The 57,671-nt window shown below is 45.1% G+C and carries 40 protein-coding genes and 1 pseudogene (2 of these 41 cut by a window edge); 18 read left to right on the plus strand and 23 right to left on the minus strand.

What is annotated here, in order from left to right; all coding sequences use genetic code 11:
* The 5 genes from ADJ77_RS07615 to ADJ77_RS07635 form a co-directional block, all read right to left on the minus strand.
* On the minus strand, window positions 1-696 hold the start of the coding sequence (locus ADJ77_RS07615; RefSeq protein WP_025077371.1) for a PepSY-associated TM helix domain-containing protein. It extends 723 nt beyond the left edge of the window; the window shows 696 of its 1,419 coding nt (coding positions 1-696); it begins with the start codon at window positions 694-696; its stop codon lies off the left edge, out of view.
* Window positions 697-994: 298 nt separating this feature from the next.
* Window positions 995-1,750, minus strand: a complete 756-nt coding sequence (locus tag ADJ77_RS07620) for an ATP-binding cassette domain-containing protein (RefSeq protein WP_025077372.1) — start codon at window positions 1,748-1,750, stop codon at window positions 995-997.
* Complete coding sequence (secA, locus tag ADJ77_RS07625) at window positions 1,731-5,090, minus strand: preprotein translocase subunit SecA (protein ID WP_050696244.1); 3,360 nt, start codon at window positions 5,088-5,090, stop codon at window positions 1,731-1,733. Before secA ends, ADJ77_RS07620 begins: the two co-directional genes overlap by 20 nt.
* 362 nt (window positions 5,091-5,452) lie before the next feature.
* The gene (locus ADJ77_RS07630) at window positions 5,453-5,815 is read right to left on the minus strand and encodes a hypothetical protein (protein WP_025077373.1); all 363 of its coding nucleotides are present in this window, start codon (window positions 5,813-5,815) and stop codon (window positions 5,453-5,455) included.
* A gap of 6 nt (window positions 5,816-5,821) precedes the next feature.
* Window positions 5,822-6,997 carry an Lnb N-terminal periplasmic domain-containing protein gene (locus ADJ77_RS07635; RefSeq protein WP_025077374.1) on the minus strand — a complete coding sequence of 392 codons (1,176 nt, stop codon included), beginning with the start codon at window positions 6,995-6,997 and terminating at the stop codon, window positions 5,822-5,824.
* A 154-nt stretch (window positions 6,998-7,151) separates the two neighbouring features.
* On the opposite strand from ADJ77_RS07635, the gene ADJ77_RS07640 reads away from it, so the two are divergent.
* From ADJ77_RS07640 to ADJ77_RS07655, 4 genes are all read left to right on the plus strand, one after another.
* The gene (locus ADJ77_RS07640) at window positions 7,152-8,459 is read left to right on the plus strand and encodes a hypothetical protein (protein WP_025077375.1); all 1,308 of its coding nucleotides are present in this window, start codon (window positions 7,152-7,154) and stop codon (window positions 8,457-8,459) included.
* A 1-nt stretch (window position 8,460) separates the two neighbouring features.
* Window positions 8,461-9,111, plus strand: coding sequence for an LPS export ABC transporter periplasmic protein LptC (gene lptC, locus ADJ77_RS07645; protein WP_025077376.1), 651 nt, complete (start codon window positions 8,461-8,463; stop codon window positions 9,109-9,111).
* Between the two features lie 6 nt (window positions 9,112-9,117).
* Window positions 9,118-10,386, plus strand: coding sequence for a hemolysin family protein (locus ADJ77_RS07650; protein ID WP_025077377.1), 1,269 nt, complete (start codon window positions 9,118-9,120; stop codon window positions 10,384-10,386).
* A gap of 100 nt (window positions 10,387-10,486) precedes the next feature.
* Window positions 10,487-12,634: a peptidylprolyl isomerase gene (locus ADJ77_RS07655; protein WP_025077378.1), complete on the plus strand. Its 2,148-nt coding sequence runs from the start codon at window positions 10,487-10,489 to the stop codon at window positions 12,632-12,634.
* A gap of 1,499 nt (window positions 12,635-14,133) precedes the next feature.
* On the opposite strand, the gene ADJ77_RS07660 is transcribed toward ADJ77_RS07655, so the two are convergent.
* The 9 genes from ADJ77_RS07660 to ADJ77_RS07700 form a co-directional block, all read right to left on the minus strand.
* On the minus strand, window positions 14,134-15,771 hold the full coding sequence (locus ADJ77_RS07660) for a dipeptidase (protein WP_050696245.1): 1,638 nt from the start codon (window positions 15,769-15,771) through the stop codon (window positions 14,134-14,136).
* A gap of 17 nt (window positions 15,772-15,788) precedes the next feature.
* Window positions 15,789-17,426: a M23 family metallopeptidase gene (locus ADJ77_RS07665; protein ID WP_025077379.1), complete on the minus strand. Its 1,638-nt coding sequence runs from the start codon at window positions 17,424-17,426 to the stop codon at window positions 15,789-15,791.
* A gap of 64 nt (window positions 17,427-17,490) precedes the next feature.
* Window positions 17,491-17,721 carry a hypothetical protein gene (locus ADJ77_RS07670; protein ID WP_025077380.1) on the minus strand — a complete coding sequence of 77 codons (231 nt, stop codon included), beginning with the start codon at window positions 17,719-17,721 and terminating at the stop codon, window positions 17,491-17,493.
* Window positions 17,711-18,667, minus strand: a complete 957-nt coding sequence (locus ADJ77_RS07675) for a DUF4296 domain-containing protein (protein ID WP_025077381.1) — start codon at window positions 18,665-18,667, stop codon at window positions 17,711-17,713. Before ADJ77_RS07675 ends, ADJ77_RS07670 begins: the two co-directional genes overlap by 11 nt.
* Window positions 18,657-19,352, minus strand: coding sequence for a lipoprotein signal peptidase (locus ADJ77_RS07680; protein WP_025077382.1), 696 nt, complete (start codon window positions 19,350-19,352; stop codon window positions 18,657-18,659). The genes ADJ77_RS07675 and ADJ77_RS07680 overlap by 11 nt, the downstream gene beginning before the upstream one ends.
* Window positions 19,352-19,735: a TraR/DksA family transcriptional regulator gene (locus tag ADJ77_RS07685; RefSeq protein ID WP_025077383.1), complete on the minus strand. Its 384-nt coding sequence runs from the start codon at window positions 19,733-19,735 to the stop codon at window positions 19,352-19,354. Before ADJ77_RS07685 ends, ADJ77_RS07680 begins: the two co-directional genes overlap by 1 nt.
* Window positions 19,736-19,878: 143 nt before the next feature.
* Window positions 19,879-23,544, minus strand: coding sequence for an isoleucine--tRNA ligase (ileS, locus tag ADJ77_RS07690; RefSeq protein WP_050696246.1), 3,666 nt, complete (start codon window positions 23,542-23,544; stop codon window positions 19,879-19,881).
* Window positions 23,545-24,169: 625 nt separating this feature from the next.
* Window positions 24,170-24,724: an NADH peroxidase gene (locus ADJ77_RS07695; RefSeq protein WP_025077384.1), complete on the minus strand. Its 555-nt coding sequence runs from the start codon at window positions 24,722-24,724 to the stop codon at window positions 24,170-24,172.
* A 139-nt stretch (window positions 24,725-24,863) separates the two neighbouring features.
* Window positions 24,864-25,295 (minus strand): Fur family transcriptional regulator, encoded by a 432-nt coding sequence (locus ADJ77_RS07700; protein ID WP_025077385.1) that lies wholly within the window; start codon window positions 25,293-25,295, stop codon window positions 24,864-24,866.
* A gap of 415 nt (window positions 25,296-25,710) precedes the next feature.
* On the opposite strand from ADJ77_RS07700, the gene thrS reads away from it, so the two are divergent.
* A complete protein-coding gene (gene thrS / locus ADJ77_RS07705) occupies window positions 25,711-27,660 on the plus strand; it encodes a threonine--tRNA ligase (protein ID WP_025077386.1) in 1,950 nt (649 codons plus the stop codon).
* Between the two features lie 497 nt (window positions 27,661-28,157).
* Here thrS and nrdG read toward each other — a convergent pair whose 3' ends face one another.
* Window positions 28,158-28,622, minus strand: coding sequence for an anaerobic ribonucleoside-triphosphate reductase activating protein (nrdG, locus tag ADJ77_RS07710; protein WP_042740778.1), 465 nt, complete (start codon window positions 28,620-28,622; stop codon window positions 28,158-28,160).
* Between the two features lie 1,132 nt (window positions 28,623-29,754).
* On the opposite strand from nrdG, the pseudogene ADJ77_RS07715 reads away from it, so the two are divergent.
* Window positions 29,755-32,741: pseudogene (locus ADJ77_RS07715) on the plus strand (outer membrane beta-barrel protein).
* 609 nt (window positions 32,742-33,350) lie between these two features.
* Here ADJ77_RS07715 and cmk read toward each other — a convergent pair.
* Entirely contained in the window at window positions 33,351-34,040 is a 690-nt protein-coding gene (gene cmk / locus ADJ77_RS07720) for a (d)CMP kinase (protein WP_025077387.1), read from the minus strand.
* A 12-nt stretch (window positions 34,041-34,052) separates the two neighbouring features.
* Window positions 34,053-34,997: a type IX secretion system protein PorQ gene (gene porQ / locus ADJ77_RS07725; RefSeq protein ID WP_025077388.1), complete on the minus strand. Its 945-nt coding sequence runs from the start codon at window positions 34,995-34,997 to the stop codon at window positions 34,053-34,055.
* Between the two features lie 140 nt (window positions 34,998-35,137).
* On the opposite strand from porQ, the gene ADJ77_RS07730 reads away from it, so the two are divergent.
* The 3 genes from ADJ77_RS07730 to ADJ77_RS07740 all read left to right on the plus strand — a co-directional run bounded on the left by ADJ77_RS07730 (window position 35,138) and on the right by ADJ77_RS07740 (window position 37,919).
* Complete coding sequence (locus ADJ77_RS07730) at window positions 35,138-35,935, plus strand: energy transducer TonB (RefSeq protein ID WP_025077389.1); 798 nt, start codon at window positions 35,138-35,140, stop codon at window positions 35,933-35,935.
* 66 nt (window positions 35,936-36,001) lie between these two features.
* Window positions 36,002-36,976 (plus strand): polyprenyl synthetase family protein, encoded by a 975-nt coding sequence (locus ADJ77_RS07735; RefSeq protein ID WP_025077390.1) that lies wholly within the window; start codon window positions 36,002-36,004, stop codon window positions 36,974-36,976.
* Between the two features lie 133 nt (window positions 36,977-37,109).
* On the plus strand, window positions 37,110-37,919 hold the full coding sequence (locus tag ADJ77_RS07740) for a TatD family hydrolase (protein ID WP_025077391.1): 810 nt from the start codon (window positions 37,110-37,112) through the stop codon (window positions 37,917-37,919).
* A gap of 824 nt (window positions 37,920-38,743) precedes the next feature.
* On the opposite strand, the gene ADJ77_RS07745 is transcribed toward ADJ77_RS07740, so the two are convergent.
* Window positions 38,744-39,226 (minus strand): S-ribosylhomocysteine lyase, encoded by a 483-nt coding sequence (locus ADJ77_RS07745; protein ID WP_025077392.1) that lies wholly within the window; start codon window positions 39,224-39,226, stop codon window positions 38,744-38,746.
* 38 nt (window positions 39,227-39,264) lie between these two features.
* Window positions 39,265-39,963 carry a 5'-methylthioadenosine/adenosylhomocysteine nucleosidase gene (locus ADJ77_RS07750; protein ID WP_025077393.1) on the minus strand — a complete coding sequence of 233 codons (699 nt, stop codon included), beginning with the start codon at window positions 39,961-39,963 and terminating at the stop codon, window positions 39,265-39,267.
* A gap of 106 nt (window positions 39,964-40,069) precedes the next feature.
* Between ADJ77_RS07750 and ADJ77_RS07755 the strand changes: the two genes are divergently transcribed.
* Window positions 40,070-42,571 carry a YfhO family protein gene (locus tag ADJ77_RS07755; RefSeq protein WP_025077394.1) on the plus strand — a complete coding sequence of 834 codons (2,502 nt, stop codon included), beginning with the start codon at window positions 40,070-40,072 and terminating at the stop codon, window positions 42,569-42,571.
* A gap of 876 nt (window positions 42,572-43,447) precedes the next feature.
* Here ADJ77_RS07755 and ettA read toward each other — a convergent pair.
* Entirely contained in the window at window positions 43,448-45,145 is a 1,698-nt protein-coding gene (ettA, locus tag ADJ77_RS07760) for an energy-dependent translational throttle protein EttA (RefSeq protein WP_050696247.1), read from the minus strand.
* A gap of 298 nt (window positions 45,146-45,443) precedes the next feature.
* A complete protein-coding gene (locus ADJ77_RS07765) occupies window positions 45,444-46,262 on the minus strand; it encodes a KilA-N domain-containing protein (RefSeq protein ID WP_025077395.1) in 819 nt (272 codons plus the stop codon).
* Between the two features lie 264 nt (window positions 46,263-46,526).
* On the opposite strand from ADJ77_RS07765, the gene ADJ77_RS07770 reads away from it, so the two are divergent.
* Entirely contained in the window at window positions 46,527-46,808 is a 282-nt protein-coding gene (locus tag ADJ77_RS07770) for a hypothetical protein (protein ID WP_025077396.1), read from the plus strand.
* A gap of 704 nt (window positions 46,809-47,512) precedes the next feature.
* Here ADJ77_RS07770 and ADJ77_RS07775 read toward each other — a convergent pair.
* Window positions 47,513-50,203, minus strand: a complete 2,691-nt coding sequence (locus tag ADJ77_RS07775) for a 3'-5' exonuclease (RefSeq protein WP_025077398.1) — start codon at window positions 50,201-50,203, stop codon at window positions 47,513-47,515.
* A gap of 392 nt (window positions 50,204-50,595) precedes the next feature.
* Between ADJ77_RS07775 and ADJ77_RS07780 the strand changes: the two genes are divergently transcribed.
* The 3 genes from ADJ77_RS07780 to ADJ77_RS07790 all read left to right on the plus strand — a co-directional run bounded on the left by ADJ77_RS07780 (window position 50,596) and on the right by ADJ77_RS07790 (window position 52,852).
* The gene (locus ADJ77_RS07780; RefSeq protein ID WP_025077399.1) at window positions 50,596-51,582 is read left to right on the plus strand and encodes an acyltransferase family protein; all 987 of its coding nucleotides are present in this window, start codon (window positions 50,596-50,598) and stop codon (window positions 51,580-51,582) included.
* 170 nt (window positions 51,583-51,752) lie between these two features.
* Window positions 51,753-52,274 carry a DUF6155 family protein gene (locus ADJ77_RS07785; protein ID WP_025077400.1) on the plus strand — a complete coding sequence of 174 codons (522 nt, stop codon included), beginning with the start codon at window positions 51,753-51,755 and terminating at the stop codon, window positions 52,272-52,274.
* Between the two features lie 86 nt (window positions 52,275-52,360).
* Window positions 52,361-52,852: an exonuclease domain-containing protein gene (locus tag ADJ77_RS07790; RefSeq protein ID WP_025077401.1), complete on the plus strand. Its 492-nt coding sequence runs from the start codon at window positions 52,361-52,363 to the stop codon at window positions 52,850-52,852.
* A 652-nt stretch (window positions 52,853-53,504) separates the two neighbouring features.
* On the opposite strand, the gene pheS is transcribed toward ADJ77_RS07790, so the two are convergent.
* Window positions 53,505-54,542, minus strand: coding sequence for a phenylalanine--tRNA ligase subunit alpha (pheS, locus tag ADJ77_RS07795; protein ID WP_050696248.1), 1,038 nt, complete (start codon window positions 54,540-54,542; stop codon window positions 53,505-53,507).
* A gap of 142 nt (window positions 54,543-54,684) precedes the next feature.
* Here pheS and ADJ77_RS07800 point away from each other — a divergent pair, with 142 nt between their 5' ends.
* The 4 genes from ADJ77_RS07800 to ADJ77_RS07815 form a co-directional block, all read left to right on the plus strand.
* The gene (locus ADJ77_RS07800; protein WP_025077402.1) at window positions 54,685-55,542 is read left to right on the plus strand and encodes a DUF4348 domain-containing protein; all 858 of its coding nucleotides are present in this window, start codon (window positions 54,685-54,687) and stop codon (window positions 55,540-55,542) included.
* A 98-nt stretch (window positions 55,543-55,640) separates the two neighbouring features.
* Complete coding sequence (locus tag ADJ77_RS07805; protein ID WP_050696249.1) at window positions 55,641-56,213, plus strand: sugar O-acetyltransferase; 573 nt, start codon at window positions 55,641-55,643, stop codon at window positions 56,211-56,213.
* 52 nt (window positions 56,214-56,265) lie between these two features.
* Complete coding sequence (gene murB / locus ADJ77_RS07810) at window positions 56,266-57,276, plus strand: UDP-N-acetylmuramate dehydrogenase (RefSeq protein WP_050696250.1); 1,011 nt, start codon at window positions 56,266-56,268, stop codon at window positions 57,274-57,276.
* Between the two features lie 223 nt (window positions 57,277-57,499).
* Window positions 57,500-57,671: the beginning of an MBL fold metallo-hydrolase gene (locus ADJ77_RS07815; RefSeq protein WP_234398022.1), read on the plus strand. It continues 641 nt past the right edge of the window; only the first 172 of its 813 coding nucleotides appear in the window; its start codon is at window positions 57,500-57,502; the stop codon falls past the right edge of the window.

The raw sequence follows: 57,671 nt of genomic DNA on the forward strand, positions 1-57,671 counted from the left end.
ACCTGTCACGCAGAGGACGATGAGGACAATGGATATTCCGTCCATGAGGAACTTCCCTACGGTGCCGAATAAAGCCCCACTGTGCAAAAGCCATATCTGGCGGAAGAGCGATACTTTGTTTTCATATCCCTCAGGTGCCTGTAGGTCAAGCCGTGTGAAACTCTTGTAAGGTGCTATGGCATAATAAAGATGAGAACGGGAGAGCACGACAAGGGTGTCGCCGTGTGTGGTTATATCTGTCAACAACTCATCATCGTCCGTCATTGGCAGAGGTACTGACAGCCAATGCGCATGTTTACCTGTTTTATATAGCCCCATGATACTGGCTGCAAAGAGGTCGCCCTGCGGTGTTGCGACCATTCCTCTTATCTGCCGATAGTCAGCACCCGTGGGCAATCCTTGGTTATAATCCGTGAAATGTGATGCTGTTGTGTCAGTCCGTATTATACCAGATGTGCCGTATATGAGTACAATGTCATGTCCGTCCGTATCTTTGTAGCGTAGTGTACCACGTAAAAGCCCATTGTTCCATTGCTTGAAAGTGTACTGGTCCGGTAATAGCCCACGGCTTATATTGATGTCGGAAAAGCACTGGCGATGATTGAGTATGATGCCTGACAGACAGAACATTATTAAGAAGAATGTGATTACGATACCAATCCATTTATGATATTTACGCCACGTTTTACGTTTCATGTTCCTGATGTTTGTGATATGTTTTCAACTAAGTTTAAACAAGATGCAAACTTACATACAAATGCAGGAATACGGACTCTTTGAGTCCCTAAATTGTCATCTTGGTGTTATGAATGCTGATGTCTTGCCTGGTGGGAAATAGAGCACCTGGATGATTACCGATGTTTGGAAAGACACAAGGGGATAGATGTGAATAGCCCCTTAGCCTTTAGAGGATGACTCTAAAAGAAAATCAGTGCAATCCTTAATCTCTTGGGAGATAAGTTAAAGGAAGGTTCTGAGCACAATGTGATTTCCTTCATAAGAGAAAATAGTTCTCAAGAGCTTTTATAGATTCTTCAGTAACTTCTGCAATGTTCTTTATAATAGAGCCGTTCTCCATCAGTACAATCCTGTCACTTATATCTATTGTATGGTGTAGGTTATGGCTCGAAATTAGAATAGAGGCTTGATGTTGTTCCTTGTATGCAGTCAGGAGTTTCTTTAATTGGTTCTGACTGCTTGGGTCAAGGAAGTTGAAAGGCTCATCAAGGATTACGAACTTCGGACAAGAGAGTAGGGTGGCAGCTATGCCGACTTTCTGCTTGTTTCCTGCTGAAAGCTCGCGGATATACTTCCTGTTGTCAAGAATATCGTCACCAAGAAAAGTATGGAAGTCGTTTAACAGTTCTTCCATTTCTTGCTCTACGATATTGTTGACCTTTGCAATGAAAGTAAAGAATTCCTTTGGTGTGAGGAAATCAATAAGGAAACTTTCGTCCAGATAGGCTGCGATATAACTCTTCCATGATTCTTCAAGATTGGAAACCAGAGTTTCTCTGTCCTTTACTTTTTCTCCATGCAGACTTGAATCACCATCAGCCAGACAGAAGTTTATGACGCCGTTGTCAGCCTTGATGAGGTTAAGTATTAAGCGGAAAAGTGTTGTCTTTCCTGCACCATTATTACCAACGAGGCCAATAAGCTCGTTGGAAGGGAAATAAAATTCGGGGATAGACACAGCTGCCTTATCCCCGAATTTCTTTATAAGGTTATTAACGGATATTGCGACCATGGCAATTCTTGAATTTCTTACCACTACCACATGGACATGGGTCGTTCGGACGTGGCATCTTGTCCGCACGATATGGAGTGTGGTTTACCTGCTGTGCTCCTTCGCGGGTATCCTGCTGTGCTGCAGCAACCTGACCTGGGTCATTGAGTTCAACCTTCTCCTCTTTGTACTGCTGTGTGCGCTCTTCCGGTGCAGCTTCCTGAATCTCGTCAGCTGGCTGCATCTCTGGAATCTGACCACGCATGAGTACACTTGCTGTGCGGTTGTTCATGTCGTCAATCATGTTGTCCCACAGCTTCACACTCTCCAGCTTGAAGATGAGTAACGGGTCTTTCTGCTCGTAAGAAGCATTCTGTACAGAGTGACGGAGATCATCCAGCTGGCGGAGGTTCTCTTTCCAGTCATCATCAATGATATGGAGCAGGATAACCTTCTCGAACTGCTTGACAACAGACTTTGCTTCGCTCTCGTAGGCTTCCTTCAAGTCGCAAGGAATGTTGTAAACACGCTTGCCGTCGGTGATAGGAACCATGATGCGCTCATACAATGCGCCCTGATTCTCATATACCTGCTTGATGATAGGCCATGCAACAGTCTGGATGCGTTCAGTCTTACGTGTGAATGCCTCCATGGCTGCCTGGAAGCTGCGCTCTGCAAGCTCATCTGTGTTGCCGCTCGTAAACTCTTCCTCTGTGAAAGGACATTCCATTGCAAGAACCTTCAGGAACTCTTCCTTGCAGCCCTCGTAGTCATTCTTTGCGATGATACTCAAGCAACGGTCCCAGATAATGTTGGAGATGTCCATACCAATACGCTCACCCATCAGTGCATGGCGACGCTTCTCGTAGATAACCGTACGCTGCTTGTTCATGACATCATCATACTCCAACAGACGCTTACGGATACCGAAGTTGTTCTCCTCGACTTTCTTCTGTGCACGCTCGATACTGTTTGAAATCATAGAACTTTCAATGCGCTCACCATCTTCAAATCCCAACTTGTCCATTACCTTGGCAATACGCTCAGAACCGAAGAGACGCATCAGCTTATCTTCAAGTGATACATAGAATACTGATGAACCCGGGTCACCCTGACGACCGGCACGACCACGCAGCTGACGGTCTACACGACGGCTCTCATGACGCTCTGTACCAATGATAGCCAGACCACCTGCTTCCTTGACTTCCTGTGAAAGTTTGATGTCAGTACCACGACCTGCCATATTGGTAGCGATCGTTACTGCACCAAGACCATCTACTGAACGACCGGCCTCGGCTACAATCTGCGCCTCTTTCAAGTGCTGCTTGGCATTCAACACCTGGTGTGGAATCTTACGCATATTAAGCATCTTGCTCAAGAGCTCACTGATTTCGACAGATGTTGTACCAACAAGACAAGGACGTCCCTGGTTTCTCATTGCTTCAACCTCGTCGATGACAGCTGCGTACTTCTCACGTGCTGTCTTATAAACACGGTCCTCCATATCCTTACGCAGGATCGGACGGTTGGTAGGAATTTCAACGACATCCAGCTTATAGATGTCCCAGAACTCACCAGCCTCAGTTGAAGCTGTACCGGTCATACCAGAGAGTTTGTGATACATACGGAAGTAGTTCTGCAAGGTAATGGTTGCAAAGGTCTGTGTTGCGGCCTCTACCTTTACATGCTCTTTAGCTTCGACAGCCTGGTGCAAGCCGTCGCTCCAGCGGCGACCTTCCATGATACGACCTGTCTGCTCGTCGACAATCTTGACCTCGCCATTCAGTACAACATACTCGTCATCCTTGTTGAACATGGTGTAAGCCTTCAAAAGCTGCTGCAAGGTATGAACACGCTCACTCTGAACGCCGTAATGAGCCATCATGGCATCTTTCTGGTCGATATATGTCTGCTCGTCAATGAGCTTTTCATCTTTCTGTTTCTCAAGTGCAGAGAGTTCTGTGGCAATGTCAGGCAATACGAAGAGCTTGTCATCTTTCACCTGTGCAGCCAGCCATGCTGTACCCTTGTCAGTAAGGTCGCAGGAGTTCATCTTCTCGTCTGTTACGAAGTAGAGAGGCTCTATAGCCTTTGGCATTTCACGGTTGTTGTTTGCCATGTAATACTCCTCGGTCTTCAGCATACCTGCCTTGATACCTTCCTCTGAAAGATACTTGATAAGTGCCTTATTCTTAGGCAGTGCCTTGAACGAACGGTAAAGGGCAAGGAAACCTTCTTCCATCAATTTCTGACAAACAGCCTTGTCGTTGGCATTCTTCTGTGCTTCAGACAGCTTATGACGAGCCTCGGAAAGAAGTTCTGTTGCCTGCTTGCGCTGAACCTCATAAAGGCTCTGTACCAATGGTTGGAACTCCTCGAACATCTGGACATCGCCCTTTGGGACAGGACCACTGATGATAAGAGGTGTACGTGCGTCATCAATCAATACGGAGTCAACCTCATCGACAATGGCATAGTTGTGCTGACGCTGTACGAGGTCGGCTGGTGATACTGCCATGTTGTCGCGCAGATAGTCGAAACCGAATTCATTGTTGGTACCAAAAGTAATATCTGCCTGATAAGCCTTGCGACGTGCAGGAGAGTTTGGCTGGTGCTTGTCGATACAGTCAACAGAAAGACCGTTAAACATATAGAGAGGCCCCATCCACTCAGAGTCACGCTTTGCCAGATAGTCGTTGACAGTTACGACGTGAACACCATTGCCTGTAAGGGCGTTGAGGAATACCGGCAGGGTAGCAACAAGTGTCTTACCTTCACCAGTAGCCATCTCGGCAATCTTACCTTGATGAAGAACTGTACCACCGAAAATCTGTACATCATAATGTACCATCTCCCATTTCAAGTCATTGCCACCGGCGGTCCAATGATTATGATAGATAGCCTTGTCGCCATCAATAGTAATAAAGTCCTTGGATGGGTCGGCAGCAAGTTCACGGTCAAAGTCAGTTGCTGTTACAACCGTCTCTTCATTCTCAGCGAAACGGCGTGCCGTATCCTTGACGATAGAGAAAGCCACGGGCATAACCTCATCGAGTGCCTTCTCGTAGTTGTCAAGAGCCTCTTTTTCGAGTTTGTCTATCTGGTTGAAGATGACTTCGCGCTCATCAATCGGTGTTCCTTCTATCGTTGCACGAAGCTCTGCAATCTTCTCACGCTGTTCTTTGCCGGCATCCTGGACATATTGCTGTATTTCCTTTGTCTTTGCACGCAACTCGTCATTGCTAAGTGACATGATTTCCGGGTACGCAGCCTTTACCTTGTCTACGTATGGCTGAATCAACTTCATATCACGTGTTGATTTATCTCCGAAAAGTGCTTTTAATATCTTATTGAAATTCATTTCTTTTTGTTTTATGCTAATCCGATTATATGTTATACCCAGTTTGGGATTCTGTTTTTTGAAGTCTTAGCTGATGCCTTGAGGTTGGTAATGATGTTACCTGTGTTTTGTAGCCGTATTACAAAGGGCTTGTAATGTTGTTACAAAGGGCTTGTAATCGTATTACAAAGGCTTTGTAATATTGTTACAAAGGGTTGGTAAGTCTGGTAATGAATACCTGTCAGCCCTGTTCTGCTAAGTCAGAAACCTTAAACTTGTATTATATTCCTTGGATGATTGATTTTTATTTGCATCGAGGTTGTATGAACCCCAAATTGTCTTTGTTATCACGTCAGTATATTCCGATGAATACTCCTGTTACATTAAGATATGGCACTGGGGGCACGAATCTTAATCCCAGTCCTCAAGGAGGGGTTCGGAAGAAAGAGTTGCTGCTCTTGGTTATTGTTTGAATTAGAATTTAGTTCTGTAGAATACTTGTCAGATAAATCTGTAACGAATATTGCTTTGCTTTGTGCAGGTTCAATGTCTTCGTCCTCTTTAATCTGCTTGAAGGTTTCAAGAATTGACAGTATGTCCTGCTCTACGCCTTTGAATGCCTGTTGATGGCACAGGTCTTCGATGTTGACATCACCCAATGCAATCTTCAGCGCAGACTGATAGCTCTGCGCCTCTACTCCTGTTGCCGCAAGAACGACAAGTAAAGCGGTGATGTACTTATTCATTATCTTTTATCTCTTTGAGCCACCCGCAGTGGTGACCGACTTATTGATTCGTAAATGCAATATGCAATGTAATAGCAAGAATAATGCCACAATTAATACTGGCACAGGAATATCTTGGAAAAGACTTCCTGTAAATCCCAATACAATCAGAATTCCCCATATCTTCCACCAAGTACTTTTCTTCTTTTTAACCGTACTGTAAAGGAAGAACAGAGGAAGAGGATTGAAGAAGAACAGGATGAAATTCAAGCTGACACATGGGTGTTGAGAGAAAATCATTATAAAGAAGATGATGCCCATCAAGCCCGAAGTAAGCATCAAAGCTGCATCCCAAGCCCGGTAAAACTGCTGTTTTCGATAACTGAAGGTCATCATTATGATGCTGATAGCTGCAAAAATCAGTGCTATAGATAATGGAGAGAGTGGGAAAGCAGGCTCTTCCACTTCTTTTTCAGCTGCCAATAGTTCGTTTGTCTCCTTTACTAAAGGCTTTCCATTGTAAGTTGCTTTGTCAAAATCGTTCCTTAGATTCTCTGGCAGAAACTGCTGTTCCGGCTTTGTTGTTTTGTGGTCTGCATTAACGCCAAGCAATAAATCTTCTCCGAATTGTGACCATTCATATTTGTTGTTCCATTCATGTATCATTGAACGGAACGTAGCATCCTTGTCAACAGCAGGATATACAACCTTGCCATGCAGGTGGTTGACAATCATGTCACGTGCCCTGCTTGTACAGTTGTCGTAAAAGAAATTGTAACGATAGATCACATTTTCAGGCTTCAGGTTCTCTTGCAATGCTTTATGTATAAGCTGCTTGTCGTCTGAAGACAAGTTCAATACCTGTTCCGTTACACCCCGTCCCTCATAGCTATACTGTGCAAGAAACATATCCATAGACTGTACGCCCAGCCGATAGTCTGTCATGCCAAGAACAAAACGAAGGATGAAATAAGACTGTTCAAATGAAAAAATCCCGTAATTCAAGGCGAAATCTTCTCCATTCTGCTTGTCGTAATAACGAATTGCCGTATGCCCGTATTGCGCCCAGACTTCTTTACCCGGAGAGCAGGTTAAAAGGGAAATCTGAACACTGTCAGCGTTGCTCATAGACTGTGCTCCTGCTGTTACATTAACCACAGACAGGAGTAAAGTCAGTACAATATATAATAATCCCTTTTTCATTTTGACCGCAAAGATAGTAAAAAAGCGTGAGAGCACAAAGAAAGCTTATTAAAAATCAAAATCCCTTACTGTTTTTCTGCTATATAGATTTTTTTTAATAACTTTGCGCCATTATATCGTTTAGACGCATAGTCAGCATAAGAAATAAAAGCGAATGAAAAAGATAATAGCAGCAGTGTTCCTTGCAGGACTTACAGTACAAGTCTCTGCCCAGAGTGGAACTAATTCTCCATATAGCCAGTACGGTTTAGGAGCTCTGGCATCTCAGGCAACAGGTTTTAACCGTGGTATGAACGGATTGGCATACGGCTTTCATGAGCATAATCAGGTGAACTATATGAACCCGGCGTCATATGCCTCTGTTGACTCTCTTTCATTCATCTTTGATGCTGGCGTCAGCCTTCAGTTGACTAACTTTGACGAGAACGGCAACAAGGTTAATGCACACAATGCTGATATTGAATATGTCGCTGCGTCATTCAGAGTATTCAAGCATGTAGGCGTTAGTTTTGGTATCCTGCCTTACTCGAATGTCGGTTACAACTTCAGCAATACACAAAATGTCAATGCTTTCCCAAGCACATCTTCTCCAAATGCCACCTATTCTAATATTTATAGCGGCAATGGAGGTCTGCACATGGTTTATTTAGGTGCAGGCTGGGAACCTTTCAAGGGAATTGCTTTCGGTGCAAACATCTCATATTTGTGGGGAACACTGAATCGTAGTTCAACAAATACATACAGTGACAGTTATGTAAACACCTTGTCAAAGAACTATACAGCACAAGTGAAGAGCTATAAAGTTGACCTGGGGGCGCAATTCACTTGCCCAATAAACAAGAAGAATGAGCTGACATTAGGTCTTGCATACTCTCTCGGACATAATCTGGGGGCAGAGCCAGAGTGCAGCATTATTTCAACAAACTCACAGACAAGTGTTTCTGATACGACCCGTTATGTTGTGTCAAAGGCATTTGAGATTCCTCAGACCTTTGGTGTCGGCTTGATGTGGAATCACAACAACCGTCTGAAGTTTGGAGTTGATTATCAGATGCAGAAGTGGGTGAAGATACAATATCCACAGTTAATCACCATCAATGGCAAGACAAGCTACAGTCTTGTTGACGGGCAGTTTACTGACCGCCACAAACTTACTGTCGGTGGCGACTATTGTAAAGGTGAACGCTATCGTGGCTTCTTCAGCCGCATGCACTACCGCGGAGGTGTCAGCTACGCTACTCCCTATTTGAGAATAAATGGACAGGAAGGTCCACGTGAGCTTTCGGCAAGTTTCGGTGTTGGTATTCCTATCATAAATGGTTATAACAACCGTAGTATGTTGAATATCAGTGCAGAATGGGTTAATCAGAAGGCTGTTGGGCTCATCAAGGAGAACACATTCCGCATCAACGTTGGTTTGACTTTCAATGAGCGTTGGTTTGCTAAGTTCAAGGTTGAATAATATGCGTTCAAGCCTTTATTCACTTTTCATTGGTTTTGCATTATTTACAACGGGCTGGGCTATGGTTTCCTGTTCAGAGGAGCATGAGCACACAGCCCCTGCCATCCATGATCGTGACTCCGTTCCGGTTATGACCACATACGGTGTCAATACGCTTATTTCAGACTCGGGTGTCATCAAGTACCGCATTGTCACCGAACAACTTGAAATCAATGAAAACAGGCATCCTTCACGATGGACATTCAATAAAGGCGTCTTGCTCACACAGTTTGATTTAAAGAAACATGTCGTAGGATATATACAGTGTGATACAGCAGTATATTATGACAAGGACCGTCGTTGGGAGCTTCGTGGACGTGTGAGAATCCTCACGGCACAAGGTCTAACTTTCTATAGTAATGAACTGTACTGGGACGAGCGTAACCATGAAATGTGGTCATACAGCTACTCGCATCTCAAAACTCCAGACAAGGAGTTGGAAGGTAACTGGTTCCGCAGCGACGAACAGATGACCGATTATGAGATACGCCAGACAAAAGGTTGGGGTATCTTCTCCAATGATGAATTAATGCCAGCACCTAACCAAGACTTTACATCTATTGATATCACACATATTGACAATATGAAAGGTTCAGTAGTAAATCAACATTAAGAGAAATTGGATATAAATTTAATTATAGGAATCATAATAACAATGGTCCTCTCCGGCTTCTTCTCGGGAATGGAGATAGCCTTTGTTGCGAGTAACCGTCTTCTTGCAGAGATGGACAAGGAGAAAAACGGTATTGCTCAGAAGTGTCTGACCGTGTACTATAACAATCCGAATGGATTTGTTTCAACGATGCTTGTGGGAAACAATATTGTCCTTGTTATCTACGGTATTCTCTTTGCACAAATCTTTGATACAACATTGTTCAAAGGTATTGAAGAGCCTGCAACCCGTGTGGTCTTAGACACGATATTCTCAACGATCATTATTCTTTTTACGGGTGAATTCCTGCCCAAGACATTGTTCAAGAGCAACCCTAACCGGTTGCTGACGTTCTTTGCTCCATTGGCTTACGTCTTTTTCATCATACTGTGGCCTATCAGCCGCTTTGCAACATTCCTTGCACGTATCCTTTTGCGTATGGTGGGAGTAAAGATGGATGAGGAAGAAAATGACGGTACGTTTACGAAAGTAGATCTTGATTATCTAGTGCAGAGCACCATTGAGAATGCCGAGAATGAGGATGACATAGAGGAAGAAGTAAAGATATTCCAGAACGCCTTGGACTTCCAGGATACGAAGGTGCGCGACTGTATGGTGCCACGTACGGAAATCAATGCTGTTGAGGAGAACTGTACATTGCAGGAACTGCAGCAGATGTTTATTGAAAGTGGCAATTCTAAGATTGTTGTTTACGAAGGCGACATAGACCATATCAAGGGTTATATCCACTCTTCCGAGATGTTCCGTGCTCCGGAGAACTGGAAGGAACATATCCGTCAGATGCCGTTTGTGCCGGAGACGATGGCAGCACAGAAACTTATGCAGGTTTTTCTTTTGCAGAAGAAAAGTCTGGGTGTGGTCGTGGATGAGTTCGGCGGCACAAGCGGTATCGTGTCTTTGGAAGATATTGTGGAGGAAATCTTCGGTGATATTGAGGATGAGCACGACAATACGAAGTATATTGCCAAGCAGATAGCTGATAATGAGTACATCCTTTCGGCTCGTCTGGAGATAGACAAGGTCAATGAAATGTTCAATCTTGACTTGCCGGAGAGCGATGATTATATGACTCTTGGTGGCTTGTTGCTGCATGTCTATCAGAGTTTCCCTAAACTCAACGAAATCGTTACGGTAGGGATGTATGAGTTCAAGATTATCAAGAAGACTATGACAAAAATAGAACTCGTGCGCCTTAAAGTCAATTTAACAGAATAATTTGTGAATGAAAAATTATGATACTTGCCCTTTTTTTTGTATTTTTGTGGGCAATTTGTCATATTGAATAGAATAATTAAAATCAAATAATAAATCTAAAATGGCAGCATTAGGAAAAATCAGAAGCAGAGGTGGCATACTGGTAGCAGCTATCGGTCTGGCACTGTTTGCATTCTTAGCTGAGGAAGGCTTCCGCTCTTGTAATGGTATCAAGGGGGAGGCACGTCAGCAGATTGGACAGATTTTGGGCGAGAATATCAGTGTCCAGGATTATCAGAAGTTGATTGATGAATATCAGTCAGCAATTAAGTTTACCATGCAACGTGACAACCTCACCGAGCAGGAACTCAATCAGGTTAAGGATCAGGTCTGGCAGCAGCTGGTCAGCAACCGTGTTCTGCAGGCTGATGCAGAGAAGGTTGGTCTTACTGTTACTGAGAAGGAAATTCAGAATGTGTTGAATGATGGTACTAACCCGATGTTGGCTCAGACTCCATTCGTTAACCAGCAGACTGGTCGTTTCGATGTAAACGCTCTCAAGCAGTTCATCGACAGTTACAATAAGGCTAAGGCATCAAAGTCACCACAGCTTGATCAGATGCAGGCAATCTACGATTACTGGCTCTTTATCGAAAAGAATCTCCGTACACAGCTCCTTGGTCAGAAGTACCAGGCACTGCTTGCAGGCTGTGTGCTTTCAAATAAGGCTGAGGCTAAGATGGCTTTCAAGGACAACAACGAGGAAAGTCAGGTGCAGCTTGCTTCGTTGGCTTACAGTTCTGTAAAGGATGCTGATGTCAAGATTACAGATGACGACCTCAAGGCGAAGTACGAGGAACTCAAGCTGGCATTCCGTCAGGATGTTGAGACACGTGACATCAAGTTCGTTGATTTCCAGATTAAAGCCAGTGCAGCAGACCGCAATGAGATTGTAAAGGAAATGGATGACCTCCAGAAGCAGCTCGTTACAGCAGCTGATCCGGCAACAATCATCAGTAAGAGCGGCTCTGAGATACCTTATATCGGTCTTCCTGTAAGCAGCAAGGCTTATCAGCAGTATCCTGACATTGCTTCAAAGATTGATTCTCTTGCTGTGGGAACAACCGGCGTAACTGAGAACAAGCAGGACAATACATTGAATATTATCCGTGTCTTTTCAAAGGAGCAGTTGCCAGACTCAGTACAGTTCCGTCAGATTCAGGTTGCAGCAAGCACAGCTGACGAGGCACGTGTGAAGGCTGACTCCATTCAGAAGGCTTTGGCTGGCGGTGCAGATTTTGAGGCACTTGCAAAGCGTTATGGTCAGACTGCAGAGAAGGTGTGGTTTACTGGTCAGCAGTATGAATTTGCTCCAACAATGAGCCAGGATAACCGTACTTTTGTTAATGCACTGCTCAATGGTGAGGTAAATGCTACTCAGAACCTTGCACTTGCACAGGGTAATATCATCCTGCAGGTACTTGATAAGAAGGCTATGACCACAAAGACAACTGCTGCAGTTATCAAGAAACTCGTTGACTTCTCTAAGAACACACGTAGTAATGCTTATAACAAATTCTCGGAATTTGTAGCAAAGAATACTACGGTAACTGAGCTTGAGAAGAACGCTGCCAAGGCAGGTTATCACGTACAGTCTCTTAATGACATTTCAACAGCAGAGCACTATATTGCTGGTATCCGTGGTACACGTGATGCTCTCAAGTGGCTCTTCGAGGCTAAGCAGGGTGATATGTCACCTCTCTATGAGTGTGGTGACAATGATCATCTCATGGTTATTGCTTTGACAGCTGTTCATCCACAGGGCTATCGTGCATGGGATGATGCACAGGTTAAGGAAATCCTTAAACGTGAGGTAATGAAAGACAAGAAGGCTGAGAAGCTCATGGCACAGCTCAAGGGTGTAAACTCAATTGCAGCAGCTCAGTCAAAGGGTGCAAAGGTAAGTACGGTAAATCAGATTACATTCTCTGCTCCAGCTTTCGTACAGGCTACAGGTTCTGTTGAGCCGGCACTCTCCGGTGCAGTGGCTGGAACTGCAGCAGGCAAGTTCTCTAAGGCTCCTGTAAAGGGTAACGCTGGTGTCTATGTCTTCCAGGTAGACAAGAAGGCTATGCGTGCAGGTTCTAAGTATGATGAAACTTTGACTATGCAGCAGACTGCCCAGATGAATATGCAGCTCGTCGGCAACTTCATGCAGGATCTCATCCTCAAGGCAAAGGTTGTTGACAATCGTTACCTCTTCTTCTAAGAGATTTATACCATAATATATATTGAGGGTGTGTCACTTGTTGATACACCCTTTTTGGTTCTTCTGTTAAATGCGTAGATTGGAAACAGAATAAAGGTTTGTACACCTGCATGGTATGACTATACAAAATCAGATGGTCTCATAAGGGAGGGGATAAACTACAAGATAAAATGCAGAAAAGGTAAATAAACACGATGTCTACCTGTTACTATGTCTTTCCGCCTTCTACAAACGGCTTATTCCCATGTTGCTCAATGTTTGTAAACTATTTTCATGCACTTCAAAGCTAACACATGGTCTTTTGGCTTCTAAAAGACGCCCAATTGACTTGCAATAGATGCCCTTTTGAGGTCTAACTAACGCCCTTTTGAAGTCCAATTAAGCACCTTTTCTTGCACGACTTTATAACCAACTGATTTACTGTTGGTTGTAAACTTGCTTTTTACACGTGTTTTTGCCTTTATCTGTAGGTGTTTTGTCCGAAATTATGTCATGATTTTTCAAATCATTATCTACGGATTTCCAACGTATTGACATGAAGAAGTTTTCTGCGTCGGAGGTTGAAAATAAAATAGGTAGTCAAGACCGTCTTGGCTATGTTTTTTGTTTAATAAATAACTTCGGTTCTTCCGTTAGACCCATATCGGTCATTAGAGCCTAAACAGATTTTGTTTTGTTGTCGAACAGATTGCCTGTTTTTGCAACGCAGGCGTAGCGGGCTACGTCAAGTTACAAAGACAGACAAGATACCGACAAGAAACTAAAAGATGTTAGGAAACAACACAAAAGTAGGAATTATGAACATTGTGGCCCAATGAGATTTGGATTAAAGCTATACGAAAATTGTCCACGCATTTAACGAATGAACTTTTCTTTGTTTTAAGAAGATATGTGTCGGATTTTTTTCTTGGTGAAAACCGGTAAGGTCGCACAGGTAACATCATTGGCAATCCCTGACAATGGTATTATCAACGAATGGGAATAATGGGGGAAATGATTTGTGAGTCCAGTCTTTCTTAATCCTCTAATGATTTGGTTTATAGTGAGCACTGGATAGGATGGTATGAATGATTTGTAAGGTCAGGTCTTCATATCGTCTTTCTCTTTTCATATTGAATTTGGAAAACACACGTTTTCCATGTCTGAATTTTCCTTACAAAGTTAATAGCCAGTATTGCATGGAAATCATTGTTAAATAAGAGAGACTTATTTGTTTGTAACTATAACTTTATCAGCAGATTATAAAGCTGCACTAATATAGGTGTGGTTACTTAGGCTTCAATTGAGCCTTATTTGAGCTTCAACTAAGCATCTATTGGACGTCAATTGGTGCTTAGTTGGAGTGCAATTAAGCACCAATACGATTTAAGGTGTTGAATTTTTAAGACAAAACTCATCTGATAATAAAAGAATAGGGACGCACAAAACCGTGCGTCCCTACAATTTGTCTGTATGATTCCCTGTTTGTATAGGAGGGAATGTTTTAGAATAAAGCCAGTTTATTGGTTAGGCATAACGAATTTATCGCCAGTCTGCTTGATCAGTTCACGCTTGAAATAATCACTGTAGCCAGGACGCTGAACACGCTCGCCAAGACCTGTCTTTGTGCGCAGGAACTTTCCGTCCTTCTCTGGCTTGACAGCCATATCATTGAATTTCACAATCAGGTAAGTTGCCAACTGACGCCAGCGTGCAATCATCTCGTCACTCTTCTGTACAGAGTAGTCGTTGAGATACTTCACGGCAGCTTCCTTATCGGTGGCATAGAGTGCCTGTGCCTTGGCTTCTACCTCCTTCTGTGCGGCAAAGTAAGAGTTGTCAAGAGAGTCGCGCACCTCTTTCAAGGCTGGGAAAAGCTGGGAGTAGCGTGGGTAAACCATGTTGCTGACCCAGTTGCATACCCAAAAGGCATTCTTGTCAGAGAAGGTGACAGCATCAGCACCCGGTGTGTTGAAACACTCGGCACGGCGAGTATTGCTGCAATAGATTGGCACGTAGGCAACCATATTGCCGTCATCGTTACCGAACCAGATGATTCCACCTATCTCACGTGGCAGCGATGAACGGAGCTGGGCAATGTAGGAGAAGCCTGTCTGCTGTGTTGAAATAGGACGCTCGTTGAAACATTTTTTGCCATCTACTTCAAATTTGAGTGGAGTGGGGCGGTAAGGTGAGTTCCAGATACCCTGTGCAATGTCCTGATCGAGTGACAGCGGAGTACCTTCATAGTGGTCACGCATGCAATCTTCCATCTTGGCAACATCAAGTTTCGTGTCTGGTACAATCCAAAGCGGCATGTCCTCAGCATTAGGGTCTTTACCCAATGCCCATGGTAACCAGCGTGACATATCCTTGAAGTGATTGAAATAACTCCATACACGAGCTTCACACCAGCGTCGACCACCGAAGTCGGGTGCAGCGTATGTCATTTTCCAGTTGAATTCCTTGTCTTTTCCGGTGAACCATCCCTTAGAACGTGCAAAGCTGATACAGTTCTTGGATGTGATAACCTCTGTGTCATAAGTTGAGAACTGTCCGATGCGGCTCTGGTTGGCATGGGCAGAAATCATTCCGTCTGGGATGCGTACGGCAACCCATACAACCTTCTGTTTCTTGTCGCCTCCACAGCCCTGCATTTCAAGCAGCCATACCTCATTAGGGTCGGCAATGGTGAAAGTCTCACCACCAGAGTTATAGCCGTAGGTTTCAACAAGTGAGGTCATTACCTTGATAGCCTCACGGGCGGTCTTGCTACGCTGCAGTCCGAGATACATCAGTGAACCGTAGTCGATGATACCCGCCTTGTCAACCATTTCTTCACGACCGCCGTAGGTTGTTTCACCAATACTTACCTGATACTCGTTGATGTTGCCAATCACATTGTATGTTACTGCAGCCTCTGGGATAAAGCCATGGCTCTCATGCGTGTCATAATCAATTATCTCACGTCGGTCGCTTTTTGCGTGTGTTCCGGCAGGATAATGGCACAGGTTAGTAAACAGGCCGTAATCATCAGCGGTATAAGTCACGAGGACGGAACCGTCCTTTGTAGCTCCCTTTGTGGCAATGAAGTTGGTACACGCATTGGCATACGTAATCATTGTCAGGAAGAACAGTGTTGCAAATGATTTTTTCATAATCTGCAATTTAATTGTTAATACTTTATTTTAGTCAGATATTCTTGTTTGTTGTTGCGGTTGTCTGTTGCAATGACTTTCAACGTCCGTTCCTTGCCGGTAGGACGTATTGGTGTGTCGGCGAGGTTGCAGAAGAATACTTCCTTATTCTTTCCGAACTTCAACAGGATGAATTTTCCGTCCAGATAAGCCTTGTATTCTTTCAAGCCACTTTCTGTATCCGTTATCTTGAAGATAAGGCTGCGTGGATTGAGGCTCGTTTCTGTAATTGTTGGTGAGGTCTCGTCGGAGGCAATGAAATATACGCATGCCAGCTCACGTATCAGTCCCGTAACCCATCCGTCAGCATACGTTCCACCGCAATAGGCTGCTGGCGTATCTGCATTCATGCTGGAACGCATGGCAATGTACAGTTTCTCGGGATTGCGTATCTTACCTGTTGGCTTGATGCTTAGCTGGGCATAGTTGAACAAAGGCAAGGCTGCTTTGGAGAAGCTATAGCACTTTGACAGTGAATTTCCCGTAAAGCCGTGCTGTAGCTGTAGCCAGCTGTTCTTTGCAAGTAAACCTTTCGGAATATTCAGCCGTACTCCGTCAGCTTCAAACTGGTTCTCTTTGGCATAATAGAGTGGGGTGGCTCCTTCCGGATGGGATGGCTTCGGGATGGCTTCAGGCTCTCCACGTACGGTGAACTCCTTCACTGTCTGATTGCCAAAGATGTCGCTCAGTACGTATCGCAGGCGGTAATCGCGTCGCTGGTTGAAGTTGATGATACCCTTATTAGTCCCTGTCCGAAAGATTGGAATAGTATTGCCGGGCTCGATATATGACTTCATAAACCAGATTCTCGTTGAGAGGAAGTGGTCATAGTCACCCCACGAGTTTACCATTCTGTGGCAACTTGTTGGGAAATTGTCCACATCCGAAGCGAAAACAAGTTTGCTATCACAATAGAGTTTCGTATATCTTATACCATAATTATTATATACGGAGTCCATGTGGTCGTTGGCTCTCACGCCAAAGCCCACCTTTCCCCATGCGTGGAAATATCCTTTGTCAAAGGTAAAGATACGTGACTCAGAAGTATGCTGGAAGACACCCTCGCCCGGTTGAGGATAGGACTTGAAGGCATAGACTGCTGGGGCTGTCCTGTCCTTTATGATAGACTTGAGGAAATTGAGAGGGTCACAGAGATTGTTATCCTTGGTCTTGTGCATCTCCAAATGGATATGTGGACCTTGGGATGAGCCCGTATTACCACTAAGTGCAATGAATTGTCCTTTCTTTACAGGGAATTCTCCCGGTCGAAATTTAATGTCACAGGCAAATTGCTGGTGCTGATATTGCCATTTCCGCACGGCAGCTTCAATCTGCGGAGAGAAGCGGTTGAGATGTAGATAATAGCTGGTGTATCCATTGGGATGCGTGACCAAGAGAGCATGTCCATAGCCGTATTTCTCAATGACAGCCCCCGAAATGTAGCCGTCGGCAATGGAATAGACTCCAAGATTTTCTTCACGCTCAGTCTTGATGTCAATACCTCCATGGATGTGGTTGGGTCGGGGCTCGCCAAAGTTGCCCGCCAGTTGCACAGGAACGTGGACTGGTGAACCGAAAGGTAGTACGGATAATAAAATATTCAACAACAAACTCATTGGCTATCAGATTCTTTCTTTTAAATATGTATGTCTTTTGCTTGCCTTGAAGGTGGCACCAGAATCATGTCAGTAGCTTATCGTCTTTGTAGGCTCTGGGCTTACCATTGTCGTCAAGACGTATGGTAATCATCCCTATAGTCCATTCTGTCATGGGCTCTTCATCAGTGAATGGGTAGGTGTCGAGGACAATACCGTCCTCAATGACAACTATTCCTTGTTCTATTATTCCTTCAGGCGTTTCAATGATGTTGGCTCCGATACGTCTTATAGGCATCTTGCTGTCATTCGTCATTTCTGGGGCTGTCAGGTATTCCCCGTTCCCTCATGGCATCAGCAGGTGTTCTTGTCTGCGGGTCTGCCGGCTGGTCAGGAACAGCTTGCGGGTTGACAGGGTCGCCGCCAATCGTACGGATTGGGTCGGAGTTCTTTAGAGAATCGGATGCCTGGACAGATGCTTGGCGTCGGATGTGCATGCGGACAAGATGAATGTTACTCAGAGTAAGCATCTTGAAGGTTGTCGTAGACTGTTGTCCTTTCAGCATGAGGAAATAGCCACGGATGTTCTTGATGCGCAGTGAATCCCCTGCATCAATCGTCATTGTCTGATGTGAGTCGGACGTGATGTGCTGGTATTGTGTGATGGTACTGTCATTTGAATAGGTAACAGCCATTACGATAACAGCATCACGCATACCATCTTGTATGATGAACTGTGAGTCGAAACTCAAGAGAAGGCGGTCGCCTTTGTGAAAGGATGAGTCTGCTTTTATCTCAAAGGTCTCACGGTCGACAGGAGCGTATGGTGAAAGTATCAATGAGCGACTGCCTCGCCAGATGTCAGTGGTATCTCCCTTTGAAGCGATGTCACCGTATTGAGCCAGTTCAGTCTCTGATGCACCTTGTGAACGAGCCTCGTTCTCAAGGCGTTTGCTGAGGTCAATATAGATGTCGTGTAGCTTTTCTGTATGCCGCATATAGTATTGAAGCGACTTGTCGAACTTCTCTTCCGACACGTCATGTTTCTTCATTACAGCGAGCTTGAATGCTTTTTGTCTGACATCTGTATAGCCGTCACGGTTTGCCATTGCCATTGCCAGATGGTAGTCATAGAGTATATCTTCCATCTCTGAAGGCTGGATATACTCTGATGGGATTGAAGGTTTACAGCTTACAGCAAAGACTGCAAGCAGAAACCAGCAAAGAGCGGTGTATGAGCGAATAAGATGTTTATTTCTCATTGTCTACTTTCTGACTATCAGCTATATTTTCGTTGCCAATGACTTGTTTGTCTTTGGCAGGCACCCAGCCGTTGAAGTCCTTGCGGAAAGCAAGGATGATGGTGATGACACCCACGGAAATGCAGGAGTCTGCAAAGTTGAATACAGGTGAAAAGAAGATGAATGACTCGCCACCCCATAGTGGGAACCAGTCGGGGAAAGTACCGTGGAAAAGTGGGAAATAGAACATGTCAACCACCTTACCCATCAGCATAGGTGCATAGCCCTCACCCCAAGAGACGAGTGTTGCAGGTGTGGCACCTTCTATGTAATAAGGTGTAGATGCCGTGAAGAGCTGGCCATAGAAGAGTGAATCGAAGATGTTGCCGGCTGCACCGGCTGTTATCATCGACAATACAACAATGTACCCCATCCTTGCTCCTTGTTTGATACGGTTGGATATGTACCATATAAGGAAGCCAATGGCTATGATTCGGAATATACTGAGGAAGAGCTTGCTCCCTAATTCCATCCCCCATGCCATACCATTGTTCTCGACAAATTCTATCTGGAACCAGTCGAAGATATGGATTGACTCACCTAAATTCATGTTAAGTTTGACAGCTACCTTGATAATCTGGTCAATTACGATTAATAGTATAACCAACAAGGTGGCTGTCAAACTTTGTTTTTTCTTTTTACTCATCAGTGATTTTTATTTGCCATCTTTGATGCTACGCTCAGTGTTGCATGAGGTACCACACGTAGACGCTCCTTGGGAATCAGCTCTCCTGTGATACGATCAATGCCATAGGTCTTGTTGTTGATTCTGATGAGCGCAGCCTGCAGTGCCTGGATAAACTTCTGCTGGCGTTGCGCCATCTGTACCAATTCCTCCTTAGTCTGATTAGAACTGCCTTCTTCCAGAGCTTTATACGTTGGTGATGTGTCGTTTACATCATTCGTATTCTTATTCATCAGGATTTTCATTGTCTCGTCGTAGTCAGACTTTGCAATAGCTAACTTGTCATTTACTATCGAGCGGAACTCCTCGAGCTCCTCATCGGTATAACGCTTTTTAGTTTCCATAAGGTAAAAATTGAATTAGGTTATGAAAGTAATCTGTAATATTATAGAAGTTGTTGAAAGCCCGATTATAGGGACGTGTGGTTAATACATCCACTATAATCTTGGCTTATGGGCGCACGGTATGTGCGCCCCAACCCTTTTTATCAGTCTTTTTTAATATCAATATGGAGCCTGAATTCATCAAACTCAACATCAGTACCATTGTTCTCTTCGAGTGTGATATTGTTGGCAAGAACCTGTGTCTTAATTAGTTCACCGAATGATTCTACTGCTGCTTTTGCCTCAGCATTAGGCTCAATGACAACAGAGATGCGGTCGGTTATCTCAAGACCAGTTTCCTTGCGAAGATTCTGTATACGGTTAATCAACTCACGTGCCATACCTTCACGACGGAGTTCTTCAGTCAGTTCAACCTCAAGGGCTACCGTCAGGTTACCCTCGTTGCTTACCAACCAGCCTGGGATATCCTCAGAGATAATCTCAACATCTGCAGCCTCTACCTTGATTGGCTGACCTTCCAGCTCGAAGTTGAATTCTCCTGCAGCCTCCAAAGCTGCAATCTCATCCTGTGAAAGTGCATCCATACGGGCTGCAACCAGCTTCATCAGCTTACCGAACTTCTTACCCATGACACGGAAGTTACACTTCACCTTCTTAACAAGGATGCCCTGACCTTCAACGAAAGTAAGGTCCTTAACGTTCACCTCATGCTTGATAAGGTCAGCTACAGCCTCGATGTGCTTCTTTTGAGTTGCATCAATAGCCGGAACCATAATCTGTGCCAATGGCTGGCGAACCTTGATGTTCACCTTACGACGCAGGGCGAGAACCATAGAAGTAATGCGCTGTGCCATATCCATACGTGCCTCAAGGTCAGCATCAACGACTGACTCATCAGCTACTGACCAGCGATCCAAGTGGATGCTCTCTGAGTCACCACCTAAGTCTTTATAGAGCTGATCAGCATAGAATGGTGCGAACGGAGCCAACAGACGTGCAACTGTTATCAGACAGGTGTACAATGTGTCGTAAGCACTCTTCTTGTCAGCACTCATTTCCTTACCCCAGAAACGTTTACGGTTCAGCCGAACATACCAGTTGCTGAGGTCGTTATTAACGAATGAGTCAATAAGACGACCAGCACGTGTCGGGTCAAAGTTCTCCAACTCAGCTGTGACACCTTTTATAAGAGAGTTGAGCTTGGAGATAATCCAACGGTCAATCTCCGGTGCATCAGCCTTCACAGCCTCGCATGTCGTAGCATCATAGCCATCAACATTCGCATAGAGTGCAAAGAAGCTATATGTATTATATAAGGTACCGAAGAACTTACGGCGACACTCGTCAACACCTTCCGGATCGAACTTCAAGTTGTCCCATGGTTCGCTGTTCGTCATCATATAGAAACGCACAGGGTCAGCACCATACTTGTTCATCATCTCGAATGGGTCGGTAACATTGCCTACATGCTTACTCATCTTGTTACCCTTGGCATCAAGCACAAGACCCGTTGAAATCACGTTTTTAAAGGCAACAGAGTCGAATACCATCGTCGCGATAGCATGGAGTGTAAAGAACCAACCACGTGTCTGGTCAACACCCTCGTTAATGAAGTCGGCAGGGAAGAATGCTGGTGGTACAGCTATACCCTCATAGCATGAGTGTACCAGCTGGTCACGGTATTCAGCTTCGCTCTTGCCTGTAGCCTTCAACCCTTCTGCATTGATTTCACCTTCAAATGGATAGTGAAGCTGGGCGTATGGCATAGAACCACTGTCGAACCAAACGTCAATAAGGTCTGACTCACGGCGCATAGCCTTTCCTTCATCGTTTACAAGGACAATATCATCAACGTAAGGACGGTGAAGGTCAATCTTGTCATAATTCTCTTGGCTGAAGTCGCCCACCACGAAGCCTGCTTCCTTCAGTGGGTTCTTGTCCATGACACCAGCAGCTACAGATTTCTCTATCTCGTTGTAGAGTTCCTCCACAGAGCCGATGCACTTCTCACCACGGTTCTCGTCACGCCAGATTGGCAATGGAGTTCCCCAGAAACGTGAACGGCTGAGGTTCCAGTCATTCAAGTTTTCAAGCCAGTTGCCGAAGCGGCCTGTACCTGTTGATTCCGGCTGCCAACGGATTGTCTTGTTCAACTTAACCATACGTTCCTTCTTGGCAGTGTCCTTGATGAACCAGCTGTCGAGAGGATAGTAAAGGATTGGCTTGTCCGTACGCCAGCAATGCGGATAGTTATGTACGTGTTTCTGAATATTGAAAGCCGTACCTTCCTGCTTCATCTCCATACAGAGGATGATATTCAGGTCTTCTGCCTTCTCAGATGCCTTCTTGTCCCATACGCCGTCTGGGTTGAAGCGTGGGTCGTATGAGTTCTTTACATAGTCGCCTGCGTGATGACCGTATGCCTTTTCGTTTACACAAGCCTTAACGAAGTTCCGGTCTAACTCTTCGATAGTATAGTACTTACCTTGGAGGTCAACCATTGGACGGGTCTGTCCCTTCTTTGAAATCAGGTAAAGTGCAGGGATGTTTGCATCCTTTGCCACCTTAGCATCGTCAGCACCGAAGGTAGGAGCAATATGTACGATACCCGTACCGTCATCTGTTGTTACATAGTCGCCAAGGATGATACGGAAAGCCTCGCTCTCCATCTCAACAAACTTGTCACGACCATCTTCGCTTGCAAACACCTTCTCCGGATGAGCTGCAGCATAGTCATTCACAAACTTTGGTGCAAAGGCACCAGTCTGTTCAACTGGTTTTACCCAAGGCATGAGCTGCTGATAGTGCAGTCCTTCAAGCTCTGTACCCATCACGCGCCCGACGATACGGTAAGGAACATACTTGTCGCCACGTACATATTCAGGCAGTTCTCCGCCGTCGGTAATCTCACCCTCTGACTTGAGGTAAGCAGCTACACGGCTGGCTGCCATTACGAGAGTGGTTTTCTCTTCGTCATACGGATTGTAAGTCTCAATGACAACATACTCAATCTTCGGACCAACACAGAGTGCAACGTTTGAAGGCAGTGTCCACGGTGTGGTTGTCCATGCAACGAAGCAAGGCTTACCCCATGTTTCCTTTGGCAGGTCAGCCTTCTCTGTCAATGCTTTCCAGTCGTCAGCAGGGATAGCAAACTGTGCTGTAACGGTAGTGTCCTTTACATCTCGATAGCAGCCTGGCTGGTTCAGCTCATGGCTTGACAGACCAGTACCTGCACCTGGTGAATAAGGCTGGATAGTATAGCCCTTGTACAGCAAGCCCTTGTTGTAGAGCTGCTTGAGAAGCCACCACAGGGTCTCAATATATTTATTGTCGTATGTAATGTATGGGTGCTCCATATCAACAAAGTAACCCATCTCTTCTGTCAGCTGCTGCCATTCAGCAGTGAACTTCATCACATTCTCACGGCACTTATGGTTGTAATCTTCAGTTGAAATATATTTATCTGATGCGTGATTGTCAATATCCTTTTTGGTGATACCCAGTTCTTTCTCTACACCTAATTCTACAGGTAGTCCATGAGTATCCCAACCCGCCTTGCGAAGAACCTGGAAACCCTGCATAGTCTTGTAGCGGTTGAAAGTATCCTTGATTGCACGTGCCAGCACGTGGTGAATGCCGGGGTGACCGTTAGCTGATGGAGGTCCCTCGAAGAAGATGAACTGCGGCTCACCCTCACGTTCATCAATACTCTTGTGGAAGATATCTTTCTTCTCCCACTCTTTCAATATTTCCTGGTTTGTGCTTACAAGGTCAAGTCCCTTGTGCTCGGCGAATTTCTTTGCCATATTATCTATTTGTTTTGCTTATTTTCTAAATACCTGCAAAGATACAAATAACAACTGAAACTACCAAACTTTTTAGTAGTATGAAAGGTGATGTGCTTTCTTTCTTACAAAGTTTTATTTTGAAAAGTAGTTCGTATATTGTAAATATGTCTATTGTAATGATAATCGCTTTTTATGGTTTCTATTTGTATTTTGTAATATAGTAGTTGTAACTAAAGTTTAATATGGTATTAGATGAATAAAGAAACTTATCTTCTTTTTGTAAATAAAAATCATATCCTTGATTTTATTTGATGCTTAATTGGAGTTGAATTGACGCCCTTTTGACTTCTTAAAGATGCCCTTTTGGCGTGTTACTAACGCCCTTTAGAGGTCTAATTAAGCACCTTTTCTTGTATTGTTTTCTAACTATTTGGTTTAGTGGGAGTTGCAACTGTAGCAAAATCGTGCTCTTTTTGAGTAAAAATCAGCTTTAAGCAGGTTTTTTGTAATGATATTTCCGAATGTGACAAATGCGTTTTATAGGTATGATTGTTATTTATAGAAACAAAAAAAGGACGCACAATTTGTGCGTCCGTAGAGATAAAGAGCTACAGAGAATTATTCTGTTAGCGTCTTAATTCTTTTACTTGAAGTAGCGGTTGTAAAGACCAACGAAGCCTGCACAGTGGCGAGCCTCGTCCTTAGCCATCTCGTGGATGGTGTCGTGGAGAGCGTCAGAGCCTTCCTTCTTGGCAAGTTTTGCCATCTCGAACTTCTCGGCACATGCACCCTTCTCGGCCTCGATACGAGCCATGAGGTTTGACTTGGTGTCCTTCAGTACATCGCCGAGCAGCTCTGCATAACGGCTTGCGTGGTTAGCCTCCTCGTAAGCGTAGTGCTCAAAAGCACGAGCCACCTCAGGATAGCCCTCACGGTCAGCCTGGCGAGCCATTGCGAGGTACATACCTACCTCAGAACATTCGCCGGCGAATGTCATCTTGCAGTGCTCGATGAGTTCCTCTGACACCTTGTCCTTGTAAGCTGTACCTAATTCATGTACGGTAGCGAACTCGGTTACGTCGTCTTCTGTCATCTCCTTGAACTTGCTTGCTGGAGCCTTACAGATTGGGCACTGCTCTGGTGCCTCCTCACCTTCGTGGATATAGCCACAAACGGTGCAGATAAATTTCTTCTTCATAATGTTTCTTGTATGTTTTTGTATTTAAAAGGGCTTGTCGGCCCTCATCGTCATCTTGTGTGATGGGCGGCTAAAGTTCCGGAATACACTCCGGCTATGCCGGTGGTTGCAAACGCCTTGCAGCCTGTGAGCGAGGCTGTCAGTTCAGTTCCTCTTCCTGGCTTATAGCCTCCAGACACTTGGGACAGATGCCCTTGTAATAGAGCTGGGTGTCATCAATTCTGAATCCCTTGCCCATCTCGCCAGTATAGCGTGGCATCTCCATTGCCTCGAAGTCAAAAACCTTCTCGCAGCGTTTGCAGAAGAAGTGCGCATGTGGTTCGGTAATGCCATCATAGCATACACGGTGGTCATCAATGGTAATCATTGATGCTGCGCCATGTTCTGATAACATTCTCAGTGTGTTATATACTGTTGTGCGGCTCACCGTCGGCAGTTGCTTCTTCAGAGCGACGAATACCTCTTCCACCGTAGGATGAGTATGGTGAGAAATCAGATATTTCATGATTGCAACGCGCTGAATTGATGGACGGATGCCCAGTGCGATAAGTTTGTTGTATGCTGAATCCACTATAATAAGAAGTTATCAGTTTATACTTAAAGATATTATGTTATTTTTCAATAAATCATCTGGTTATGTACAGATAACTTAATGTAAACTTATTGCAAAGGTAGTAATTTTGTGGTAAGCTGACAAATAATATTTTGTAAAATATACAATAGAGTGATAGTTTTGACTTTAATTCACAGTTCGATTTTGTCTTTAGGCAGGGTAAGAAGGTGGGAGACGTTGTAAGGAAAGGCAGGATAAAAAGACATAGTAACAGGGTAAATAGGCATGAGGTCTTCATAATTCTGGACTTTGAATTATCGAAGTGATTATAATTATGATTTTTGAACTTTGAATTTTGAAATTTAGTTGATGTATTATGAATTAAAAGTCGTACCTTTGCCACAATATTTGATTTATAAAACTAATTTGTAGTATGGTTAAAATCACTTTCCCAGACGGTTCCGTTCGTGAATACGAGCAGGGCGTAACTGGTTTTCAAATCGCCGAGAGCATTTCGCCGGCTCTCGCCCGTGACGTTGTATCTTGCGGTGTAAATGGCGAAACAACAGAACTCAACCGTCCTATCAACGAGGACGCAAGCATCGCACTTTATAAGTTCGATGACGAAGAAGGTAAGCACACCTTCTGGCACACCTCTGCCCACCTCCTTGCCGAGGCTCTGCAGGAACTCTATCCAGGCATTCAGTTTGGTTTCGGTCCAGCAGTTGAAAACGGTTTCTTCTATGACGTGATGCCAGCAGAGGGACAGACAATCTCTGAGAACGACTTCCCAAAGATTGAAGAGAAGATGCGCGAGCTTGCAAAGAAGAACGAGCAGGTTCTCCGTCGTGACATTTCAAAGGCTGATGCCGTAAAGGAATTCACTGCTGACGGACAGGAATACAAGGTGGAGCACATCGTTGAAGACCTCGAAGATGGCACCATCTCAACATATTCACAGGGTAACTTCACCGACCTTTGTCGTGGTCCGCACCTCGTTTCTACAGGTGCTATCAAGGCAATCAAGATAACCAGCGTTGCCGGAGCTTTCTGGCGTGGCGATGCTAAGCGCGAGCAGATGACACGTATCTACGGTATCACCTTCCCAAAGAAGAAGATGCTCGACGAATACCTCGTAATGCTCGAAGAAGCAAAGAAGCGCGACCATCGTAAGATTGGTAAGGAAATGGAACTCTTCATGTTCTCTGACCGTGTCGGTAAGGGTCTTCCTATCTGGTTGCCAAAGGGTACACAGCTGCGTCTGCGCCTGCAGGACCTTCTGCGTCGTCTCCTCCGTCCTTACAACTATCAGGAGGTAATCACACCGGGTATCGGTGGCAAGAACCTCTACGTAACATCTGGTCACTATGCGCACTATGGCAAGGATGCTTTCCAGCCAATCCACACACCGGAGGAGGACGAAGAGTACATGCTCAAGCCAATGAACTGCCCTCACCACTGTGAGATCTACGCACACAAGCCACGTTCTTACAAAGATCTCCCACTGCGTATCGCTGAGTTCGGAACCGTGTTCCGCTACGAGAAGAGCGGTGAGCTTCACGGACTTACACGTGTTCGCACCTTCACACAGGATGATGCTCATATCTTCGTGCGCCCTGAACAGGTAAAGGCAGAGTTCGAGAACAATATCGACATTATTCTCAAGGTGTTCAAGACCTTCGGCTTCGATAACTATGAGGCACAGATTTCGCTCCGCGACCCAGAAGACAAGGAGAAGTACATCGGCTCTGACGACGTATGGGAAGAGAGCGAGACTGCCATCAAGGAGGCTTGTGCTGAGAAGGGGCTTCAGGCTCGTGTAGAGCTTGGCGAGGCTGCTTTCTACGGTCCTAAGCTCGACTTCATGGTGAAGGATGCCATCGGACGTCGTTGGCAGCTCGGAACTATTCAGGTAGACTATAACCTCCCTAACCGCTTCAAGCTCGAATACACCGCTGAGGACAACTCAAAGAAGACCCCAGTGATGGTTCACCGTGCACCATTCGGTTCGCTCGAGCGTTTCACAGCCGTTCTCATCGAGCACACAGCAGGTCACTTCCCACTCTGGTTGACACCTGATCAGATTGCTATCCTCCCGATCTCTGAGAAGTACAACGACTATGCCCACAAGGTAAAGGCATACTTCGATGCACACGACGTACGTTCGATCATGGACGACCGCAACGAGAAGATTGGCCGCAAGATTCGCGACAACGAGCTCAAGCGCGTACCTTACATGGTCATCGTCGGCGAGAAAGAGGCAGCCGAAGGTCTCGTATCAATGCGTCAGCAGGGCGGTGGCGAACAGGCTACTATGACAATGGAAGCCTTCGCTGAGCGTATCAACAATGAGGTTGCCGATCAGCTGAAGGAGTTGGATTAAAGCCTCCCCAAGCCCCTCTGAAGGGAGGGGCTGTGTTAGGATAAAGTTCGCTTTTGAGGCTTAACATATTACTGACCCTCGTGGTCTTCCTTCTCTCCCCAGCGAGAGGGGGAGTCATTTATGCGGTATCCCTTGGTGGATGCCGCTTTTTTATTTTAAGTTGACGATTTTTTGAGTAAACAAGTCATTTGTCCAGCTGCTTCACGGGTTGTAACTTGTTCCACCATGCGGGATACCCGTGTGGTCAGGCTAAGATTTGTTAATCTGTTCTTATGTCCTTTCTACCTGTCATTTTGTTCATTTTCTTCAATCTGCCTTAACCAGTTCATCTGTCATTCTGTCTGCTGTTCATTTTCTTCATTCTGTCTTAATATGGGGTCTTCCGAAATATGGAGTGATAAAGTAGCCAGCTACATAATATGGCACACAGAGAAGCGGAGGAAGAAGAGGAAAAATCTTTTCAACCAAGGGCGTTCTTATAGGCTGCAGTCAGACAGTTATTTCCAGAAGCGGAAAGTAATATCTTCAAAACTGCCATCAAGGCGTCGGCGAAGCATGCGCTGATTGGTACGTGGGGAGTTCAGTGCGCCGAGATGGCGGAGATAAGGCCCCACTTTTATATAATTGAAGTGCTGTTGGTTAATGAGTGGCGATATGGCTGTACGCCCCGTGTACCATCCTGTCTTTAGTCCTGGGTGACAATGCAGGACGTGTTCGGCAAGCGTGTCTACTGCAGTCGGGTCAGCATCGCCCCCCATGAAGCCCACACAGGTGATAGTATCTTCTGCCTCACGGATGAGCGAGGAAAGTACCTCCGTAGTAAGGTCGCTGCCCTCGTCACTCCACAGGAATCTGCTGTGGCAGCCCGGGCAGTGGCATGGGCATCCTGAAATGTTGATGGCAAGCGTCACCTCATCGGGAAATTCCTGAAAGACGATATCCGTGTTGATATAATGAAGCATCTTTATCTGGTTGTTTTCTCTGAAAAAAAATGTATTGTCTGGGGGCGTCCAGTCTGTTTCTTGCATTGCCATTCCGCAAAGACAGCCTGTCCGTTTCTGAATGCAAAGTTATGAATAAAGTTTTAATTGGAACTGATTGTACAGATGAAAAACAAAAAAGGAGATGTAAGATGATGTGGAATGTTGCTTAACATGCTCTTTCATTACTGGTGAAAAAGATGAAGAAATATTGCTTTTTTAAGTGGGTTTGTATCCATCAGATTATCAAACGATTACAAAGACGTGCAAGAAAAGGTGCTTAGTTGCATTGCAATAGGGAGTTAATTGACCTTCAATAGGGCGTTAGTTGGATTGTAGTTAGGCGTTAATTGAATTGCTGTTGATACTCAGTGGAAACTTGAAGGAGAAAGTCTTGGTGTAGACAAGCATCTTTGAACTGCCCTTGTCTGTCCCGATTTTTTCACAGTGAAGTCGTGCTTCTTCCCAACTCCTTTCCAAAAGGGAGGGGTATGAATACTATTGTTACCCTACGGACCTCGTGGATGCGCCTTTACTCTTAGCACCTTGCCCTTTGATAATCTTTTAACCCACAATCTGTTGTTAAACTACAATGGGCTTGTTTGCCTGTTCGCTTGTACCCTGTGAGATACAAAAGAAGTGCATTTGAAATATCTTGACAACTGTGCGGTCGTCAGGCTCAAAAAGAAGTGCAAAAATGACGGATTTCAGTAACGTTGTAACCCGCAGAGAATCAGATGTTTGCACAACGGTGTTTCAAAAGAGCGTTAGTTAGGGTTCAAAAGGGCGTTAACAAGACCTCAAAAGGGCGTCTTTTCGAAGCCAATTGGGCGTATTTTCAAAGCTAAAAGACCATCAGTTCGATTTCACGGTTTGAAATATTATTACAAAAGATTGTTCGGGTCACTGCAAAGATACATAATGACAGTTTTTAAACAAGCATAATGATGAATATCCACGCATTTAATGGATGAAGCCCAAAGAGGTGTGTTATAAAGAGAATTATACGTGAAAGGATGTTATTTCTCTTGATTTTTTTCTCTTCTGATTAAACCTTATATGTTTTTCCGCATCATATTTTTCGTTAAGATTTAGAATAGAAGAAAGGTATGTTATGGTTAAAAGATTGTTTGTTTTTGTCCTTCTGCTGACAGGTTCGATGACAATGTTGGCACAGAACAGAACCATAACGGGTACGCTCTATGACGGAGAGTTAAAAGAGAAAGTACCCTTTGCTGTTGTCCAGCTGTTGAAGCAGGACAGTAGTTATGTTGTCGGTGCCACATCAGACGACAACGGAAACTTCAAGGTGACTGCGCCTGCAAACGGACGATACATTCTGAAGGAATCGTATGTAGGGTATAAGACCATCTTCCAGAATGTTACGATTGCCAACGAGCAGGATGTATCGGTGGGGCAGTTAGACTTTCATGTAGAAGCCCGTACGCTGAAGGAGGTGAAAGTGGTGGCAAGTGCACCGAAGGTTGTTGTGAAGGCTGACACATTCCAGTACAATGCCTCTGCCTATCGTGTTCCGGAAGGGTCGACCATCGAAGCCCTTGTAAAGAAACTTCCCGGTGCAGAAGTGTCGAGCGACGGAACGATAAAAATCAACGGAAAGGAAGTGAAGAAGATTCTTGTTGATGGAAAGGAGTTCATGGTGGGTGACACCAAGACCGCCATGAAGAATCTGCCTACGTCCATCATACAGACCATAAAGGCTTATGACCAGAAGAGTGACCTTACTCGTGTGACGGGTATCGACGATGGTAATGAGTCGACAGTACTCGACTTCGGTGTGAAGCCGGGAATGAACAAGGGTCTTTTCTCGAATATCGACCTCGGTATCGGAACAAAGAACCGTTATTCAGAGCGTGGTATGGCAGCCTATTTCAACAGCAAGTTCCGTATGATGGGCTTTGTTTCGGCGAATAATGTCAATGACATGGGCTTCGGCGGCGGTCCACGTGGCGGCTTCGGCGGTGTGCGGCAGGGACTGAATGCGACGAAGATGGTCGGTCTGAATATGAATTATGACAACGGAAAGACGCTGCAATGGGACGGTAGCGTGCGCTGGAACCATGCAGATGGTGACCTGAATACCCGTGTGGCGGCTGAGAATTTCGTGGCACAGCAGGGCTCTTTCTCCAACCGTCTCTCCCAGCAATACACAAGAACCAACTCGTGGGATGGACGATTCCGTCTGGAATGGCGTCCCGACTCAGTATGGAACATCATGTTCCGCCCGAATATTCAGTTAAGCAAGAGCGACGGACAGACGGTAAGTACATCAGCTGCCTATAACTCTGACCCTTACGAAACGGTAGATGATCCGTTGTCGGATGCCTCTATCACACAGTTGAAAGCATTGGGCAAGATGGTGAATACACAGCGCAATATGACTATAACATACGGTGACAGTAAGTCATTGGGTGCTATGTTGCAGGTGAACCGAAAGTTGTCATCGAACGGACGGAACGTTACGTTGAGAATGGACGGCAACTATAGCGATGCTGATTCCAAGACATTCTCAACCCAAGATATACAATATTACCAGCTGCGCAACACTCTCGGCAATGATTCCACCTATCAGGCTTACCGCTTCAATCTCATGCCTACGAAGAGCTGGGACTATGCCGTGCAGGCTACTTACAGCGAACCGATAGCGCGGAAGACCTATCTGCAGTTCAGTTATCAGTTCAAGTATGGTTTTTCCAAGAGTGACCGTGATACCTACGACCTCTCTTCTCTGCCCTCTGGGACGTTCAGCGGTTTGCAGCCTGCTTACCGTTCGTGGGATATTATCTTGGTCTACTGACCAATCCGTTGAACAGCTATCTTGATGATAACCTCAGCCGGTACTCCGAGTATCGCACTTATACACACGATATGCAGATGATGCTGCGAATGATTCGCAACAAGTGGAAGATGAATGTGGGTGTGATGCTGCAGCCACAGCGTTCTACCTACATGCAGGATTACCTTAGTGTGCATGTCGATACAGCACGTACGGTGGTGAACTGGAGTCCTACCTTCGACTTCCGTTACCGCTTCGGCGAGCAGAGTAACCTGCGTATCAATTATAAAGGAACGGTGTCACAGCCTACAATGAGCCAGCTGCTCAGTATTGTCGACAATACCGATCCGCAGAACATATCAGTTGGTAATCCGGGACTGAAGCCTGCCTTTACCAATCGTTTCCGTCTGTTCTATAACACCTACAAGCAGAAATACGCCCAGGCACTGATGACTTTCGCCAATTTCTCAAGTACACGTAATGCCATCGGCAACAGTGTCAGCTACGATGCAGCGAGCGGTGCACGTACTGTCCGCCCTGTCAACGTGAACGGAAACTGGGATGCTGATGCAGGATTGATGTACAACAGGAGCATTGACTCAGCCGGAGTATGGAACATTCACACCTTTACACGTGCCAACTTTAACCGCTATGTCAGTTATCTACAGCTGAACATGGCAAGCAGTCTGGAGAAGAATGTCACGAAATCGCTGACCTTGGGCGAGCGTCTTGCAGGTAGTTACCGCAACTCATGGCTGGAACTGGAGCTGGACGGGTCAGTAGACCATACCCGTACAAAGAACAACCTGCAGAGTGTCAGCAACCTGCGCACCTGGCAGTTTGCCTACGGTGGTACGTTGAGTCTGAACCTTCCGTGGAACATGAGCATATCGACTGACCTTCATCAGAACAGCCGCCGTGGTTACAGTGATGCCTCGCTGAATACGAATGAAATGCTTTGGAATGCGCAGATTTCGCAGAGCTTGCTGCGTAACAATGCCCTCACGTTAAGTCTGCAGTTCTATGACATCCTTCATCAGCAGAGCAATCTCTCACGTGTCATCAATGCCGTGAGCCGCACAGATACGGAATACAACAGCATCAACAGCTATATCATGCTGCGTGCTACTTACCGTCTGAACCTCTTTGGAGGTAAGAATGCTATGCCGAAACCTAAGGATGGTCCTGGTTTCGACCGTCGTGGTCCGGGTATGGGACCTCGTCCGGGTGACCGTCCTGCTGGCGGTGGCAGTTCATCTGGTGGCGGTCGTCCCCCGATGGGTGGTGGCTTTGGCGGGTTCTAAGCCCCTCAGCCCCTCCTAAGGAGGAGAGTTCCTGGCGGAAGCCGGCAAAGGTAAGACTTGCCAATTTCTGCAAGTCTTCTTTTGTCAGTATGTGTATGCTGTGGAAACAATGTTTTTACTTATTGGTGTCCGATAAAACTATTGAAGCTCCAAGAAACCTTTGTTGTCAGCAAAACAGGTACATTTGTCTCATAATGAGATGTGTCCTAACCTTTAAATCAGTACTCAACACCATTGGTGTTTACCAATAGCACCACGTGTGATGGGCAGCAGCACATCGGTAGGAGATGGTAAGTCAGGGCTTATTCTCTGTATACGTTAGGATATGAAAGCAATCCTTTTTCCTACAGGTTTATAATGTGTTGATTGTCTGGGGGGGTATACTGTGGCGCAAGAAATGTGCTTGCTCACATTACAAAAGGGCGTTGATTGCACTGCAACCAACGCCCTTTTGCAAAGCTCATAATCCATGATTTAAAATTATGATTACCGCTGTCTGTTCTTAATTTGTATGCTTTTGCAAATATCTTGTTAACTCGTCAGCCTGAATCCCAGTACGTTCGTCACTTTGTCCAACCTTTACAAGCACCTTGTCCACTTGTCTACTCGTTAACTCGTCAACTTGTGATACTGTTCATAAAGCCACTGCTTCTGCTCGGCAATCGTCAGATGGCTGTTGTCAAGTTCGAGGGCATCTTCTGCCTTGCGGAGCGGAGATGTTTCACGATGCGAGTCAATATAATCTCGTTCCTGCACATTCTTGAGAATCTCGCTGTAGTCGGCTTCCATGCCCTTTGCCTTCAGTTCGTCATAACGACGCTGGGCACGTACTTCTGCCGATGCTGTTACAAAGATTTTCAGTTCCGCATCCGGGAATACCACCGTACCGATGTCGCGCCCGTCCATGACGATTCCTTTCTCAGCTCCCATACGCTGTTGCTGCTCAACGAGAGCTTTACGGACAAAGGCAAGTGTGGCGATAGGGCTCACGTGTGATGAAACTTCCATGGTACGGATGTCGCTCTCCACGTTCTCGCCATTGAGATAAGTGTCGGGACGACCAGTCTCCTTGTTGAGGCGGAAGCTGATGTCAATATCCTTCATCTGTGCCTGCAGCTCCTGCTCACGAATCGTACCGTCAGCATTGAAGAGGTTATGGCGCAGCGCATAGAGCGTTACGGAACGGTACATGGCACCCGTATCAACATAGATGTAGCCAATCTCCTTGGCAAGGTCTTTTGCCATTGTGCTCTTTCCGCATGAGGAGAAGCCATCGATGGCGATAGTTATTTTCTTCATTGTGTATTGTATTTAAAACGAGTAAGCCAGGTTCACTAATATTGAACTGCTGGCAGCATGATACTTTCCATAAGCGAGGTTCAGCTTGAATTGTTCGAGGTTGATGCCCGCACCTACACTGAAGCCGGCACCGTGTGCACTGGCTTCATCAGATTTTCCGATGGTCATCTCGTCTGCCTTTCGGAAGTTGTAGCCACCGCCGATCCATATACTTTCAGACAGAAGGATGTCGGCTCCGAGGTTGAGATGATTGATGAAACGGTAGTCGTAATGGGTGAGGTCGACGAGGGTTGCCGATACCCTGACAGGGAGAGCAGCGAAGGTTTTGCTTACACCCACCTGCACGTCGATGGGCATCTTGCCATAGTCCTCCTCGTATGCCTTGATTTGTCCACCGAGATTCTTGGCAACCAGCGATACCGACCACTGTCTTTCAGGCTCATACCAGTTGAGTCCGAGGTCAACACCCACCGCCATTGAGTTGTAATTGCCAATGTAGGAAGTGATGAACTTTGCCGTGATACCACCCATCAGGTTACGTGCCAACTCGTAGGCAAAGATGCCTTCAATGGCAATGTCACTGGCGTTGAAGGTACCGGTCTGTACGTTGTTGGCATCCACTTCCTTCATCTTTCCGTAGTTCATATACTGTACACCGCCGGCAAGAGTGGCTTTCTCGCCCAGTGCCTTAGTGTAGGATGCGCCCATATAGTGGGCTCCACGCATATAATTCATATAACTGAGTCCCACTGTTTTATCGCTCACCGAGGAAGCAAGGGCAGGATTGGAGAACATCAGCGAAGGGTCGTCCTCAATGATGGTGATATTCTCTCCGCCCAAAGCAGCAGCGTGTGCGCTTACCGGAAGACGTAGGAAGTTGTATTCAGTTTGACTCTCCTGTGCCCGTATTACGGTCGCAAAAAGGGTTAACAGGAGGGTGAAAACGATTTTTTTCATTTAATCTAAATTAATTTCTCGGCAAAGTTACATCTTTTTCCGAATATCTTATTACTTTTGTCGTTACAACTTGTAATGTGGCTTTTTGTGCCCATTATGGTTTGTATAACGGCAGAAAAGGGCGTTTAGTATATCTTATCTTGGAAATAAAGAAGTCAAATAGAGCAGATTTAGAGAATAAACGGTGGATTGGTTTCCTTTTGGGAATCATCGTTGCGCTGTCTATCTTCTTTGTTGCCATGGAATATAATGCCACGGGCGATGCCGATGATTCGGCTGATTCCAAAGCCATCAAGAATGTCACACTCCACGATATGGATATGCTTCCCGCCATCGACCAGCAGGATCTTGCCAAGAAACAAGAGGACACGAAGCCTACCATGGAGGACCTGCTCAATCTCAAACGCCGTGATATTCCCAACAAGGTTACGCCTCATGATGTGGGAAGTATGAACTCGAATGACGAGAAAACGGGTGCTCCGCAGGTGAATGACGAGCCTATTATCATGCCGATGGTGACCACAACACCTGAACCTCCGAAGGTGAAGGAAGAAGCAAAGAAGGAGATGGAGAAGATGACCGATGACCTTTCTGACAAGGTTGTGGAACGCTATGACGACAAGGTTAGCAAGCGAATACTCTCCGAAACACCAACACCACCGGGTGGATGGGTGGAGTTTATGAAGTGGCTTACGAAGACATTACAATACCCTGCAGCTGCAAAGGAGAACAAATTACAGGGAACGGTGAATATTACTTTCATCATCAATGCCGATGGAACGGTGGATGATGTCAAAATCAAGAGCGGTAAAGTGCCTGTTCTCAACGACGAAGCACTGCGTGTTCTCAAGACAATGGGTAAATGGAAGCCGGGCATTGAGAAGAATAAACCTTGCCGTTCGCTGATAGAAATTCCGTTTGTCTTCCAGCTTTCATGAGACTTCTGACCTGTCAGAAAACGATTAAATAGATATTAGATTAATAACTTTCAACTTCAATCCTGTATGTACACTGCTGATGAAATTCTGAGTAAAGTAAACGAGTATATTGACAATCTCACTTACGATCGTAAGCCGCAGAGCTTGTATGAACCCATTAAATACGTTCTTTCACTGGGAGGAAAGCGCATCCGTCCTACGCTGATGCTCCTTTCCTATAACCTTTTTAAGGACGATCCCGAGGCGATTCTCTCACCGGCTTGCGCCCTTGAGACCTATCATAACTATACACTCTTGCACGATGACCTGATGGATGATGCGCCACTGCGTCGTGGTCAGCAGACGGTTCATGTGCGTTGGGATGCTAACACGGCCATCCTGTCGGGCGACTCTATGCTTGTTCTGGCTTTTGAGCGGATGGAACAGTGCGACAGCAGACACCTTCGTGAGGTGCTCCGCCTCTTCACGGTGACGGCTCTTGAGATTGGTGAGGGTCAGCAGTACGACATGGAGTTTGAGAACCGTAACGATGTGAAGGAGGAAGAATACATCGAGATGATTCGTCTGAAAACCAGTGTATTGCTGGCTTGTGCGATGAAGATTGGTGCTATCCTTGCTGATGCACCTGCTGAAGATGTGGAGAATCTTTATAAGTTCGGCGAGCAGATTGGTCTGGCTTTCCAGCTGCAGGACGATTATCTTGATGTCTATGGCGACCCAAAAGTATTCGGTAAGAAGGTGGGTGGCGACATTATCTGCAACAAGAAGACCTATATGCTCATCAATGCTTTCAACAAAGCGAATGCCCGTCAGCGCAAGGAACTGGAGAAATGGATAGGCTGTGAGAACTTCAATCATGAGGAGAAAGTGGCTGCCGTTACGAAACTCTATAATAGTATAGGGGTTGATAAGATGGCTATGGAGCGCATCAACTATTATTTTGATGAGGCAAACAAATATCTTGCTGCGGTGAACCTGCCCGATGTGCGAAAGGCGGAACTGCTGGCTTATGCACAGAAGATGTTGCATAGGAAGAGGTAGGAGGAGCCCCACCCCGACCCTCCCCAAAGGGGGAGGGAGACAAATAGGATAAGGTTAGGATAAAGTATAATAGCTGCATTGATTGCTTAGAAATACTATTCATCAACACCCAACAGCCATCATCCATCACCCAATGATAATAGACACTCACGCACACTTAGATGTAGAAGACTTTGCTGACGACCTGCCAGAGGTGATTAGTCGTGCCCGTGAGGTAGGTGTAGGAAAGATATTCCTGCCTGCCATTGACCTCAAGTCTGTGGATACTGTATTAGCTGTTTGCCGACAGTATCCCGATACCTGCTATCCGATGATTGGATTACAGCCTGAGGAGGTACGGGATGATTGGCGGGAAGTTCTGGACGCAATGCACGAACGTATCCTGCTTTCACTCCGTCAGAAGGCAGAGGGAACTGCAAAGCCGGGTGAAACAGTCGTTGCAATCGGTGAGGTTGGACTGGATTTCTATTGGACACGTGAATACGAGCGGCAGCAGCTTGCAGCTTTTGAGGAAGCTGTGAAATGGAGCGTTGAGACGCATCTTCCGCTGATGATTCACTGCCGTAAGGCGCAGAATGAGCTGCTGCATATCATGCGACCGTATGAGAAGGAACTGCCTGGTGGTGTCTTTCATTGCTTTACGGGCAATCAGAAAGAAGCAGAGGAGTTCCTCCGCTTTGATCGTTTTGTTCTTGGCATCGGTGGCGTGTCAACCTTTAAAAGCAGTCATCTGCGCGAGGACTTGCCTGCAGTAGTGCCCCTTGATCGTATTGTCCTTGAGACCGATAGCCCTTATATGGCTCCTGTTCCCTATCGTGGCAAGCGCAATGAAAGTGCTTTCATCGTAGAAGTAATGCGCACCCTTGCTGCCAGTTACGGTGTTGATGAGGCTGAGTTTGCCCGCCAGACCAATGAAAACGTGCGGAGAATTTTTGGAGAATAGACAAGTTTGCAGGTTGACAAGTAAACAAGTTTGTAGGTTAACAAGTGCTGAAGTTGACGGGGGATGGCTGGTAAGTTTACAAGTTGCTTGTAATTGTCAGATGATTCGTATATTGACAAGCTATCTACTTGTATTCAAATAGTAACTGTTATGAAAAAACGTTTACTGCCTGACGAAACATTATGTGTACCAATATTTTTTTGTCCATTATTACCCTCCCTCATCACTGTCTCTCAATGCAGTCCCTCAACACCTACCATTTATCATCTGCCACCCACCACTATGTAATGTTTTTTCAGTTTCCGGAAACGTATAGATGCTTAATTGCATTCCAATTAAGCCTTACTTGACGTCCAATAGATGCCCTTTTGCCCTCTAATAGATGCCCTTTTGAAGTCTAATTAAGCACCTATTCTTACACTGGTTTGTAATCAATTGATTATCTGTTAGTTGTCGGCTTGCCTGAAAAAGCTGTTTTATGCCTGTTTTTAAGTAGTGTAGGAAGCCTTTGTTGTAAATATTTTTCTATTGTTATTTGATACTTATCCTGGTCTTGCTGAACGCTTTTTGCAAGTCTGGTTAAGATGGGATTAAGTCAAAGGATTCTGTTAGGTGGATTCCTTGCACGGTTTCAAGGGCTTGTGGTAGAAGGGGCATAAGGTAAACGAGGGTAAGTTGAAGTGTAAGCAGAGGTGATGGAAACATATTTGCCAGACAACAATAATAATCAAGTTAGTGTTGAATGGCAAATAGCTCTATGTAAAGTCATATTGTAATGAATGGTTTTCGATAACTTGTTAACTTACACCTCGTCAATTTATTGGCTACAAACTCGGGTAGACGAGATTGGCTTCAGTGATGTTATTCAGTACTTCAGTGAGGTACTTACGTGATTCCCACTTTGCCATAGACAGGTCGTGGAGCAGGTAGTTACCACAGTCACGTGGTGCTGCACCTGGGATTTCGCCCTCGAAGTCGGCAACGAACTGGAAGGTACGGCGCATGAGGTCGACGATGTCTTTCGATTCAAGGTCACCACGAAGAATGAGGTAATTGCCTGTCAGGCAACCCATCGGACCCCAATAGATAACACGGTCTTTCCACTCTTCATCGTTGCGGAGGAAGGTTGCAGCCAAGTGTTCGATGGCGTGGATGGCACCCACGTGCAACACTGGCTCACGGTTCGGTTCTTTCATACGGATATCGAAGGTGGTAACAGTCTCGCTGCCCACTTCGTCCTTACGGCTTACATAAATGCCACGCAGCAGTCGCTCGTGGTCAATGGTAAAGGAAGGGATTTTATTCATAAGTCTTGTTTTTTACTCTTAACCCACTAATTATGATTTTAGATGCTTTCTACAAAATGCTTCGTCACCTCAAAACTACCATTGGCAATGCGTTCCCAGAAGTCGTAGTACTGGCTGGCTTTGTTGTCTTTGAGCGGAACGTCGCTGATAACTCGGAAGGAAACGAAAGGTGTCTGGTAGATGTGACAGACCTGTGCGATGGAACAACTTTCCATGTCAACGGCTGTTGCTTCTGGGAAGTGGTCCATTATCTGTTGCATTTTCTCACGTGAGTTGACAAACCATTCGCCACTGACAGTCAGTCCCGCCTTGACGTGCAGGTCCTTACAATCAGATAAGTTGTTCAGCGACAATGCCTTTTCAATCAGGTCAGCAGGAGCTTTGAAGCGGGAGGGCATGCCGATAATCTGACCGAAAGCCACTTCGTCGCCACAGTAGGCATCGTGGTACGCACATTCTGATGCCACCACTACGTCGGTAACCTCCAACGAAGTGTCAGCCCCACCAGCACAACCACTTGAGATAACAAGGTCGGGGTGGTAATGATTGATCATCTCCACCGCACCGATGGCAGAGTTAACCTTACCGATACCGCACTGCTGCAGGATGATTTCCTTCTCTCCCAATCTGCCCGTAACGAAGTCTTTGTGGTTGAAATGCTCCGTCTCGGTATTGGAAAGAATTGCTTTAAGTTGCTCGAACTCTTTGTCCATTGCAACGATGATTCCTATTTTCATACTGCAAAGGTACGAAAAAGTTACAAGTTGGATATTGTAAGTTCTTAGTTTTTTGTAACTTTGCAGAGATTATACATAAGTCAGACAAAAGCAAAAATAAATAAGAATGAAAACTTGGAAAAGATTTCTACCCGATGTAGTGGTAGTCGTGTTGTTTGCGGTCATCTCGTTCGCTTACTTCTTCGTACCGGTTACTCAGGGTAAGATTCTCTATCGCCACGATGCCTCAGCAGGTGTCGGTTCGGCACAGGAAATGACAGAGTTTCAGAACCGTACAGGAGAGGCAACACGCTGGACGAACGCCATCTTCGGTGGTATGCCTACCTATCAGATGTCGCCATCGTATCAGTCGACAGACGGACTTTCGCAGGTGATGAATGCTTATCACCTTTGGTTGCCTGAGAATGTATGGTTCCTTTTTGTCTATCTCTTAGGTTTCTATATTCTGTTGAGAGCCTTCGATTTCCACCAGTCGTTGGCAGCCTTGGGTAGTATTATGTGGGCGTTCTCGTCCTACTTCCTAATCATCATTGCTGCCGGTCACCTCTGGAAGGTAATGGCCTTGGCTTATCTTCCACCGATGATTGCCGGTATTGTCTTGGCTTATCGAGGGCGTTATCTATCCGGATTCATTGTGACGGCTATCTTCACAGCCTTTGAAGTGAAAGCAAATCACGTGCAGATGACTTATTATTATCTGTTTATCATTCTCTTTATGGTTATCGCTTATCTCGTGCAAGCCGTTCGTGAGAAGCAACTTGCAGGCTTCCTCAAGGCTACGGGCGTATTGGCTGTTGCGGCATTGATTGGCGTTGCCATCAATCTTTCAAGCCTTTACCACACATGGCAGTATCAGAAAGAGAGCATGCGTGGCAAGAGCGAGTTGCTGAAGGCGGATGGAGCCAACCAGACAAGTTCAGGACTTGATCGCGACTATATCACCCAGTGGAGTTATGGTATTCATGAGACAATGACCTTACTTGTGCCTGATGCAAAGGGTGGAGCAAGTGTTCCATTGAGCAAGAACGAGACGGCTATGTTGAAGGTTGACCCGCAGATACAGTCAATGATTCCACAGCTCTACGACGCTTTTCCACAGTATTTCGGCTCACAGCCGGGAACGAGCGGTCCTGTTTACGTGGGTGCATTCGTCCTCTTCCTCTTCATTTTAGGACTCTTCTTGGTGAAGGGTACAACGAAGTGGGCATTGTTGGCAGCCACAATACTGTCCGTTCTCCTTTCGTGGGGGCATAATTTCATGGGATTCACCAACTTCTTCCTCGATTACATACCGATGTATGCGAAGTTCCGAACGGTGGCAAGCATCCTTGTTATCGCTGAGTTCACCATTCCTCTCTTGGCAGCATTGACGCTGAAGCGTCTTGTTGACGAGCCGGAACTGCTTGGTAAGAAGATGAAATATGCCTATATCAGCCTCGGCTTGACAGCCGGTGTAGCAGTCTTGGTAGCTGTGTTCCCTGACATGATGGGTCCGTTCTTCAGCGACCAGGAGCGTCAGATGATTAACAGTATCCAGGGAATGGACGGTAATACGGCAGGAGCAATCCTTGCTAACATCTCCGCTATGCGTGCTGCAATGGTCAGCTCTGATGCCTGGCGTTCGGTTATCGTCATTCTCATCGGCTTCGCTCTGCTCTTCGCTTACAAGATGAAGAAGTTGCGTGCCGACTATATGATAGCTGGTCTGTTGGTTCTCTGCCTCGTTGACATGTGGCAGGTTGATAAGCGTTACCTCAATGACGAGATGTTCGTACCAAAGAGTGAGCGTGATATGCCACAGCAGCCCACAGCAGCCGATCTTGAGATTAACAAGGACAAGAGCCTCGACTATCGTGTACTGAACTTCGCTTCAAACACATTCAACGAGAACGAGACTTCTTACTTCCATAAGAGTATCGGTGGTTATCACCCTGCGAAGCTCCGTCGTTATCAGGAGATGATTGATGCTTACATCGCTCCAGAGATGCAGAAGACGATGCAGGCGATTGCTGCTGCAGGCGGTGACATGCAGGCGGTGGATGGTGTCAAGACCTTCCCGGTGCTGAACATGCTGAACACGAAGTACTTTATCCTTCCTCTGCAGGGTGGTGCAACTGCGCCGATACAGAATCCCTATGCGCAGGGCAACGGCTGGTTTGTCAATAAGCTCACCTATGTCAACGATGCCAATGCAGAGTATGCGCAGGTGGGTAAGATTGATGTTTGCCATGAGGCAGTAGCTGATAAGAAGTTTGAAGCTGCTTTGGGTCAGGCAAAGATGAACGACTCTACTGCAACTGTGAAGCTCGACAAGTATGAGCCTAACAATCTGCAATATACCGTCAACTCAAAGAATGGTGGTGTGGTAGTCTTCTCTGAGGTCTACTATCCGGGTTGGACAGCAACCGTTGATGGTCAGCCTGCAGAGCTTGGACGTGTGAACTACATCCTCCGTGCTGTGAGTGTGAAGCCGGGTAAGCACACGGTTGTACTCGACTTCCACCCAACAAGTATCTCAACTACTGAGACCATTGCTTACATTGCTATGATTATCTTGCTCTTGGCGATTGTAGGAGCAGGGTATATGGAATGGAAGCGTAGGAAATAAACTGGTAACAACCAGCCCCTCCCAGCCTCACCCCCAACCCCTCTCCGAGTGGAGAGGGGAGTGAAATGCGACAAAAGCAACAATCCCTCCCCTCTGTCCTCTCCTGTAGGGGGGGTAGCGAGATACCCCCCTATGTGAAGTTGACAAGTAGACGAGTGAACGAGTTGTTTGCTCTATTACAAGCACCTTGTCCATTTGTATACTCGTTAACTCGTAAACTTGTTCTCTCGTCAGCAAAGCTCTGTGTGCTCCGCAGGTCTTTAGTTCTCTCTGTGGCTTTGACATTCTGTTAATGCTCCGTGACTCTGCTTTCTGTGAGAGATTAATTCCCGAGGAAACTTGTAAATCTTTTTCAATGGGTCAAAGCTAATACATGGTCTTTTGACTTTGAAAAGACGCCCAATTGACTTGCAAAAGATGCCCTTTTGAGGTCTTACTAACGCCCTTTTGAAGTCCAATTAAGCACCTTTTCTTGCACAGTCTTATAACCATCTGATATTCTATCGATTACAAACTCAGCTTTTATACGTGTTTTTCGTCTTGTTCATAGGAGTTTTGGTTGTAAATATGTAATGATTTTTCAAATCCTTACCAGCGGGTTTCGAACCATTACAACAAGATGATTTTCCATAAAACTTTACCCTTATTCGACAATCGTCTACGCATTTGACGAAACACAAAAGCCTCCCACAAGCATTAGAACTTGTGAGAGGCTTTTTCATATACCCCACGCTCTATCCTTCATCGGTAATCACTCCCTTTCAACCAAAGACCATTGCTTCAGAGAAGCGATAGGGGTATCTTGCATTTTACTCCCCTCCCTACGGGGGAGGGGCTGCTTGGTTGTCTGCCTGGTTAGTTTTGTTGTTTTGGGCTTTACTCCTCCATCAACTTTCTATATCTACCTTTCTTAATCTCCTCATTGCCCAATCGGCGTGCCTTGTTGATTTCGTAATCAGAGAAGCCACCTTCAAAGTAGACAACTTCACCGTTACCCTCAAAGGCGAGGATGTGGGTACAGATACGGTCGAGGAACCAACGGTCGTGGCTGATGACAACCGCACAACCAGCGAATGCCTCAAGACCTTCCTCCAATGCACGGAGTGTGTTCACGTCGATGTCATTGGTAGGCCCATCGAGGAGGAGGACATTGCCTTCCTGCTTCAATGCCATAGCCAACTGAAGACGGTTACGTTCACCACCTGAGAGTACAGAACAGAGCTTGCTCTGATCGGTACCAGAGAAGTTGAAACGTGAGAGATAAGCACGTGAATTGATGTCACGTCCACCCATGCGGATAGTCTCGTTGCCCTGTGAAACTACGTCATATACCGTCTTGTTAGGGTCGATATCCTTGTGCTGCTGGTCAACGTAAGCGAGCTTAACGGTCTCACCTACCTCAAACGTACCGCCATCAGCCTGCTCCAAGCCCATGATAAGGCGGAAGAGCGTTGTCTTACCTGCACCATTAGGACCGATAACACCTACAATGCCGTTAGGAGGCAACATGAAGTTGAGGTCGTTGAAAAGAACCTTCTCGCCAAAAGCCTTCTGCACGTGCTGTGCTTCGATAACCTTATTGCCAAGACGTGGACCGTTAGGAATAAAGATTTCGAGTTTCTCCTCACGCTGCTTCTGCTCCTCGTTGAGCATCTGCTCGTAAGAGTTCAGACGAGCCTTACCCTTAGCCTGACGAGCCTTCGGTGCCATACGTACCCACTCCAACTCACGCTCCAAAGTTTTGCGACGCTTAGAAGCCGACTTCTCTTCCTGCTCCATGCGCTTTGTCTTCTGGTCGAGCCATGAAGAGTAGTTACCCTTCCAAGGAATGCCCTCGCCACGGTCGAGCTCAAGAATCCACTCGCTCACATCGTCAAGGAAGTAACGGTCGTGGGTAACAGCGATGACAGTACCCTCATACTGCTGCAGGTGCTGCTCCAACCAGTCGATACTCTCGGCATCAAGGTGGTTGGTAGGCTCATCGAGCAACAATACGTCTGGCTTCTGAAGAAGCAGGCGGCAGAGTGCAACACGACGACGCTCACCTCCAGAGAGGTTGGTCACAGGCAAATCGCCCTTAGGACAACGCAGTGCATCCATCGCACGCTCCAAGCGTGAATCAATGTTCCAAGCATCTGTTGCATCGATGATATCCTGCAATTCTGCCTGACGCTGCATCAGCTTATCCATCTTGTCAGCATCAGAGTAATACTCCTCCAAGCCGAACTTTACGTTAATATCGTCATATTCCTTCAGTGCATCATAGATATGCTGCACACCCTCCATGACATTCTCCTTCACGGTCTTAGCCTCATCGAGCGGTGGATCCTGTGGCAGATAACCCACAGAGTAGCCCGGACTCCATACCACTTCACCCTGTGTTGGTTCCACAAGACCAGCGATAATCTTCATCAGCGTAGACTTACCTGCGCCGTTGAGACCAATAATACCTATCTTTGCACCATAGAAGAACGAGAGGTAAATGTTCTTCAGAATCTGTTTCTGGTTCTGTGGGATAATCTTCGATACACCCACCATTGAGAAGATAATCTTCTTGTCGTCTACTGTTGCCATTAATTCTTTCGTTTGTTTTGTAGGCAAAGATAACGAAAATAATTCATATTGGCAAATTAAGACACAAGTTAAGAAGTGGACAAGTTTACAAGGTGACAAGTGAACAAGGTACTTGCGGAAAGAAGACAGAGGAAATAAAAGACAGGGTAACAGAAGAACGCTTAGGATTCAGCCTTTTATCGTCTCAACATATAGCGACTTTCTGATAATTACCACAGCCCCAGAAACTATTATATCTATCTTCTTTGTGAACGAGAGAATATGTATTGTTTTCATTTTTTTTATTGACGAAAAGAAATCACCGTAAAAGATTTCTATTACTATTCCTCTCAAGGATTTGCATTTGATGAATAGCTATCTGATTAAGTCTGACAAGTCTTTCCCCTTGAGGTATATCGTCATTGATAAGTACTGCATTGATATTCTCCATGTTCGACAAACAAATCAATTCATTTACAGAAGCATAGTCACGAATATTACCTTTCAAATCTGGATTAGACTCTCGCCATTGTCTGGCTGTCATTCCAAACATGGCAACATTCAGCACGTCTGCCTCCTCTGCATAAATGATGTTTGCCTGCGTAGAGGTAATTTTCTCAGGGATGAGACGACTCTTTATAGCATCCGTATGTATGCGATAGTTTATCTTAGATAATTCTCTTTTTGCAGTCCATCCTATCAACTCTTGTTCTTTAGCTTTCAGACGTTGAAACTCCATGACAAGATAAAGTTCAAACTCAACAGAAACCCAATTAGCAAACTTGAAAGCTATATCACGCTGAGCAAAAGTACCACCACCAGCTCCATTCTTAGTGAAGATACCTATTGCTGCAGTCAACTCCACCCATCTGGTTGGGCTCATAGTAAAAGAGTTACTACCTGCTTCTGTCAAAAGGGGGTCGAATTCGACCCCTTTGAAGTTAGGATTGTTTAGTTTCTCCCATAAACCCAAATACTCCAGCGTATTCTTTTGGCGCATCCAATTCTTAACAACGTCTTTAGGCTCAGCAGCATTCTTCTGTCGAGCAATGTCTGTTATACAGATGTAATCAATACCATCTTTTGTCATAGTCTTAATTGCTACATCTTTAACGAAGATTTCTCCCTTCTTTGTCATAGTATTATTATTTTATAAATATATGTGCAAAGATAATACAAAATAACTTTTCTCTCACTATCATTGACAAAATACTTGTAAAATCATTGATAATTCAGAATAATGTTTACCTTTGCAGGGGGTAATCATTAACAGAATACTAACGTATTGGCTAACAAACATAAATGTACGGAGCATTCTTATCTTTACCTACTTTCAAACACCCACAGACAGGAATGCTTATCCCCAAGATTAGGGAAGTGTTATCTTATAAAACAAACGATTATGAAAGAAAAACTCATGCCATATAGATGGATAGCTTACGTGTTAGCATGGTATATATTCCAGATGTATCCTGCCTATCTCCAAATGACTTCTACGTCGGAAGAATATCTCGTAACACTTTTCCTAATATCAGTAGTGGTAATTCTCTTTTGCTCTTACAAATTTGGTTCAGAGAAAGGAAAGGTTCTTGGCATACTGATGTTTCTAATAGCTGTGCTTATCGACGTATTCGTTGCGTTCTTCACGTTTGCAATGTTGCTGGGAATGAACTGGCACAATTAGATCACACTAAGAAACAAATAATTATGGGAGAAAAACATACATTAAACAAATGGATCGGTTATGCTATCTTATGGAGTTTGATTGCTTACCCCTGTTTAATCTTAGCATGTAATTCACCGGAGAATTTCGTCTTCACTTTATTAGTATTCATAGCAATCATTCTCTATCTCTCCTACAAGTTTGGAAAAGAGAAAGGAATCATTGCAGGAATCCTAATGTTTTTCATTACAATAATATTAAATCTATTTGTTGCGTTTTCCACGTATGCAATATTGCTGGGACTGACCTGGCGGAATTAAGGATAATGAAAAGTGTTGTTCACTCAATTTTATGCTGATAAACTAATTTATACTCAAAAGGGACTCTTTGTCTTGCAGGCTGTTATTAGAATGAAGAGAAGTAACAGCGTTAGAGTAGGTTTATATCTTTTCCTGTGTATAGTTTCTATTATCAGTTTATTTTATATCTTCAGAAACATTCTGATGATGCGTCAAGGGTAATGAGATTTTCTCATACGGTAATGTACTTCAGCTGATTATCAGCCATAAAAACGATTACCCTCTTCATTCGAAAGAATGAAGAGGGTAATCGTTTTATCCTGCTTTGGACTTGCTTCATTTCATTTAATACGAATAAGCGGATAAGAGCTTCGTTTTGAATGCCGCTTTCTTATTCTATATCATTATGATAGATATGGCTCAGTTTTAATCAAAATACTTTTGAATAGCATCCATCAGAGGTGTCAGCTCACGGTTGTTCACCCTGCCATAGCGGTCAATCATCTGCATGGCATAGGCAATGTAAAGCCTGCGTTTTGCACGTGACATCGCAACATAGAACTTACGGGCGTCTTCCTCGTCCTGCAGCTTCGTCTTGTTATAGGCGTTCGGGTAGCGCCCGTTGGCAGCATCGTAGATGATGACATTGTCAAACTCGAGCCCTTTTGCCTTGTGAACCGTCGTTACATAGATGCGCTCAAGGATACTCTTGCTGTTGCAGAAGTCAGCTTCCTTCAGCGTATTGATGTCCATTATGTACTGCGAGAGTTGTGGGGCAAGGGCATTGGGTGTCGTCTCATCCGTCAGCATATCTATGCGGAGATAACGGAGGATGTAATCCAGTCGGGGAATCTCGTTGATTAATCTTTCTGCAAGCAGGGTATTATAGGCTGAGGAGAGTTCGCTTACAAGGGCGGGAACTTGGTCAGTTGACACCGTATAAAGCCGTCTGACAGCCTCTTGGTAAAGTTCTCCATAATTGCTGCGAAGTATGTTTGCAAAGGGTTGCACCTTCGGATGGCGGATGAAAGCCTCTTGCAGTGCCTGCTTCTCACGGGCTTTGTCAGCACAGAGGCGTACAAGACTGATAGTCGCTTTCACGTCATCAATTGCCTGATGGCTGTTGACACCTGTCAGTTGGAAGGTTTCAAGAAGGCTCTCCAGCTTGTAGGAATGAAGGCTTGGAGCCAGTAGTCTTATCAGCTTGAGCGAGTCAAAACAACGGTTGTCATGTGCCAATATGGTGTCATTGCAGTAGCGTCGCAGGTTGTTGTCAAGTATGTTGTAATCATAGTTGGCGTTATGTCCGAGGATAGGACTCGTACCTACGTATGCAAGGAAACGTTGCAGGGCATCTGCAGGAGTGAGAAGTTCGTCGGCAGACATCTTCTCGTGGTAGATAGCATACATCGGGTTTTCCTTGTCGCCGAGCATCGGCAGGATGGGTTTGCTGGTTTCAATGTACAGGTCGAGTGGCTTCCCGATGATTTCTCCCCCCTTGATTCGTATGGCAGCAATCTCTATGATGTCATCATTGAAGACGTCTAATCCGGTTGTTTCCGTGTCGAATACCACGATTTCTTCCTCATCGTATGCCCGTAGGAACTCTGTTGTGTAGCAGCTTCCGGGGTATAGTAGGAAGTCGGAAGGCGAAAGTGCCAGCTGTTTCAGCTTCCAGTTGAACCGTCTGGCAAGGGCGTGGGAAGGAAAAGCACGCACCCCTTTCATAATACGCGTCCAAGCTATGGAGTTATGTTCATTGGCAAGTACGCTCAGATGTGCCAGTAACAGCTTGACTTCAGGTTTGTCAAAGAGGTCGCGCCCCGATACCTTGAAGTGAGTCAGACCCGCCTGTGTCATAGTGTCACTGATACGGTCAGCATCCGAGTTGGCACTGACGATGATGGCTGTACGCTCGTCATTGTTGCGCTCGTAGAGACGGATAGCTTCTTCGGTAACGTCCTGGCGTTCCATTTCAGTTGTGTTGCAGTGTATGATTCTCAGGTCGCCAGGGGTGGCTTTTGTGTCATTGTCAGAGACAGGAAGCAGTTCGCGGTCAATCTTCAGTTGCTTTTCTGCATAGTCATTGAAGATTTCGAGCAGGTATTTTGGCGAACGATGGTTCCGTTGCAGATGGTGTATGTTTCCCTTGCACCGCATCTTCAGCAGCGTCAGTGTTTCCACTTTCGCCCCCATAAAAGAGAAGATTGCCTGCTGTTCGTCGCCTAAGTACATCACCATCGGGTGGTCTTCTGCCGTCAGCAGGTCAATGATGGCAAGCTGCATGCCGTTAAGGTCCTGCACCTCGTCCACCTGTATCCACGGATAACGCTTGCAGGTGGGATCAGAGCTATAGATGTCGTATGTGTAAAGCAGCAGGTCCTCGAAGTCGAAGAGATGATTCTCCTCCTTGTATCGTGCATAACAACCGGCGTAATACATCTTCCAGAGCAGCACACGAATCCTATCAGCCAGTTTCCCGTCAAGCCCCGGCACATTCGCCTCGTCCATATATTCCTGTGCATGATGATAGATATTCACTACCGCCTGCTTGTCATATTCAATCTTTTGTGAGGCGCAGATATGCTTTACAGCTTCCCTGTCGTCATCCGTAAAACTCTCTGGATGAAGGTAATACTTCCATGGATGGCGGTGTTCCATCTGATAGATGAAATGCTGGAAGAAGATAATCGTCTGATAACCTTTGTATCGGTTGAAGTCTTTTGTCACCCCTTCTTCGTCCTCATTGCGATAGTCAGCAATGATGCTCACTGCCTCTTCGTCGTCAATGATAGCTGAATCGGCAGGTATCCTGCCCTGTTCAAAAAGAAACTTAGAGCAGAAACGATGCACGTTACCCACCATCAGTTCCGAGAAATCACCTCCCACCACCTTTTGAATACGGTTGGTCATCTCCCTTGCAGCACGGTTTGTGAACGTCAGACAGAGCATATCCTCATACTTCACACCCCTTTCCCGTGCGTGTCTTATCCTCTCTGCGAGGATATGTGTCTTGCCACATCCCGGTGATGCCAGTACAAGATGATGTCCCTGGCTTGCCTCTACAACAGGAATCTGGTATTTATCTAAACTTGGTGTGTAACTGTTTGTCTCCATAGAAAGTATTTTTATAGCAGTAGATGCTTCTTCTGCAAAAGTAAGAAAAAGATTGGAAATAACTCGTTATCAACTTAAAAGAATGAAAATAAAATTGTAACTTTGCAATCGGACTCGGTGTGCAGGTGTGTACCCAGTCCCATTTTGTGGGTTAATAATTTAGCGTTTGCTATTTATTCAATAACGTTCAGGAAACTTGGCGGTAGAATGAACAACAAGAATGGATGAATAAGTGAACGTCCACGATAGCGTGGGCGTTTCTCATCTCTTGTTGTAGGTTTCCGCCAAGTACCTCTGAACGTGGATGATTACGTCCACGTTTCTCATGTTGGTACTTGGCTATAACTTTCGTAATTTGAGTATAAAGCATCGCATTAAAATGTTTTAATGCAATGACAAAAGAAGAAACTGTAATGCTTAAAGGAGTTGCTCTCCTTATGATGTTAGGTTGCCATTTAGGTTCTGGCTTTGGTATTAATCTTATTCATATAGGAGGAGTTCCTTTATACGATATTATTAATAAAATAGATGTTCCTGTACAGATATTCACAATTCTTGGCGGATACGGTTTGTACTATGTTTTTCAGAAAGGTGATAAGCGCCATCTTAGCAGAATCTTCAAACTTTATCTCCATTACTGGGTAATAATTACGATATTTGTAACAATTGGTTATTTCATAGATGACAGTTCTAAATATCCTGGAAGTTTTAAAGATGTTATTTTGAACTACAGTTCTTTTTATTCAAGCTGGAATTATGAATGCTGGTTCCTTTTTCCTTATTCTTTCCTTTCTTTATCCTATCCTTTTCTATTCAAACAGATGTCTAGATTACGAGCAAGATATGTCTGTTTAATTACGTTTGTTATATTCCTGGTTTCTAGTTTGTTGATTTCTAAACTTGGCGTACAGTATAAAACGTCTTCACCAGCTCTTTATAACCTGCTATACTTAGGATTTTTGTTATTCCCATTCAGTTTGGGTGCAATGCTAAAGCGTACAGAGTCATTTTCTAAACTTAAGATGTTAGTAGCAAAAAAATCCTATGGGAAGATTCTTGTTTTTACATTATTAATCATAGCTTCGATTGCTAAATATTATATTCCCACTGCAATTTTCAGTCCATTTTATGCAATAACATTTATCATATCATTTGTTCTTTTGTCACAAGGAAAGACAAACATACCTATCCTTGCTACTATTGGGCATCACTCTATGAATATATGGATGATTCACACGTGGTTCTTATATTATCTCTTTCCTTCTTTTATAGCAGGATTCAAATATGTATTCTTGGAGTATATAGCACTACTATTTGTGAGTTTTATCATTTCATTTGTTATTAATAGAATTGTTAACTTGATGCCTCTTAAATTTTAGGAGTAAGTTAGGTTGTTCTCTTTTACGATAAAAGAAATATGCATGAAAGGTTTAGAGAATCTTTGTAATTTACTTTACGCTAACATTTTCATTTTTCGCTGGAAAGCTATACCTTTGCAGACATGGAACTTTATGTTACTTGTAAATGCTAATATAGAGAGGACTCTGTTATGACAAAATTGAAACTGAAGAAGCATCTTGCCACATTGCCAAAGGAAGACGTAATAAGACTTGTGCTGGATTTATATGATGCAAACAAGGAAGCGAAGATGTATTTGGAAATGTATCTTACACCTGATTATAGCACTGCGTTGGAAAAATATAAGAAGATTATCCGTAACGAATTTTTCCCTGCTCGGGGCTTTTCTGACAAGCCTTCATTTGCAACTTGCCGTAAGGCAATCTCTGATTTCAAGAAGTTGAAGGCTGACGCCATCAGTCTTGGTGATTTGATGCTTTACTATATAGAGTTGGGATGTGAGTACACAATGACCTTCGGTGATATGTGGGAACAGTATTACACCACATTAGAAACGAATTTTGATAAAGCTCTGAAGCATATTTGTGAATACGGTCTTGAGGAACACTTCAGGCAGAGAATTAAAAGTATGCTTAACTCAACGAATTGTGGTTGGGGCTTTTCCGATACATTATGGGATATGTACTATGAGCATTTTGGTTATCAAGACTAAACTAACACACTTTATTTAAACAAGCATTAAGCCGCCTCTGTAGAATTAATCTGATAATAGACGGCTTAACTATTTTATATAAAGCTATGCAGGACTTTGCAGCGATTGACTTTGAAACAGCCAACTTTGAGCGGTGTAGTGTCTGTTCGGTGGGTGTGGTAGTAGTAAGGGGAGGAGAGATTGTTGACAGCTTTTATTCCCTTATACAGCCCGAACCGAATTATTACCATTGGCGATGTACGCAGGTGCATGGACTGACATGTGCTGATACGGATGATGCCCCAGTGTTCAGCGAGGTGTGGAAACAGATAGAACCGATGATAGAAGGTTTGCCGCTTGTGGCACATAATGCCCCGTTTGACAAGGGATGTCTGATGGCATCTTTCTATACCTATCAGATGGACTATCCTGATTATGAGTTCTTTGATACGCTGAAGGCGGCTCGTCGTAAGTTCCCTCATCTTCCTAACCATCAGCTGCATACGGTTTCTTCTGCCTGTGGCTATGAATTAGCCGACCATCATCACGCACTTGCGGATGCTGAGGCTTGTGCGTGGATAGCACGTGAGATTTTGTAGGATGTTAGGTGGTGGATGTTAGGTGGTGGGTGTTAGATGTTGGGTGGTGATGATGTGTTAGTTGGTATTAGGTGGTGGGTGACAGCTGTTGGGGGTAATGATATGTTACGTGAGAAGTATTGGTGATAAGTATTGATACTAAGCAGAATGGACATTTTTACAAAGGTTAGTCATCTTTGTCTTTATATAAAAAGGATGACAATAATAAGGCGCGCGCCCCTCATCTACGAACGTGCGGAGGTCTCGCACGTGTTGTGCTAAGACTCCGCACACATGGTGCCAAGCCTTAGCACGAATCTTATCAGACACCAAACACATGAAAGAACATTGTCGATACGAATGCTATATGCCGTTAGAAAGAAGTTAGGCTACCCTTAGGAAGTAGGAAGCATCTGTTTGATTAGGATTTATCCATTATCTGTAATCGTTCCTTACAGTGCACATATAGATAAGAGAATGGGTGTTGATGAATTGTTTAAAAGTTCATCAACACCCATTATTTATTACTCAAACTCAACAAAAATCTTTAGTAAATGTAGTGTATAGCAGAGGTGTTTCGATTATAGAAAGGGCTGTTCATCAACCCCCATTATCCATCATCCACCACCTAAGTGACCATCAACAGCCAATACTCAACACCTAACACCCGACATCACGCTCCTTCAAACTCGCGGAGGAAGCGGGTGTCGTTCTCAGAGAAGAGGCGGAGGTCGCTGACACGGTACTTGAGGTTGGCGATACGCTCAACACCCATACCGAAGGCATAGCCTGTATATACATTAGAGTCAATGCCACAAGCCTCCAGGTCATGTGGGTCGACCATGCCACAACCGAGAATCTCCACCCATCCGGTGTGCTTGCAGAAACCGCAGCCCTCACCGCCACAGATGTTACAGCTGATATCCATCTCTGCACTTGGCTCTGTGAAAGGGAAGTAGCTTGGACGAAGACGAATCTTCGTGTCGGCACCGAACATCTCACGGGCAAAGGTGAGAAGCACCTGCTTGAGGTCGGTAAAGCTGACATTCTTGTCTACGTAAAGACCTTCTACCTGATGGAAGAAACAGTGTGCACGTGCCGAAATCGCCTCATTGCGATATACACGGCCCGGGCAGAGAACACGGATCGGCGGCTCGTGGGTAGACATGTAGTGTGCCTCGTCATTGGATGTGTGGCTACGGAGAAGTACGTTCTTCGTAACGTCCATCGTACTGCTGCGCTCAATGAAGAAGGTATCCTGCATGTCACGTGCCGGATGGTCAGCAGCAAAGTTCAGCATCGTAAAGACGTGCTGGTCGTCATCAATCTCCGGACCCTGATAGAGCGTGAAGCCCATGCGGGCGAAGATGTCAATAATCTCGTTCTTTACAAGCGTCAGTGGATGACGTGTGCCGAGGGTGATAGGGTAGGCGGTACGTGTCAGGTCAATGTCATCGCTCTGTGCCTCACTTGTTTCAAGCTGGTCCTTGAGTTCATTGATTTTGTTCTGTGCGCTCTGCTTGAGCTCGTTGATTTTCATACCGACAGCCTTCTTCTGCTCGGCTGCTACATTGCGGAACTCACCCATCAATGCGTTTATTTCCCCCTTTTTACTGAGGTATTTCAGACGGAGTTGTTCTACATCATCGGCACTCTTTGCCGTGAGTGTGCTCACTTCCTTGAGAAGTTCTTCTATCTTGTCTAATAACATACTGCTTGATTATTTTCCTGCAAAGGTACGATTTATAATCGGAACGGAGAAATTACCCTGATATAAATTTATTGTTTTCGTGTCTTATTAGAAATAAATATCGTACATTTGCAGGAAATTTGAGACGAATAATTAGGAGAGTATGAAAAAAGCATTTTTACTTGTTGTATGTGTGTGTGTGGCTATGATGGCTGTTACCACTGGTTGCTCTAATAAGAAAGTGGACGGAGGCGACAGTTCGAGTACGGATTCTACGGCAGCAGAGCTGAGTGACACGGTTGACAGTGTCGACTCTGCTACGGAAATGATTGCCGCTACTCCGATGCCAAAGGCTGCTGACCAGCTGTTTGATGACTTCTTCTTTAACTTTATTGCTAATAAGAAGTTGCAGAGCAGTCGAATCAAGTTCCCATTGGCAGTAGTGAGTGGAGAGAAGACAACAGAACTGAGTCGTAACAACTGGAAGACTGACCACTTCTTCCGTAAGCAGGGATATTATACACTTATCTTCGATAACGAGAAACAGATGAAGTTCTCTAAATCGACCGACTTGGATAGTGTCATCGTTGAGAAAATACATTTGAAGAAGGATATGGTTGAGCAGTTCTGGTTTGATCATCAGGATGGCAGCTGGAAGTTGAATCAGATTCGTAACATCACGTATGATAAGAGTTATAATGCTTCTTTCTTCGCTTTCCTGTCACGTTTCTTTGCCAATGGCGGCAAGGGATACGTGAAGAGTCCGCTGGCTTACACTGGTCCTGACCCTAATGGTGAGGAGACAACGACGGTAAACACCACAATTCCTGCCGAAGAATGGTCATCTTTCCTGCCAGAAGTACCGAGTGATATGATTTATAATATCCTCTATGGGCAGAAGTATTCAGAGTCAGACCGGAAGATTCTTACTTTCCGTGGACTGGCTAATGGTGTGGAAACCCAGCTTATCTTCAAGCATCATGGAAAAGACTGGCGGCTGGAGAAGATTGTAGCCTATTAACAGGAAGACTTCCTGCCCGTCATTAGCTGCGGGACTTTCTGTGGACCGGCTCTGCAATATCCACGCTGAAGTCTTAATTGTTTAATAATTAATTGCTTATGAAAAGTGAACGTCAGAAAGCCTTGGATGGTGAATTGTTCAACGCTGTTGACCCAGAGTTGCAGCACATAATCCTGCGGACAAAACGCCTGCTGCGCGAACTGAACAGCTGTGACTATGCTGACCGGGACGGCAAGCGTAGGATTATCGAGCAGATGTTCGGCTCTGTCGGTGAAAGTATACATATCGACATGGACTTTCATTGTGAGTATGGTATCAATATACACCTGGGTAACTGGGTCGTTATCAACATGAACTGTACGTTCGTAGACAACAATCGTATTGACATAGGCAATGATGTTCTCATTGCATCAGACGTGAAAATTTATACAGCTACGCATCCAGTCAATGCCAAGGACAGGATGATTTCCGGTGGAGGATGGAACGTCTATGCCCAACCTGTCAAGATAGAAGACGGCGTATGGATAGGAGGTGGTGCGGTTATCCTGCCTGGCGTGACGATTGGCCGTAATGCCGTTATAGGCGCAGGGGCTGTGGTAACAAAGGATATTCCAGCCAATGCGGTCGCTGTCGGTAATCCGGCAAGGGTCATCAGATACCAGGAAGAATAGCTCCTTATAGCAAACAGAAACGAAGAGCAACACAAGAACGGTATAAGCTAAAATGAAAACAGAGTTTAACTATAGTCTGCTAAAGCATAACACCTTCGGCATTGACGCTAAATGTCAGCGTTTTGTCGAATACAATTCTGTAGAGGAAGCACAGGAGGTTGTGCGTTCCCTGAAAGACGAAGACTATCCGTTACTGATACTTGGTGGTGGTAGTAACCTGCTACTCACGGGTGACTATAAGGGCACTGTACTGCATTCGGGCATCTCGTTTGTCGAACAGATTGACGAAGAACGGGTACGCTGCGGTTCGGGATATGTGTGGGATGATTTTGTTGATTATTGCGTTTCGCATAACCTTTATGGGGCAGAGAACCTCTCGATTATCCCAGGTGAATGTGGAGCAAGTGCTGTGCAGAACATCGGTGCGTATGGAGTTGAAGCCAAAGACCTGATTGAAGAGGTTGAAGCTGTTGAGATTTCCACTGGCAAAGTGCATCATTTCAAGAATGCTGAATGTGCATACAGCTATCGCCAGAGTAAATTCAAGCACGAATGGCGTGACAAGTTTCTTATCACATCTGTCACTTACCGGCTTTCCAAGACTTACCAACCCAAGCTCGACTATGGTAATATCCGTGCGGCATTGGCTGAACAGGGCATAGAACATCCTACTGCAGCTGAACTTCGCCAGACGATTACCAATATCCGTAATGCCAAACTTCCTGACCCTAAGGTGACGGGTAATGCGGGCAGTTTCTTTATGAACCCTATTGTTCCAAAGGCAAAATATGATGAACTGGCGGCTCGGTATGAGCGTATGCCTCACTATACAATCGATGCCGAGCATGAAAAGATTCCTGCTGGTTGGATGATTGAACAATGTGGTTGGAAAGGTAAGACGCTTGGTCGTGCAGGTGTTTACGACAAGCAGGCATTGGTGTTGGTGAACCTTGGTGGTGCAACAGGTGCGGATATAGTCCGCCTCTATAAGACTATCCAGCATGATGTGAAGGAGAAGTTTGGGATTGAGATACATCCGGAGGTGAATACCTCCCCCAACTAAAGCCTCTCCCAACCCCTCCGAAAGGAGTGCTAAACAAAAAGTAACTAACTTTCTTGATATTATGGTATAGTATAATATTAAGATGTATCACATTGTTAAGATGTATCATAATAACTGCTACATCCAATCATAGATACGCCTTATAAGCGTTCAGTTAAGAAATACTTATAACTAAGCAGCGGACCAACTTTTAAGAACATACCCTTTGAAGCAAAAAGAACTCATAAGCAACGAGCATTCCGTTAGGCACTCCCTTCCTTCGGAGGGGTTGGGAGAGGTTCTCACCTTCCTTGGCACAGGCACATCCAACGGAGTCCCTGTACTTGGTTGCAACTGCGAGGTATGTAAGAGTAAAGACCCACGCGACAAACGATTGCGCACTTCTGCCCTGTTGG

Origin of the sequence: Prevotella fusca JCM 17724 (assembly GCF_001262015.1) — a bacterium.
Classification (GTDB): domain Bacteria; phylum Bacteroidota; class Bacteroidia; order Bacteroidales; family Bacteroidaceae; genus Prevotella; species Prevotella fusca.

What these genes read in the sequence shown, in the direction of transcription:
- murB (WP_050696250.1), top strand. Translation starts at nt 56,266, where the DNA reads ATGAAAACAGAGTTTAACTATAGTCTGCTAAAGCATAACACCTTCGGC.
- ADJ77_RS07780 (WP_025077399.1), top strand. Translation starts at nt 50,596, where the DNA reads ATGACAAAAGAAGAAACTGTAATGCTTAAAGGAGTTGCTCTCCTTATG.
- cmk (WP_025077387.1), bottom strand. Translation starts at nt 34,040, where the DNA reads ATGAAGAAAATAACTATCGCCATCGATGGCTTCTCCTCATGCGGAAAG.
- ADJ77_RS07695 (WP_025077384.1), bottom strand. Translation starts at nt 24,724, where the DNA reads ATGAAGAAGAAATTTATCTGCACCGTTTGTGGCTATATCCACGAAGGT.
- nrdG (WP_042740778.1), bottom strand. Translation starts at nt 28,622, where the DNA reads ATGCTTCATTATATCAACACGGATATCGTCTTTCAGGAATTTCCCGAT.
- ADJ77_RS07620 (WP_025077372.1), bottom strand. Translation starts at nt 1,750, where the DNA reads ATGGTCGCAATATCCGTTAATAACCTTATAAAGAAATTCGGGGATAAG.
- ADJ77_RS07765 (WP_025077395.1), bottom strand. Translation starts at nt 46,262, where the DNA reads ATGACAAAGAAGGGAGAAATCTTCGTTAAAGATGTAGCAATTAAGACT.
- ADJ77_RS07630 (WP_025077373.1), bottom strand. Translation starts at nt 5,815, where the DNA reads ATGAATAAGTACATCACCGCTTTACTTGTCGTTCTTGCGGCAACAGGA.
- secA (WP_050696244.1), bottom strand. Translation starts at nt 5,090, where the DNA reads ATGAATTTCAATAAGATATTAAAAGCACTTTTCGGAGATAAATCAACA.
- ADJ77_RS07800 (WP_025077402.1), top strand. Translation starts at nt 54,685, where the DNA reads ATGAAAAAAGCATTTTTACTTGTTGTATGTGTGTGTGTGGCTATGATG.
- ADJ77_RS07675 (WP_025077381.1), bottom strand. Translation starts at nt 18,667, where the DNA reads ATGAGAAATAAACATCTTATTCGCTCATACACCGCTCTTTGCTGGTTT.
- ADJ77_RS07750 (WP_025077393.1), bottom strand. Translation starts at nt 39,963, where the DNA reads ATGAAAATAGGAATCATCGTTGCAATGGACAAAGAGTTCGAGCAACTT.
- thrS (WP_025077386.1), top strand. Translation starts at nt 25,711, where the DNA reads ATGGTTAAAATCACTTTCCCAGACGGTTCCGTTCGTGAATACGAGCAG.
- ADJ77_RS07775 (WP_025077398.1), bottom strand. Translation starts at nt 50,203, where the DNA reads ATGGAGACAAACAGTTACACACCAAGTTTAGATAAATACCAGATTCCT.
- ADJ77_RS07640 (WP_025077375.1), top strand. Translation starts at nt 7,152, where the DNA reads ATGAAAAAGATAATAGCAGCAGTGTTCCTTGCAGGACTTACAGTACAA.
- lptC (WP_025077376.1), top strand. Translation starts at nt 8,461, where the DNA reads ATGCGTTCAAGCCTTTATTCACTTTTCATTGGTTTTGCATTATTTACA.
- porQ (WP_025077388.1), bottom strand. Translation starts at nt 34,997, where the DNA reads ATGAAAAAAATCGTTTTCACCCTCCTGTTAACCCTTTTTGCGACCGTA.
- ADJ77_RS07770 (WP_025077396.1), top strand. Translation starts at nt 46,527, where the DNA reads ATGAAAGAAAAACTCATGCCATATAGATGGATAGCTTACGTGTTAGCA.
- ADJ77_RS07805 (WP_050696249.1), top strand. Translation starts at nt 55,641, where the DNA reads ATGAAAAGTGAACGTCAGAAAGCCTTGGATGGTGAATTGTTCAACGCT.
- ADJ77_RS07660 (WP_050696245.1), bottom strand. Translation starts at nt 15,771, where the DNA reads ATGAAAAAATCATTTGCAACACTGTTCTTCCTGACAATGATTACGTAT.
- ettA (WP_050696247.1), bottom strand. Translation starts at nt 45,145, where the DNA reads ATGGCAACAGTAGACGACAAGAAGATTATCTTCTCAATGGTGGGTGTA.
- ileS (WP_050696246.1), bottom strand. Translation starts at nt 23,544, where the DNA reads ATGGCAAAGAAATTCGCCGAGCACAAGGGACTTGACCTTGTAAGCACA.
- ADJ77_RS07670 (WP_025077380.1), bottom strand. Translation starts at nt 17,721, where the DNA reads ATGACGAATGACAGCAAGATGCCTATAAGACGTATCGGAGCCAACATC.
- ADJ77_RS07785 (WP_025077400.1), top strand. Translation starts at nt 51,753, where the DNA reads ATGACAAAATTGAAACTGAAGAAGCATCTTGCCACATTGCCAAAGGAA.
- ADJ77_RS07735 (WP_025077390.1), top strand. Translation starts at nt 36,002, where the DNA reads ATGTACACTGCTGATGAAATTCTGAGTAAAGTAAACGAGTATATTGAC.
- pheS (WP_050696248.1), bottom strand. Translation starts at nt 54,542, where the DNA reads ATGTTATTAGACAAGATAGAAGAACTTCTCAAGGAAGTGAGCACACTC.
- ADJ77_RS07745 (WP_025077392.1), bottom strand. Translation starts at nt 39,226, where the DNA reads ATGAATAAAATCCCTTCCTTTACCATTGACCACGAGCGACTGCTGCGT.
- ADJ77_RS07655 (WP_025077378.1), top strand. Translation starts at nt 10,487, where the DNA reads ATGGCAGCATTAGGAAAAATCAGAAGCAGAGGTGGCATACTGGTAGCA.
- ADJ77_RS07740 (WP_025077391.1), top strand. Translation starts at nt 37,110, where the DNA reads ATGATAATAGACACTCACGCACACTTAGATGTAGAAGACTTTGCTGAC.
- ADJ77_RS07665 (WP_025077379.1), bottom strand. Translation starts at nt 17,426, where the DNA reads ATGAGTTTGTTGTTGAATATTTTATTATCCGTACTACCTTTCGGTTCA.
- ADJ77_RS07685 (WP_025077383.1), bottom strand. Translation starts at nt 19,735, where the DNA reads ATGGAAACTAAAAAGCGTTATACCGATGAGGAGCTCGAGGAGTTCCGC.
- ADJ77_RS07680 (WP_025077382.1), bottom strand. Translation starts at nt 19,352, where the DNA reads ATGAGTAAAAAGAAAAAACAAAGTTTGACAGCCACCTTGTTGGTTATA.
- ADJ77_RS07755 (WP_025077394.1), top strand. Translation starts at nt 40,070, where the DNA reads ATGAAAACTTGGAAAAGATTTCTACCCGATGTAGTGGTAGTCGTGTTG.
- ADJ77_RS07790 (WP_025077401.1), top strand. Translation starts at nt 52,361, where the DNA reads ATGCAGGACTTTGCAGCGATTGACTTTGAAACAGCCAACTTTGAGCGG.
- ADJ77_RS07635 (WP_025077374.1), bottom strand. Translation starts at nt 6,997, where the DNA reads ATGAAAAAGGGATTATTATATATTGTACTGACTTTACTCCTGTCTGTG.